Raw genomic sequence first — 57,671 nt, forward strand, 5'->3', positions numbered from 1 at the left:
CCTGGATGGTTGTTGCCGCGCCAATAAATACGGATATAATGCTGATGATACCTAACGAGCCAATGCCCACAGAAACCATCTCGCGCATTACCTCGGCCCAGTAAACTTTAAATTTCTCTGGTTTTTTAAAACTCAAACCCAGTAAGAGTATATATTTTCCTAAGCTTTGAAACATTCGTTGGTCGTAAATAATTCGGTTAAAAATACATTTTTTAATATTAAGCTATATTGCCGCTTCAAATTCAATCAATATTAATTGATATTTAAGTATGAAAAACGCCCTCATCACCGCAGCAACAAAAGGCATTGGACGCGCTGTTTCAATCGCTTTTGCTAAACAAGGAATAAACCTGTCGATTTGTTCTCGAAATGAGGAAGATTTATCAAATTTTAAACAGGAGTTGCAAAGCATCAATCCCCAAATTACGGTAATAACCATGGTTACAGATTGCAGTAAGCGCGATGAACTGATAAATTTTGGCGTATTCACCGAGAAAAAGCTGGGGTTCGTCGACGTTATTGTAAATAATGTGGGTATGTATAAGCATGTATCTATACTTAACGACAGCGAAGATTCCTTCCAAAAACAGATAGATACTAACCTGCTTCCGGCCTATGAACTGTACCGTTTCTTCGGTAAACGCATGGTTTCTGTCGGTAAAGGGCATATCTTCAATATATGCTCGGTAGCAGCTATAAACCCCATAGCAGAGGCAGGTATGTATAGTGTAACTAAATATGCACTTTTAGGTCTTAATAAGGTAATGAGGCTCGAAACGCAGGGACATGGTGTTAAGGTAACAGCAGTGATCCCGGGGTCAACATTAACAGATTCGTGGAAAGGCGTTGAGGTTGATAAAAACACAATGGTACTCCCCGAGGATGTAGCATCGGCAATAGTAAACATATTAAATATGAGCGCCGGGGCAAATGTTGATGAAGTGGTTATAAAACCTGCGCCGGGCCAGATATAAGCCTCTCCCCAAACCCCTTGCCGAGGGAGAGGGGCTTTAAAAACAGAAAGTCTCCCCTATCGGGGGAGATTTAGAGGGGGCTAACATTTAAACTAAAAGATAATGGAAAAGAAACTTTACAGAGACGAGCACCGCAAGGTTATAAGCGGTGTATGCGCAGGTTTAGCCGACTACTTTGGCGTGGACGTATCAATAGTACGCGTACTATTTGTAGTATCAATGTGTTTAAAAGGTGTGGGCTTATTGCCGTACATCGTTTTATGGATAGTATTGCCAAAACGCCCGTTTGGGTTTAATGAGCCATTTAAACCGGGTGTAACACCGGGCTACAACCCCAACTACCAACAAACATATGGCGATATAAAGGTAGATTACACGGTGCCTAAGCCACCATTTCCCGGCCAGCCGTTCCCTCCATATCAACCTATCAAGAAAACTTCAAACGTAGGTGTGATATTCGGTGTGATACTAATAGCACTTGGAGCCATATTTTTGGTAGATCAGTTAGACATCATTCCTGATTGGGACTTCGAAAAACTTTGGCCTGCAATATTAGTAGCAGCGGGTGTAGCTATAATTTTTGGCGGCAAAAAACAACCATGGGAAAAAGAAGGCTGGGTTGCCGACAAAAAGGAAGCGGATTTTACCACTCAACCTAAAACCGAAGCAACAGAAGACAACCAAACCGATAACAATCCAACTGTATAGTTATGAAAAGCGAAAAATTAATACCAGGCCTTATCCTGGTCCTTTTAGGAACCGTGTTCCTGTTAGATAATTATCATGTAATAGATTTCCATTGGGGAAACATCTGGCACTTGTGGCCAATATTCCTGATCATGGGTGGTGTAAACCTGGTGTTTGCTAACAATAAAGCCCCATGGGCAACCGCGCTTAAAATTGGCGTGGTGGTATTAGGCTTTGCCCTATTGGTATTTGGCCATTTTGATAACCGCTGGTTTAGGCCCGGCCACTGGAACTTTAACGACAAGGGCTGGTATAAAGACGGTGACGACAATGACAACAACGACGACGATGATGATGACAACGGCAGCGATAGCACCGGCATTGTAAAAGTAGAGGGTAGCAGCACCTACACCGAGCCTTTTGTGGCAACCGCTACATCTGCAAGGTTAGAGATAAGCGGTGGCGGTACTGTATATACATTGAAAGATACAACCAACCAGTTGTTTACCGCAACTACCCGCGAGCGTTACAACAGGTACATCTACACCCATACAATGGATGGCACAACACCTGTTATAGGGTTGCGTATGAAAGAAAAAAAGGGCCATATCAATTGGGATAGCGATAAAGGTAACTCGGCCACTATAAAATTAAATACCCGGCCAGAATGGGATATCAACGTAAAAGCCGGCGCTACCGAACTGGATTTTGACCTGTCGCCATATAAAATTAAACGCTTTGAGATAAACGGCGGCGCGGCATCGTTCCACATAAAACTGGGCCAGCCATTAGCCGAAACCAATGTAGATGTTAATACAGGGGTATCCGAAGTAGAGATCAGCGTGCCGGCAAACGCGGCTACCCGTATCACGGCAGATACCGGCTTATCATCAAACGAGTTTAACGGCTTCGATAAAAAAAGTGATAACACTTTTGAATCTGCAGGGTTTGCTACCGCTAAAAATAAGATCATCATCCACGTAAAAGGTGGCCTATCTGATGTTAAGGTAGTTAAATATTAATAGTTTTATTGCCGGATGGTTGCCCCTAATGTTTAAATTTGAACGCTATGCAACCATCCGGCAATACTAATTTACAGCCCTCAACTAATGATGAATATACCCTCGTCATCAACGGTAAGCCCAATGGCCCATTTACCATAGCGCAGTTAAAAGAGCGAAAAATTAAGCCCGGCGACTTTGTAAAAACTCCCGCGATGAACGATTATAAAGAAGCACACGAAATAGCTGCGTTAAGGCAGCTATTTGGCTTTGCAAGGCGCCCGCTGCCCATGCAGTACTTCGGTAGTTTTGACCAGCGCGCCATTGCCATGGTGATAGACTGGTTAATTGTACTTAGCGTGTTTGTACTGGCGGCATTTATAGTGATGCTGGCAATGTTACTGGCCCTCCGGGGGCCGGATAATCAAACACTACGCATGGGTATCACCCTAGGCATCGTTGCATTAACCCCCATCGCGAAGATCATTTACAACGTGAGGATGGAAAGCGGCCCCAAACGCGGCACATTTGGTAAACAACTGATGAACATCCGCGTATGTGATAATTACGGCGAGCAGATTACCCAAGGCCAGGCCATTGGCCGCAATATGGGTAAGTACCTGTCTGTAGCAACGCTTTTTATAGGCTACATCATTTGTTTTTTTACCGCGAAACAACAATGCCTGCACGATATAATGGCTGATACAGTGGTGATAAAGGATAGGCTGGACGGGTAACTGAATGTGCGGATATGCAGATGTGCGTATGTGCAGATATGCAAATGAAAGACTGATCCGAAGGGAAAATATAACTTTCTTGTTTTCTACGACCCGTCAATGACGCGCGGAGAGAATAGGAACAAAATAGCGATGGGTTTTATACCCATCGCTATTAACGCTTGCAAACTGCAAACTAAAAACTGCCAACTGACCTACACCGCGTCAGACAGTGAGCTAAATGTAAAGTCGCGGATACGCATTGGGGGTATCAGGGCGCTTTGGCTGCTTTCGCCACTTACGGTGCGCTCCGTTTTGCCAAGGGCATCCAGGTTGTTCAGCATAATAACAGGGCTTTCGTTAAAGCGCATGTTTTTTATCGGGAACTTTATCTGTCCGTTCTCTATGTAAAAAGTACCATCGCGGGTAAGGCCGGTATAAAGCAAGGTTTGCGGGTCAACCGGGCGTATGTACCACAGGCGGGTAACCAATATACCTTTTTCGGTGCCCTTTATCAGGTCCTCCAGGCTTTGGGTGCCACCTTCCATAATAATGTTGGCAGCGCCGGGCACAGGTTTAACACCTTTCTTTTGCGCCCAGTAGCGCGAATAGCTTAAATTTTTGATCACCCCTTTTTCTATCAGGCTCATCTTATCTAATGGCATGCCCTCGCCGTCGTAGGTGGTGGCAGGTAGCTCGGGGTTGGTAGGGTCGGCGTAAATATTTACGCGCTCGTCAACCAGTTTTTCGCCAAGGCGGGTTTTGCCACCCGGTTTGCTCAAAAAGCTACGGCCTTCATCGGCGCTACGCGCGTCAAGGCTGCCGTATAACTGCTCAAGCAAAACAATACCTGCGGCAGGTTCTAATATTACGGTGTATTTACCCGGCTCAATAGCTTTTGCAGCAACAGATCCGGCGGCTTTTTTAGCAGCTATAGCCGAGAAGGCTTTAACATCCAGCTTGCCTATATCATCGTAATCCTTAGTAACATAGCCGGACCCTTGTCCATCTGCCGTACGCATGGTTGCCGAGAAATTGACGTTGGTGCCACGGTTAAATACAAACAGGCCTTTAGAATTCATCATGGCGCTGCTGGCCGAACTATCCTGCAAAAAACCAGCTGCTATAAGTTTGTTTTGCTTAGATATATTTAGGCTGTCCTCCACCATTTTGCTGCGCTGTGCGGGCGTTATCGCGGCTGTAGCAGCCACAAAGGTTTCGCCGTGGGCAGGGTAGGTTTGCGGGCCAAGCATCGGCATATACTCCGGGTTTTCGGGTGCAAATTGCGCAAGCTCTTCCGAGCGTTTTACCGCTTTTTGGATCGATTCGTCGCTGTAATCATTTAAGGTGATAACGCCCAGTTTTTTGCCAAAGGCCGATGAGATCGACATGCTGCTGCTGCTGATAGCGCCGCTTGTTGATACGTTGTTGCGGGCAAAACGTACGTTTGCCGAATCTGAACTGTAAATGCTAACCTGGCATTCATCAGCTTTTGAATAGCTCAGCACCTTTTTTAACAGGGTGCGGCATTCGTTTTCAGTTAATATTGCCATGTTATATTTTTCTTGCTGTGTTAATTACGTTAACCCCGTTAAAACGGGCTGTTGATGAACCATGAGATACAGCGCTGGACTGCATTGGCTGGCCCTTGCCGTCAAAGAACGAGCCGCCTAAACGGTAATCGTCCTTATCGCATACTGCGGTACACGAGTTCCAGAATTCCCGCGTGTTGGCCTGGTAGGCAACATCGTTTAGCATGCCCACTATTTTACCATTCTTGATCTCGTAATAAAGCTGCCCGCTAAACTGAAAGTTGTAACGTTGCTGATCTATCGAGAACGAGCTATCACCGATAATGTAGATGCCTTTCTCTACGTTTTTGATCATATCCGCAGGGGCCATTTTCTCTTTACCCGGTTGCAGTGATATGTTTGGCATGCGCTGGAATTGCACGTCGCGCCAGCTTTGCGAGTAGCAGCAGCCTTGCGACTCCTTTAGCCCGATGATGTGCGCCTGGTCGCGAATGGCCTGGTAGTTTACCAACACGCCATCTTTAATGATATCCCATTTTTTGGTGCCAACGCCTTCATCATCGTAACCAACCGCACCAAGCGAACCCGGCTGCAGCTTATCGGCCACAATATTTACGTTTTTACTGCCGAAATTGAACTTGCCCGATTTCCATTTGTCCAGTGTCAGGAAACTGGTACCGGCAAAATTGGCCTCATAACCCAGCACACGGTCAAGCTCCGAAGGGTGGCCTACAGATTCGTGAATGGTTAACCACAGGTGACTTGGATCAAGCACCAAATCATATTTGCCCGGCTCTACTGTTTTCGCTTTCAGTTTTTCGGCAGCTTGTAGTGCCGCCGCGCCTGCGTCTTCCAGCATGTCGTAGCGGTCGCGGTATAGGGTGGTCTGGCTTTTTATTTTGTCGCTTTCGCGTGGTTGCAGGTATTCGTAACCCATGCCGCGCGGTGCGCTAAGCGAACTGCGGGTTTCAAACTTGCCGCTCTTCTCGTCAATTTTGGTAACCCCAAATACCGGCCAAATGCGGTGGATATCCTGGTCGATGTAGGAGCCGTCTGTAGATGCAAAATATTTTTGCTCGTTCACCATAAACAGGATCGAGTTAACGTAGTTGGCGCCGTTTTTAAAGGCGGCATCGTTAACAGAAAGCAGCAGGTCGGTTTTTTCCTTCATCGGCACATCAAAGGCGTTGCGTTCGATAGGTGTTTTCCAGGTAACCTCACCATACCCTTTTTGCGGGGCCAGCTGCACCGGCTCGCTTTGCAGGCGCGAGTTTTCTTTGGCAATGGCCACAGCAGTTTCTGCCGCGCGTGCAATGCTATCGTTATCCAGTTTATCTGTAGCGGCAAAGCCCCAGCAGCCGTTGGCAATAACACGGATGCCCATGCCATAGCTTTCGGTATCAACAATATTCTCAATGTTTTTATCGCGGGTAACCACATACTCGTTCAAATAGCGGCCAAGGCGCACATCGGTATAGGTAGCGCCTTTGGCGCGTGCAGCGTTAAGGGCTACATCGCTCATGCGTTTTTTAATGGCCACATCAACATCGCGCATGCGCGTGCCCGGCACAATTGGCGAACCGGCGGCCGTAAACTGGCTAAGCATGCCGGCACTTATGCCCATGCCCGTAAGGTAGAGGAAGTCTTTTCTTTTCAAAGTGGGTCAGTATTAAAGCCTAAATATAGCGATTAAAGGATGATGTGCAAATGTGCGGATGTGCAAATGTGCAAATGCGGGGATGTGCAAATATGCAAGTGATTTTGAGTTCCCCTCTTGAGAGGGGTAAGGGGTGTGTTATTAAAGTGATAAGTAAGTTATCATGGTGAGCCCGTCGAACCAATAACCGCGTGTAGAAGTCTTCGACAAGCTCAAACGGACAAAGTGAAAAATCAAATTCCCTCTGAAGAAGAGTTAGGAATTGTGTTAACGATTAAATATTAAAGCGTTTAGTTATATATTTAAAGCATGATAGTACATTTTATACAACATAAGGGCAGGGGAGGCTGGGTATTAGGCGTTCCGCTTATTTGTGGAGTAGTGTTGTTTACGTTATCTGATGCTTTAGGTGTAGATACCCCATATCTGCGCCCGGCATGTTTTTTTATATCTGCCGCAATTGTTTGGTTTGTTGACGACGGGCACCACCTAATTCAATATGGCCATAGTACCAATAAGAGGAAAAATACTTTTATGTGGATAGAAATGAAATACTGGGCAATACCATTAACAATTGCCGGTAGCGTTTCGCTCGCTGTAGTAAAAAAAAATATGAAAAGCAAGTGCAGTGGTATTTAGTTTGGGGCAGCCCCGCTATACGAGGTATACGCTGCTATCGGGTTTATTAATTGCGGTTGTGCCTCGGGTTTGGAACACGCGGCAAGTTTGTGTCAACAGTGAAGGTTTACGATAGCGAAATAATATTTAATTAATTTTAGGGACCACTGGGCTATGCTTGATAGTTATTTTGATCAAGCAGTACAAACATTAAAAGCCTGGGACAATTCGGCTCATACAGATAAGGAATATACAATGACCATGCTATTTGGATTAGATAATGGAACTGATTTACTACCGATGCAAGGATCACTTAAAGATGAATATAACAAAATCATGTTAAGGAAAGGAATTACTCAATCCGATCTGGATAAATTTTGGCCTACGCAACTTAAGTCTACAAATAATAAACTACCAGCAGGATGCCAATAATCAAATATTCCTTCCTTTTTTTACTTTTATATTTAAAAGTAGAAGGGTCACAAGCGCAAAACACTGTTTTAGTAGTATCTAATAATTATTTATTAGATACTACTAAAACGCCAGCTACTGATAGACTGTGGAGTACTTACACGGAAGGCCGAGTAAAATTTTTTCAATTAAATATCTATTCAGCCTGTTCTCCATTATTATTGGATAGACCTACATTTGCTTACAGTAGCAATCAACAAACTCCAAAGTATCTTAGTAAAAATGAGTTCGATTTACTTAAAAAAGTTTCTTTGTCAGATTTGATAAAGAGTTTAAAACAGTTTGCAGACGAAGACAGCAAGATTGATATACATTCGAAAAGAATATTTTTTTTAAATATTATAGAGCCTTCCTCAAGTGGATATACGATAGTTAAAACGCAATTAGATGGTAGTGGACCTAAGAAAGTCACGAATTAAATTAAAACATGAAGGCGGGTATTTGCCGCTATATATTTTTTACCCAACTCGTGGTGGCGCTATTTTGTCAGTAGTAAGGTTTTTTTAATTTGCTGATTATTAGCATGTTCATGATGTTCACTATGTGTTCACGGACGTGAACGTGAACATTTGGGTTGTAAACGACGTCAGCCCGGGCTTGCCGAAGGCGGCTAATGGTTCGACAGGCTCACCACGACAACTCCTAAACATCCGCATATCTGCACATCTGTTACCTATTCCTAACCAACACGTAGGTTTTGGCGATCTTGTCGTGCCAGGCTTGCTTGCGGTCGTCCCATAGCACGCTCAGGTAGCCTATTAGTAGTGCCAGTTTCGAGAGTAATTTGCTAAAGTTGCGGATAAGGGCTTTGCCATAACCTAAACGGCGGCCATCGGCATCAACCACAACTAAACCGCAAAACCTTTTGCCAAGGCTGCCCTGTATAGGCGATGCCTCCAGCGCGGCACTGTAAAAGGTAAACGCCAAAAAGTTTAGCAGGCTGATCTGGAAAAAAAGCGGCAGGTCTGCCGGGGTCATGGTATTTTCACCTATCTTTTTATAAAGCGGCGCCGTAATATCCGAGGTGAAAAGCGATAGGATATTAGAGATAATGAACGAATCTATCACGTAAGCCAGCAGCCTCCACCAAAAACCGGCAAGGTTATCTTCGGTAGGGAAATAGATACCGTTCGCTTCAAAATAATTGAAAAGCTCTGGCATGTCGGCGGCGCGTTGCCAGTCATCGGCCTGCGGCGAAAGCACCATGGTATCCAGGTCGATACCCATTTGCATCAATTCTTCTAATGTATAAGGGCCTTTTTCCTCGTTGCCCTGCGATATGTGGTAAACGTCTGTCATGCGTGTTTTAAAACTTGGCGAAAGGTAAGCAAAATTGGCCTTACCCGATTATGAATTTAAGGCGTAAACAATAATGTTCACCCCAAATTTGGTATTGTCTTCGGCCAGGAAACGTTTGTTGCGGAAATCGTAATCCCACTCGCAGCCGTAATCTTTACTACTATATAAAACGCCGATGCGGCCGTTTATTTCGATGGCCTTGAGATAGTCGTGCACCAGGTCGTCACCCCAGCCATTCAGCTCAAAGGAGGTGGTTGGTGGCCCTTTCTCAAACTTAAAAAAGGAATGGTACAGCCTATGGTTGTTCGGGATCTTCTTCATAGCAGCCGGCCCAAACAAAGCCACCATCTGCGCCTCGAACGATTTAGCGAACAGCCCGTCGATATCGTGGTTGCAATCATCCACAAATACAAAGCCGCCGTTTTGAACGTACTTTTTAAAGTTGGCTTTTTCCTTAGCATCAAACTGTACCAGCTTATGGCCGCTCAGGTAGCAAAAAGGGTAGGCGAAAATATCGTCGCTGCTCAGCGGGATCACCTTTTCGTGTTCGTCAATTGGGATGGTGGTGTACTCAAGCAGCGAATTAAGCAGGTTGGACGGCATGCGCTGATCGGTGTCCCAATCGCCGCTGTGGTAGCTTAACCTTGTAAAGGTAAATTTTTGTGCGTACGCCATTTGTAGTAAACCCCAATAGTAATCGGGACTAAAATTAAAACAAAAATACTGCCCGCTTCCATTAATAAACCGCTGATGTTGTAAAGTTTTAGATACTTTGTTGAGATTTTGACAAAAAAGCATGGTATTTAGTTAAAAGCATAATATCTTGTAGCTCTCCCCGGCCCTCTCCGAGGGAGAGGGAGTTTAAGAAAAATATAAATTCTGTTCCCTCTCCTTCGGAGAGGGTTAGGGAGAGGCTAAACATACAACACATTGGAACTTACCGAGAAAAATATACAAGCCCTGCTGCAAAAACTACCTCAGTTAAAAAACGAGATCCAAAAGGTAATTGTAGGGCAGGATGCCATTTTGGACGAACTGCTGGTAGCATTTTTGGCCGGCGGGCATTGCCTGCTGGAGGGGGTACCCGGCCTGGCGAAAACACTGATCGTTAAGACCATGTCGCAAGCGCTGCACCTGGCGTTCAGGCGCATCCAGTTTACGCCGGACCTGATGCCGACCGATATCATCGGTACCGAAATTTTGGAGGAAGACCATGCCACAGGCAAGCGTTTCTTTAAATTTAATAAAGGGCCGTTATTCGCTAATATTATTTTGGCAGATGAGATCAACCGGACGCCGCCCAAAACACAGTCGGCCCTATTGGAAGCCATGCAGGAGTTTGAGGTAACCTATGGCGGGCAAACTTACCCTCTGGATAAACCTTTCTTTATTTTGGCTACCCAAAACCCGATTGAGCAGGCGGGTACCTACCCATTGCCCGAGGCACAACTCGACAGGTTTTTGCTGCTGATAAAAATCGGCTACCCAACCCCAGAAGAAGAATTTGCGATACTGAACCGCACCACCGGCACCAAAAAGGCCGATGTGCAGGCCGTAATAACCGCCGAAGAAATTATACAGGCGCAAGTCCTGGTAAGGCAGGTAACCATCAATGAAGACCTAACCCGCTACGTAAGTGAATTGATCCGCGCCACACGCCCTGATACTACTACGGTAGCTTATATAAAGGAATGGGTACGCTGGGGTGCTGGCCCGCGCGCGGGGCAGGCTTTGATATTAACGGCTAAGGCACGCGCGTTATTAAAAGGCAGGTATTCGGTATTGATGGAAGATATCCACGCTATGGCCCCTGCCGTTTTAAGGCATCGCATCCTCATGAATTTTAAAGCTGAAGCAGAAGGCATCAACTCTGACAGGGTAACCGAGGAACTGATAAAAGTTGTAGAACGCAAAGGTGGTATCTAATCCAGATTACACCGATTTAAAAATTTACACGATTTGATTTGAAATTGTATAAATCGCCCCAATTGTATAAATCCAGGTTCAGACAAATAATCCGAAATCGTACATCTAAAATCTGAAATCAAATTGCTTAATCCTAAAGTATTAATGACCATTAAGGATTTGCCATTATTGGCGAAAACGGTTATTGATGGCTTTATGAACGGGTTTAACAAAAGCACCGTTAAAGGGCCCGGGCTGGAGTTTAGCCAGTACCGCAGCTACCAACCGGGCGATGATCTGCGTTGGCTGGACTGGCGGATGTTTGCCCGCAGCGACAGGTATTACATCCGCGAGTCGGAGGTAGAAACGAGTATTTCCGTCAGGTTTTTGCTGGATGCCAGTGCATCTATGAACCACGATGATGACGGGGTTAAAAAAATAGCATACGCCAAAGCGCTTACCGCTTCTTTAGCCTACCTCGCCAATTTGCAGGGCGATTCGGTAGCGTTGAATATATTTAAAGACGGAGAACTTTTCTCCATGCCCTCCAAGCCGGATCCGCAGCATTTGCAAAGGCTGTTTTACAACTTGCAACAGGTTGATCCGGCAGGCACATTCACTAAGCCGGTACATTATAAAGAGCTTTTTGCAGGCAACGGCCGCAAGGAACTGTTGGTCTTTGTGACCGATATGTACCAGGCGGATGGTGAAATAAATGCGCTGCTCAACTCCTTATCGGCCCTGCGCCACGAGATCATCGTGTTTCACCTGATGGGGCAGAACGAACTGGATTTTGACTTTAAAGGTTTTTCTACACTCAAAGACCTGGAAACCGGCGAGACCATCCAGGTAAACACCGAGCGCGCAAAGGAAACTTATAAAGAGCGTTTGCAGGAACATTTAGCGGCTATAAAAAGCAACCTCACGGCAAAACGCATCGTATATCAAATGGTGAGCACGGCACAGCCTTTAGATGAGGCCTTGCGGGCATTTTTGGTACAGCGTAAAAAGGGGGGGAGATAGGCTATATGCAATTTTTAAATCCCACATGGTTTTTTGCATTAGCCGCGCTCAGTATTCCGGTTATTATCCACTTGTGGAATGTAAGGCCGGGCAAAACGTTAAAGGTGGGCAGTATTTCGCTGATTACCGAAGCGTCGAAGAGCACAAGCCGCAGCTTTAAGCTGCTTAATATTTTACTGCTGATATTGCGTTGCTTATTGCTGGCTTTGTTGGCCATGTTGCTGGCGGCACCGGTTTGGCAAAAGGCAGCATCCACACAAAAGGCAAAAGGCTGGCTGCTTATCCCTAAAGAGAATTTTAAAGAAACCTATCAAAAATTTAAACCCGTGTTAGATTCATTAAATAAGGCCGGTTACGAGTTTCATTATTTTGACAGGGGATTTGCAAAGAACGATTTAAATAAGCTACTAACCGATACCACCATAAAAGATACTGCCGCCAAAGCTAACTATTGGAGCCTCATCAGGGCTTTGGATAGCAAGGCCTCGTCGGCCATGGCTGTATATGTTTTTACGCCAAATAGTATCAATCATTACCAGGGGAGTAAGCCGCAAGTAGACCTGAACCTGCATTGGCAAACTTATGCCACGGCAGATTCCGTTAGTAGATGGATAGCCTCGGCGTTATTAACAAACAACAATTTGGTGAAAGTAACGGTTGGCAATAGCAACCCTATCGGTACAACTTATAGTAGCCAAATATTGAAAAATGGCGGCAATGGTGATATCCAGGTAAGCACCCAAAACGGATTGCCAATGGTCATCTTAAAAGGTGCAAATACCGTTGTTGTTGATACCAATACCATGCGAATTGCCATTTATACCGATAAATATGCAATGGATGCCAGCTATTTAAAAGCGGCCCTATCGGCAGCGGTTAATTTTAGCGGGAGGAAGGCTGTGATCAAACAATATGGTAATGCATTACAAATCCCCGGCGGGCAAACCTGGGTTTTTTGGTTGTCAGAACAACAGGTAAATAGCGCTGTAAAAAGTAAAAATATTTTAAAGTATGAAGCCGGTAAAATTATCGATGTAAATACGTGGATAAAACCGGGGCATGTCATGCTTACAAGAGCTATTACGCCAAAAGCAAATGAAGAAGTAATTTGGAAGGATGGTTTTGGTAAACCGGTATTGGGTTTGGATGGTAATACCTATCATTTTTATAGCCACTTTAACCCATTATGGAATGATCTGGTTTGGAGCGACGAGTTTCCCAAAATGATCCTGAAGCTAATAGAGCAGCCTAATATTCAACCCGCACAATACGATAAACGTGTTCTAAGCGACTCCCAAATACAGCCGTTTAATATAACCGGGAATAAAACGATCATATCAGCTAAGGCAACCGAGCAAACGGACTTATCACGATATTTTTGGTTGTTACTCGTAGCTATATTTATTGCGGAACGCATCCTCGCACACAAAAGTAAAACCTTAAGCGATGGTTGAGCAGGGCGGGTTACATAAGATACGAAGTTTGCGCCTGCGCTGGATAATTTACCAGGTGCTGGAGGATGTGCTGTACTCGTTGTACGCTGCTTTGTATGTGGGCGCGTTGGTGTATTATTTATGGTTGCCAAGTTTATTATGGGGCTTTATCACATTCCCGGTTGCCCTTGCCCTTCTATTAGCTGTTAACCGCCCGTGGCGAATGACGGACGAAAAAATAGCCGCATTTTTAAATAAGGAGTATCCCGAACTGCATGAGAGCAGCCAGCTTTTACTGATCCAGGAGGGCGAGTTAAATCCGCTGCAAACCCTCGCGTCAACAAAAACATCGGCTGTTTTGGTCGATCTAAAAGTGTCACATAAGCCTTTCGCTAAACGATTGATAACCGCTTTCTTCTTTTTGATTATTGCTACAGGTTTAATATGGGGACTTGGCAAGATCTTCCATATCGAACGGATGTTTTATGGGCCCAACCGCCCGGTTGCCGTTTGTGCCCCTGGCACCATGGATATGGCCGAAAAAGTTTTGCCACAAATAAGCAGCGTAGAAATTACGATCGCCCCGCCCGCTTACACAGGTAAGCCAAAACACACGCAGGATAAATTTAACCTGTCTGCAGAGGAGGGGGCAACAGTTACGTGGGTCATTAAAACCAATATAGCCGTTAAAAAAATAGCGGTACAATTTATCAAGAACGGCGAATTAATATTACAAAGCAATAAGAAACATACCGAGTGGTATGCTTCTAAACAAATTACTAGGCCGGGCTTCTACCAGCTAACTATCGACGGTAAAATATCCGATTATTATTATATCCAGGTGGTTAAGGATGCTGCCCCGGTGATCCATATCAGATCGCCAAAGCAATACACTTATATAGATGCCGGCGAAGCGCCAAAGGTGACCATAAATGCTACGGTGAACGATGATTACGGGATTGCTTCATCAACTATTATTGCTACCGTTGCCAAAGGCCGCGGCGAAGGGGTGAAGTTTAAGGAATACAAACTCAATTTTTCGCAGGGCTTTGAAGCGCACAAATCCAAATACGATCTGCAAAAACTGATAGACCTGCCAGGTTTGAACATGGAGCCCGGCGACGAGTTGTATTTTTACATTCAGGCGCAGGATACACACAAGCAACTGAGCCGCACCGATGTGTACACCGTAAGCATCCAGGATACCGCCGAACTATTAAGCATGAATGGTGTGCTATCAGGTGTAAACGTTAAGCCGGAATTTTTCAGGAGCGAGCGCCAGATCATCATAGATGCCGAGCAATTACTGAAAGATAAGGACAGCATCAGCATAGAGAAATTTAACGCCCGCAGTAACGACCTGGGTATCGACCAGAAATTGTTGCGCCTGCGGTACGGCAAGTTTCTGGGAGAGGAAGGCGAAGATGCTATTGGCGCGCCAAACAATGACCCTGCCAGCCCGGCTGATTTTAGCAATGCCACAAAGATACTGAAAGAATATACCGACGACCACGACAATGCCGAAGACGCGGGATTTTTTGAACCCAATATAAAAGCCCAGCTAAAGGCCACCCTTACGGAAATGTGGAAAGCCGAGTTACAACTGCGCCTTTACAAACCCCAGGCCGCGTTGCCGTTTGCTTATAAAGCGTTACGGTTATTGAAAGACCTGCAGCAAAAATCCCGCTCGTATGTAGCCAAAACGGCTTACAACCCCGCACCGTTAAAACTCGAGAAACGATTGAGTGGTGAGCTGGATAAGATCATCCAGCCCGTAGACAAGCAGGAAATAAAAGCCCCGGTCGACCAGTTGGACCTACTTAAAAAAGCGGTAAATGTATTGGAAGGTTTAAAGATAGACCCTGTGCTAAATTCGATAGATAACAGGACGCTTCAAATGGCTAACCAGGAGTTGAGTGTAAGGGCATCGGCGCAGCCGGGTGTTTACCTGTCGGCCCTGAATGCTATGCGCCGCATATTATCATCACCAAAGGCAAACCTTGCTGATGTAAACACGGTAGAACGCGCCATGCAAAAAACGTTAACCGCCCTTAAAGCTATGCCGGCATCGAAGGGTACATCCACAGATATGGGCCTATCCAAACAGTATTATAAAAACCTAAAACAAGCCAACCGTTAATGCAAGCTAACTGGACATATATCGTTATCGCGTTGTGCATTTTGCTTGCTTTAGCGTTTGCCTGGCAAGAGTACAGGCGTGCAAATAAACGGCATGTATGGCTGCGAGTATTGGCGGTTCTCGTCGCGATAGCCTCATTAGCATGTGTTGCTTTGCCGATTGCTTACAATGGCTCAGTAACTAAATCTGATGAGCATAAAGCCATTTTATTGACCGATGGTTTTGATGCGGATAGTTTAAATACAACAGATACAAATTTGGTTACAACGGATGCCTCCGTCAAGAAAAGCTACCCCAAAGTCAAACTCATTAACGGTTTAGATGAGCTGAATAATGCTGATAAGTTGCATATCTATGGTTATGGTTTAAGTACAGATGACTTAGCGCAATTGGATAGCATGCCATTTATATCCCATCCGGTAAAGTATCCAAATGGCGTTATCAGCGTAAACTGGAATGGCCATTTAAAAGCAGGAGACGTATTGCATGTGCAGGGAATTTATAACAACACATCGGCGCAAAAAGTAAAATTGGTGCTTAGCGGTTTAAACACCGATTTAGATTCGGTAATGCTGCCGCCGAATGCAAGGACGGGGTTTGATTTGAATACCATCCCTAAAACCACGGGTAAAATGGTATTTAACTTGCGTGCCGATACTGCTTTACAAGGTAGCATCCCCGTGCAAATTAGTACAGTTAAACCATTAAAAGTGTTGATGCTTTCGGCTTCGCCGGATTTTGAGAGTAAGTTTTTGAAAAACTGGCTGAGCGGGAACGGTTACGCCGTGGCGTTACGATCTGCCATAAGCAAGGGCAAGTTCAACACAGAGTATATTAATATCGCGCAATTTAACTTGGATAAATTATCCACCCAAACACTTAACAAATTCGATGTTGTCCTCGGCGACCTGTCGGTTTTAAATGGAATAAGTCCATCAGAAAGCGGCGCGCTTAAACAAGCAGTGGCTGATAACGGGCTTGGCCTCATTGTTCGGGCTGATAGTGCTGGTAAAACATCATGGCTGCAAAGGCAGTTCCCGGTGGATAGGTCGGCGGGGAAAGACCCAGAACTTACTTCGATCATTATAAACGGTAAAAAAAGTACGGGGAAGTTAGCTTACGGCCCGGCGCATATAGCCTTTCAAAATGGTACGCAGCCATTAATAAAGACCGCGCAGGGGAAAGTGTTGGCGAGCAGCACCATATCAGGAGCGGGCAGGATTGTTTTCACTACACTAAATAATACTTTTAGCTGGTTGCTGAGTGGGAATAAGCAGGATTATACAATACTTTGGTCGGCATTGATTAGCAAAGCGGCACGCAAAGATGAAGCTGTGCAGAATGATATTAAGTTTTCATCCCTGCCTTACGCAGGCGAGCCTGTAAAAGCAGAAATAGCGCAAGGCAAGGCAAATGCCATTGCCATAAATAACGAAACTATCGCATCAGTACAAAACCCCAATGTGCCTTTTGAATACAGCGCGCAGTACTGGCCAAAGGCTGCGGGATGGCAAACTTTGCAAGGCAAAAGCTGGTACGCGTATGCCAAGCAAGACTGGGAAGCGGTACAGGCTGTCCAAAAATTATCGGCTACTGAAAAATATGCTAACACGCACGAAATAAGTGGAATTGTAACAAAACAGATACAGCAAAAAGTACGGATTGATGTGCCGAAAATATATTTTTATATCCTGCTGCTTGCGGCATGTACTTTTCTTTGGGTAGAGGCAAAAGGCCTCATGTAAGTCGTCCCAGAGATGGATGACCCTAAGAGGAATAAGTTAGAACCCTCTCCTTCGGAGAGGGCAAGGAGAGGCTATTTGTAATTTAATTTTTTGGAGGACAAACTTTGAGAAGAAGAGACTTTATTTTTTTAACCGGCGTTGGCGCGGGGGCTATGATGCTCCCCTCGCTAGATGGCTTTGGTAAAAACATCGATGTGCAGCAAGCGCTTGAGGGCGTAGATGTACGCATCAAAAAAGAACTGGCCAATGTAGGGCTTAACACCGCCAAAAGCAATGGCGCAAGCTATGCCGATGTACGTATTGGCCGTTACCTGAACCAGTTTGTGATAACCCGCGAAAACCGCGTAACCAACGTAGCCAATACCGAATCTTACGGTATCGGAATTCGTGTTATTGCCAATGGCTGCTGGGGATTTGCCGCCACTAACGAGGTAACTAAAGAAGGTATTGCCAAAGCCGCTAAACGCGCGGTTGCTGTTGCCAAAGCCAATGCCAAATTAGGCAGCGCGCCGGTACAACTGGCCCCGCAAAAAGGTTATGGCGAGGTAAGCTGGAAAACGCCGATTGAAAAGAATGCCTTTGAGGTGCCCATTAAAGAAAAGGTAGATTTACTGCTTGGCGCAAATGCCATAGCCATGGGTGGCGGTGCCAACTTTGTTAACTCCACCATCTTTGCGGTGAATGAGCAAAAATACTTTGCATCAACCGATGGTTCTTACATCGATCAGGATATCCACAGGTTGTTCCCGTCGTTTAACGTAACCAAAATTGATAGTGCTACCAATTCGTTCCAAACGCGCCGTTCGCTAAGTTCGCCGGTTGGTATGGGTTACGAATATTTGGTGCCGATGGCATCCGAAACGGTACAGGGTATCACCCCGCGCTATAAAAAGCGGTATGATATGATGGAGGACATGAAGTTTGCCACCAAACAAGCCGCCGAAAAAATAGCCGCCAAAACGGTAGAGCCGGGCAAATACGACCTGGTGCTTGATCCAAGCCACCTTTGGTTAACCATCCACGAATCTGTTGGTCACCCAACCGAGCTTGACCGCGTATTGGGTTACGAGGCCAATTTTGCAGGTACCAGTTTCCTTACGTTGGATAAATGGAAATCTGGCAAATTTAACTTCGGCAGCAAAAATGTAAACGTAACCGGCGATAAACTCGAGGTTGGTTCGTTAGGTGCTGTTGGTTATGATGACGAGGGGGTGGGCACAAAGAAATGGGATATTATTAAAGATGGTACGCTGGTTAACTACCAAGCCATCCGCGACCAGGCGCATATCATTGGCCTAAAAGAATCGCAGGGCTGCTGCTATGCCCAAAGCTGGCAGGATGTACAGTTCCAGCGCATGCCAAACGTATCGTTACAGCCGGGAAAAACACCATTGGCGGTTGATGATATGATCAAGAATGTAGAGAAAGGGATCTATATTATTGGCGATGGCTCGTTCTCTATAGATCAGCAACGCTATAACTTTCAGTTTGGCGGGCAGCTGTTCTACGAGATAAAACAAGGCAAAATAGTAGGTATGCTAAACGATGTTGCTTACCAGGCCAACACACAGGAGTTCTGGAACTCGTGCACCGCGGTTTGTGATGAGCGCGACTACCGCCTTGGTGGTTCGTTCAATGATGGTAAGGGGCAACCGAGCCAAAGCAGCGCGGTATCGCACGGGTCGTCAACATCAAGGTTTAACGGTGTTAATGTAATTAATACAAAAAGAAAGATCGGATAACATATGCCTATATATACAAAAGAACAAGCACAGGCTTTATTGAAGAAAGTGCTTAGCTATTCAAAAGCCGACGAGTGCGAAGTAGGACTTAGCGGGAGCGAGGGCGGTAACGTACGTTACGCATTAAACGCAGTATCAACCGCGGGCGATATCAGCACGGTTGGGCTTAGCGTAACCTCTGTTTACGGCAAAAAGGCAGGTTCGGCTACTATTGACCAATTCGACGATGCTTCGTTAGAGCGCGTTGTCCGCCGTTCGGAAGAATTGGCACAACTGGCTCCCGAAAACTCGGAATACATGCCGATGCTGGGTCAAAGCGAGTTTAAAGAAGCCATTACCTATAACGCCAATACTGCGGCCATGACGCCCGAGAGCCGTGCCGAAATGGTAGGTAAAAGCCTGCAGGTAACTAAGGATGCCAAGCTGTTTGCAGCGGGTTTCCTGGAAAACTCAAGCGGCTTTAACTCCGTCATGAACTCTAAAGGGTTATTCGCTTATAATAAAAGCAGCGATGTTACCTTTTCGGTTACCACCCGTAACGAGGGGGGCACCACATCCGGCTACGCTGCGCGTGGTTTTACCGATGCAGCAAAACTGGACACTGCTTCTGCAACCCGTGTGGCCTGTATGAAAGCCAATGCATCTATAGGTGCACGTGCTATCGAGCCCGGAAAATACACAGTGATATTAGAGCCCGTTGCGGCAACCTATATGCTGGAGAATATGTTCCGTTTTGACGCGCGCAGCGCGGAAGAAGGTCGCAGTTTCCTGAGTAAAAAGGGTGGCGGCACCCGTTTGGGTGAGCAACTGGTTGACCCGAAGGTTACCATCTACTCAGACCCTTTTAACGCAGACCTGCCCGGTTCTACCTGGGGCGGTGATGGATTACCGCGCGAGAAAACATTGTGGATAGATAAAGGCGTAGTGAAAAACCTTTCGTACTCGCGCTTTTGGGCGCAAAAGAAAGGTGTGCAACCTACCCCCGGCCCAAGCAATATTATTATGGAGGGCGGCACCCAAACGCTGGAAGAATTGATAAAAGGTACCGAAAAAGGCATCCTGGTATCCAGGTTATGGTACATCCGTATGGTCGACCCGCAATCCTTGCTGCTAACCGGCCTTACGCGCGACGGTACGTTTTATATTGAGAACGGTAAGATCATGTTCCCGGTAAAAAACTTTAGGTTTAACGAGAGCCCGGTAATCATGCTGAACAACCTCGAAGCCCTTGGCAAACAGGAACGCAGCATCAGCGTAGAAAGCTACCGCAGCTACCTTATCCCACCAATGAAGATTAGGGACTTTACATTTAGTTCGCTTTCGGACGCGGTATAGAATTGTGATATTTGACAGCTTTCAAAGAGATGTCAAATCTGATTTGGGGTAAGAAAGCTTAAAATCAAGAAGTGGAAACAAAACGTTATGTATTACCAAAGGGAGCCGTAAAGGGAACAGCAATAGGACTTTTTATGATGGCTTTTTTTACAATGGTATGGGCGGGGATTGCATATGGCGGGTTGCACGGAGACGTCTACGCGTTGTTGTTATTTGTATTCCCTTTATTAAGCGTGTTTTTTGTCATAAAAGGAATAGCCTTATTTAAGATAGCTAAAAACTTTCCAGACTCGGCATCTGAAGCAGATAAAGCTGAACAAAAGAGAATAGGAAAGTGGTTTGGAATGACTTTTGGCGCAGAAGCTTTGGGCATATTTATCGGGATCAAAATAGCTGTTAACCTTGGTTATCCGGAACTTACCATACCTGTAATGGCGTTGGTAGCGGGGCTGCATTTTTACCCTATGGCTAAAATATTTAAACGCACTGTGGATTATTATCTGGCAACGTGGAGTACCTTATTTGCTTTATGTAGCATAGTTTTTACCTTAAAAAAGTTGATGCCAGCTAACTACATACTTGTTTTTTTAGGCGTAGGGCTTGCTATTACCACATCATGTTACGGGTTATATATGACTAAACAAGCAACAAAGTGGTTAAACGCACCAACTTAAATTACTAATAACAAAATATCAAACGCCATTGCCGTAAGCAGTGGCGTTTTTGTTTCTTTGCACCCCAAAACGATTATCATGCAAAATTTCCCGGTCAGTAACTCTACGCTCTTGTCAAAACATGTTGGTTTGTTTTTGCAGGAACATTATGGTTTCGGTGCAGATGCTGTTTGCAAACTGTTGAAAACAGGCATTAATCATAGCTATTTAATTACCGATGGCGATAAGAAAGCAGTCTTTCGCATCTATAGTTTAAACTGGCGCAGCCGGGAGGAAATTTCCGAAGAGATAAGACTATTGAATTTGCTGCGCGATTCGGGGATTTCGGTATCGTACCCGATAGAAGATACTTCAAGGAATTATATTCATGAAATAGTTGCCCCGGAAGGTATGCGTTATGCAGCGCTTTTTTCGTTTGCCGAAGGGGAGAAACATTTGAATTTCCCTGCCGATCTGCATTGTAAAGTTGGCGAAACCATCGCCCGTATCCACCAGGTTACACATAATCTGCAGCTAAAAAGGGTAGCTTATACACCCAAAGTGATCCTCCAGGATTCGGTGGATCAGATAAAGGAATTTTTACCTGCCGATACCGAAGAAATGCAATGGATGCTATCAACCCAAAAGGTATTGCTTAATGAATTAGCTAAAGCCGATACCAGCCAATTAAGAATAGGTACCACCCATATGGATATCTGGTTCGATAATTTTAACATTACCAAAGAAGGGCAGATCAGTTTGTTTGACTTTGATTTTTGCGGCAACGGCTGGCTATGTTACGATATTGCTTACTACGTTTTGCAGTTGCATAGCACCGAAAAGGTAGCAGCCGAACGTGATGAAAAACTTAAGGCCTTTTTTGCAGGCTATGAATCAGTCACCCAAATAACGGATGAAGAAAAGCGCTTGCTGCCCGCACTGGGTGTTTGCATGTATTTCTTTTACCTCGGTATACAATGCCAGCGGTTCGATAACTGGTCGAACGTTTTTTTGAATGAAACCTATTTGAAACGCTTTATTAATCTGCTTGTAAAAAAACACTTCGACGAAAACGTTGTCACCACAAATACTGTTAAACCATCATGACAAATACAAAAATTGGCTGGATAGGCCTTGGCCTAATGGGCAACCCTATGTCGCAACAATTGCTTAAGGCAGGGTACCCGGTTACCGTTTACAATCGCAGTAAAGATAAAGAAGCCAAACTAAAAGAACAGGGCGCGGGCACGGCACCAACACCAAAGGAACTTTTACAGCAAAACGATGTAGTAATTATTATGGTTACCGATGATAAGGCCATCAACGAAATATTTACGGGTGAGGATGGTCTGTTAAAGGCTGATGTGAAAGATAAGATCATCATAAACATGAGCACGGTTTCTCCAGCCATCAGCAAGCAAATGGCCGCATTTTGTAAAGAGCAGGGTAACCACTACCTGGACGCACCGGTATCGGGCAGCGTTAAACAAGCGGAAACCGCCCAATTGGTTATCATGGCAGGTGGCGGTGCCGAAGTGTTTGAAAAAGTAAAACCGATACTGGAAACCATTGGCAAAATAGCCGTAAATGTTGGTGAAGTAGGGGCGGGTAACGCGGCAAAATTAGCCATCAATACGTTGCTTGGTTTCTATACTCAGGGGTTAGCTGAAGCGGTTATCCTCGCAAAAAATAATGGCATAGCTCCCGAAGTATTGTTGAACCTGTTGGGCAACGCTGCTATCGCCAACCCATACACCAAGCTTAAAGGCGATGCTATTGTGAACGATAATTTTAAAGCAGCGTTCAGCCTTAAAAACATCGTGAAAGATCTGAAACTATCGCGTGATATTGGCTTAACTACCCCATTGGGCGAAACCGCATTAAAAACATTTGAAGCTGCCAGCGAAAAGTTTGGAGATGACGATCTCATCGCGATCTACAAATATCTGGATACCAAATAGGCTATTCCCGCTTCTTTTTTAAGCTGAACGCGGGTTTGTTAGATTGGATCTTATCGGCATTATCATAAAGGCTTAAGGTGCGCTTATTAATGATGAACGAGTAGGCTTTTTGATCTTTAGCATTCAGGTTAAAAATGATTTCGTCGTGGCTGTGCTCCGGGTCGGCAATATGGTCGTTTTGTACAAAGTAGGTGGTTAATCCGGGTAGGCCGGTCACTTTACCGTTGTCATAAAACTTTGCCAATATTTTTTTGCCGGTAGCATCCGTGCCTTCGTAATCACCGGATAAGATAGCCTGGTTGATCATAAAATTCATGCCTTCTGCCAACCCACCCGCAGGTTTGTTTTGCATTGCTTTGATGTACTGGGCGGTATTTGTCTCTTTAGTTTGATCGTTATAGCTGTAGATAATTAGCGTGGTGTCGCCATTTTTTATCTTGTAGCTTAATTCATCATCGCCAAACCCTATAGTGGTGGTGTTTTTACCGGCCTGGAACCTTAGCGCCATATTAGTCCCTTCGTGGTTGTTTAACACAACAGGCACCATAATGCTATCGCCCTTAAGTTGCGCGGTATCAATATACATTACCGTAACGCCGGTGCCCTTTTCTACAGCCTCAAGCGGCGATTTACTTTTCTTTACTTTTTTAATGTAATCCTTCTTTACCCAAACACCGTTTATTAGTGGTTTAAATTGGTGTAACAAGTCCTGCGATTGGTCAAGGCGGCCGGCAGCGGTTGTGTCCTGATCGGTATCGCCTGTTTTACTTTTGCACGATAAGAATATACTGAGTATTAGCGGGAGGTAAACGATCCTTTTCATGTAGACGTGTTAATAACCCCAAGATAGCGAATTATAGGTCTATTCTTGTCTAAATGACACAATAAGTTTCGTATTAATTATTTGATAAACATTTATTATCGTTAACTACGTATAAATACCATGAAGAAAGATAAAGTGATAGAAACGCTTGCTTCATTTTAAAATGAGTTTTATGTCAATTTGTATGTTTGAATAATAAAACATATACAGATAAACTAATTGGCAGGTACCGGGTTACTGTTACATGGCTTCAGGTTTTTTTGCTATTTTAGATGATATTGCCGCGATTATGGATGACGTGGCCGTAACAACTAAACTGGCGGCACGCAAAACAGCAGGCATTTTAGGTGATGACCTTGCTGTTAATGCCGAAAAGGCTACCGGCTTTTTAGCCGACCGCGAACTACCCGTACTATGGGCTATCACTAAAGGTTCATTTGTTAACAAACTAATTATTGTCCCGGTTGCGCTGCTACTAAACATATTTTTCCCGATAGCAATTAAAGTTATATTGGTTTGGGGGGATGTTACCTGGCTTATGAGGGCGTGGAAAAGATAGTTGAATTTTTATTTAATAGTAAAAAAACCGCACGTTCCGTTATAAAAGAAAGGCAATCAAATGACGGCATCGCTGAAAAAGCCAAAATCAGGTCGGCCATATTAACCGACTTCATTCTGTCTGCTGAAATTGTGATCATAGCCTTAGGGGCAGTTTTGGAAAAGGAATTACTTATACAGATAATCACCGTGTCGGCTGTCGCATTGCTGGCCACCGTTGGTGTTTACGGTTTGGTAGCGATCATTATCCGTATGGACGATGCCGGCCACAAGTTGCTTAAAACATCCGGCGACAGACGCTTTGTTTCGGTGATAGGGAATTTATTAATTAGCGCTTTACCTGTGATCATTAAGCTGCTGAGTATCGTAGGGACTGTTGCGTTGGTGTTAGTCGCCGGCGGTATTTTTGTGCACAACATTGCCTATTTTCATTATGTGCTGCCCAATGTTACATCAATTGTTAAGGAGTTATGTGCTGGCTTGGTAATCGGTCTATTTATTGTAATAGTTCTAAAAATTGGTAAAGGCACATACAATATGTTAAGTTCTACTTGATTGCTACCGCTTGTTATCAGCAAATTAGCTAACAAACAAAGATTCATTTTCTTATTCGCGGTGCCGACCGTATGATTGCTCGATATCGGGTTGTAATCTGAAAGCAACATACCCATATCATTAATATTTCCTTTCAAACATAATCGTTAAATTTGCATCTTATTAATTCCACCCCTGCATGAATGCTGATGCTGTGAAAATGCTGCAAGGCCATTATTGTAATTCGATAACCGATTACTCCCGTTTTGTGACCCGCGAAGTTGCAATTGGCGACGTGCCAATGGGCGGCAACAACCCTATCCGCATCCAAAGCATGACCACTACAGATACCATGGATACCCTTGGCACTGTGGAGCAAACCATCCGTATGGTTGATGCAGGCTGCGAGTATGTGCGCATCACCGCGCCCAGCATTAAAGAGGCAAATAACCTTGCCGAAATAAAGAAACAACTGCGCCAGCGCGGGTATAATGTGCCGCTTGTTGCCGATATCCACTTTACCCCAAACGCTGCCGAAGTTGCTGCACGTATAGTTGAAAAGGTGCGTGTAAACCCCGGGAATTATGCCGATAAAAAGAAATTCGATACGTTAGAATATACCGACCAGGCTTACCAAGGGGAGTTGGACCGCATCTTCCAAAAGTTTACCCCGCTGGTAAATATTTGTAAAGAATATGGTACTGCCATGCGCATAGGTACAAACCACGGTTCGCTGAGCGACCGCATCATGAGCCGTTACGGTGATACCCCGCAAGGGATGGTAGAGAGCGCTATGGAGTTCATCCGCATGTGCGAAACCCTGGGGTATTACAGCCTGGTAGTGAGCATGAAGAGCAGTAACCCGCAGGTAATGGTACAAGCCTACCGCCTGTTGGTACAAACCATGGTTGCCGAAGGCATGAACTACCCGCTGCATCTTGGCGTAACCGAAGCCGGCGATGGCGAGGATGGCCGCATAAAATCTGCAGTGGGTATAGGAACATTATTAGAAGATGGCCTGGGCGATACCGTCCGCGTATCCCTCACCGAAGAACCCGAAGCTGAAGCACCGGTGGCAATTGCGTTGGTGAAGCGATATTCTACGAGAAGCGAAGTTGCCGGTGTGAAGAGCGGGATGGAAAATGTTACGCTCCCCGCACCGCAATCCCCACACTCCCCTTACGCATACAAAAAACGCGAAACATACGAAGCCAATGCTTTTATAGGTGGTCATATGGTGCCGAGGGTAGTGGTAGACTTATCTGCTGCAAACCTTAAAAGCCCCGCGGTGATGAATGATGCAGGTTACCTGTATTCGGAATTGCTGGATAAATACAACATGGCCGAGCAATCGGTTGATTTTGTTTACCTTGGCGATGCATTGCCATCTTTCGCCCTGCCGGGAAATCTGAAGCAACTCTATAATTACGCGACGTGGCAAAAGCTTGCTAATAAAACGCTATGCCACCCGCTCTTTACGTTAGAGGAGTATATCCAGGCTGATACCGACCATTCATCTACCCTGAACCTCGTGGGCATTAAAAATGCGGACCTTGATTCGGAAGCTTTTGGGTTGATTCCGTTGAATAGAAGTTTGGTTTTTGTGTTGGAAACAAACGAGAACCACGGCATGGCCGACCAGCGAGCATTCTTTCTCAAACTACAGGAGATGGAACTGGATGTGCCGGTGATTGTTAAGAGAAGCTATAAATTCGAGAGTCAAGAGTCAGCAGTTAAGAACCAAGAGGTGGACTTGGCTACCGAACTGCAACTTTATGCCGCTACCGATCTGGGCGCTTTACTGGTTGATGGCTTTGGCGATGGTATCTGGATAGATGCACCGCAGCTACCCACAAATATTATTACTTCAACCGCTTTTGGAATCTTACAGGCTACCCGCTCACGCATTTCCAAAACAGAATATATCTCCTGCCCAAGCTGTGGCCGTACGTTGTTTGACCTGATGGTGACCACCCAGATGATACGCAGCAGGACAAGCCACCTTAAAGGGTTGAAGATCGGCATCATGGGCTGCATCGTAAACGGACCCGGCGAAATGGCCGATGCAGATTATGGTTACGTAGGCTCGGGTACGGATAAGGTTACCCTGTATCGTGGACAGCAAGCTGTCAAGAAAAATATCAGCTCGACTAATGCTCTCGAAGAGCTTATCGGCATTATTAAAGGCGATGGCAACTGGATAGAGCCGGCGGAGTAAATAACCTTCCCGGTCAAGATAAAATCCCTGCCAACCTGTCATCGTGCCTCCAAGCACCCTGCCTTGGTTATTGTTAACTGACATATGGGTGATGTTTTTTCTGCCAAATGCACATTGGCACAGGCATTGATAAATAGGTGTGGAAGCATTAATTATCAAAATAATAAAATCATAATATGTCTAAAATAATTGGAATTGACTTAGGAACAACAAACTCCTGCGTATCAGTAATGGAGGGTAACGAACCCGTAGTTATTGCTAACAGCGAGGGAAAACGTACTACGCCTTCTGTTGTAGCTTTTGTTAACGACGGTGAGCGTAAAGTAGGCGACCCGGCAAAACGCCAGGCTATCACAAACCCTACAAAAACTATTTACTCTATCAAGCGCTTTATGGGTAACAACTTCAACGAGGTTACTACCGAAGTTGGCCGTGTACCTTATAAAGTAGTTAAAGGCGACAATAACACACCACGTGTAGAAATTGGCGACCGTAAATATACACCTCAGGAAATCTCTGCTATCATTCTTCAGAAAATGAAGAAAACTGCTGAAGATTTCTTAGGCCATGAAGTTACTGAAGCGGTTATTACCGTTCCTGCATACTTTAACGATGCACAACGCCAGGCAACTAAAGAAGCCGGTGAAATTGCTGGTTTGAAAGTTCGCCGTATCATAAACGAGCCTACTGCTGCTGCCCTTGCCTACGGTTTGGACAAAGCGCACAAGGACATGAAGATAGCTGTATTTGACTGTGGTGGTGGTACGCATGATGTATCTGTACTGGAGTTAGGTGATGGCGTGTTCGAAGTAAAATCTACCGATGGTGATACACACTTAGGTGGTGACGATTTTGACCAGGTTATTATTGACTGGATGGCAGACGAATTTAAAAGCGACGAAGGTGTTGACTTGCGTAAGGACCCAATGGCTTTGCAACGTTTAAAAGAATCTGCAGAGAAAGCTAAGATCGAATTATCAAGCACAACACAAACAGAGATAAACCTGCCGTACATTACTGCAGGTGCCGAAGGCCCTAAACACTTGGTTAAAACTTTAACTCGTGCTAAATTTGAGCAATTGGCCGATAGCCTTATCAAACGTACTATTGAGCCATGCCGCACTGCATTGAAAAATGCAGGTTACAGTACTTCAGATATAGACGAGGTTATTCTTGTAGGTGGTTCAACCCGTATCCCTGCTATTCAGGAAGCGGTTCAAAAATTCTTTGGTAAAGCGCCGTCAAAAGGTGTTAACCCTGATGAAGTTGTTGCCATTGGTGCAGCTATACAGGGTGGTGTGTTAACCGGCGAGGTTAAAGATGTATTATTGTTAGATGTTACCCCGTTATCATTAGGTATCGAAACTATGGGTGGTGTAATGACAAAATTGATCGAGTCTAACACAACTATCCCTACCAAAAAATCAGAAACATTCTCTACAGCATCTGATAGCCAGCCATCTGTTGAGATCCACATATTACAGGGCGAGCGCCCGATGGCAGCGGGTAACCGTACCATAGGCCGTTTCCACCTGGATGGTATACCACCCGCACCTCGCGGTGTGCCTCAGGTTGAAGTAACATTTGACATTGATGCTAACGGTATATTACATGTATCTGCAAAAGATAAAGCAACAGGTAAAGAGCAAAAGATCCGTATTGAAGCCTCTTCGGGCTTAACCGATGCCGAGATCAAAAAGATGAAGGATGAAGCTGAAGCTAACGCCGAATCTGATCAGAAGGCAAAAGAAGAAGTTGAGAAACTGAACTCTGCTGATGCCCTGATCTTCTCTACCGAGAAACAATTGAAAGAGTACGGTGATAAGATCCCTGCCGATAAAAAAGGCGCTATCGAAGCTGGCTTAGAAAAATTGAAAACAGCTTACGCTGCAAAAGATCTTGCTGCTATCGAGCCTGCACAGGAAGAGTTAAACGCTGCATGGACTGCTGCATCTGAAGATATGTACAAAGCATCTGCCGAAGGCGGCCAACAACCGGGTGCCGACGCAGGTCAGCCGGCCGGTGGCCAACCAGAAGGTGGTGCTGATAACGTAACAGATGTTGACTTCGAAGAAGTAAAATAATCAGCCCGATATATAATTGAAAAAGGCCCCGAATTTCGGGGCCTTTTTTGTGGGCCTCACCCTGCCCTCTCCAAAGGAAGGGTTCTGAGAGCTGCACTAAACTCAACCTGTCATTGCCAAGTATGCAATAATGGTGGGTTAAAACGAAAAAGTCCTGCGGATACCAGCAGGACTTTTTATTATGTTATAATCGTGTTCTTACAAGATCAAATTATTCACCTTTTCAACCAACTCGTTTAAATCGAATGGTTTATTGATAATGGCATCACAACCGTAGGCGTAAAGGTCGGCTTCGTGGTTAATATAGGCCGAAAATATAATAACCGGTACGTTGCTGAATTTAGGGTGGGCTTTAATGCTGCGGCAAAGTTCGCCACCGTTTTGGCCGGCCACCCGATAGTCAAGTATCACCAGGTCGGGTTCAAACTCTTCCAAAAACGGCATAACCTTAATACTTTCGCCTGTGCTTTTTACCTCGAAGTTTTCATAGGTAAGGGTTTCATGCACGATGTCTAAAATATCCTGATTATCATCCAGTACTAAAATACGCTTCACCATTTACAAGAGAATAAATTAATTAATAGGTTAACAAAGGTACCAATGTAAGATGAAAAACATATGATACGAATGTAAAAAATAGGATCGGAATATATTAGAGTATATGAGATGTAATCGGCTCTTGAACCAAATTTACTATAATTAAGATATTATAAAAAATATTATGGGGGAATATTTTATATGATATTGTATCAATTTTGTTGTGAAAGGACAATTGCACGATGGGTGTAGATAATTGGAATATATGGAAACAAAAAACCCGCTGTAGAAGCGGGTTTAATATGATTAATAAGGATATGCCCTACCTGGGTGAGCTCGTTTCCATGCTCGGCGGCGTTCCAGCCAGGCAGCATGTTTCTTTTTTTGTTCGCGTTTGCGGGCTTCGTTACCAATAATGTAACCACCACCTGCACCAATAGCACCACCAATTACGGCACCACCAACGCTTTTACCTATCAGGGCACCTGCAACAGCACCACCGGCGCCACCAATAATGGCACCTTTACCCTGTTTGCTCATTCCTTTACTTTCCTGCGCTTGCGCACCAAAATTAACAGTTGTAGTTAACGATAGTAACAAGCCTCCATATATGACTAACTTTTTCATGGTATGTATCTTATAAATATGAAATACTCTAACAAATAGTAAGCCACAAAGCCTACACAAGTTTAGAGGGTTTATAATGCAAATAGTTTAACCGCTTATTTCATAAAGTTAAGAATGGCGTCGGCAAACTGTATAGTATTGCCTGCAGTGTTGTGGTTGCCGGGCACGGTAACGAACTTAGAACCGGGTATCATTTTTTGCAGTATGGTAACGTCTCCGTTAGTGGTATCTTCTGTACCATCTATTAGTAATACAGGTATTTTAATTTTGGCAAGTTCTGCGGCACTGGTGCTTGGCTGGTATTTTTGCTGATAGGCCAGCGCCAGTTTATCGAAGTTGTTTTTATTTATCCAAATCATCATATCGTCCACATCATGAATGGTAGTATCGCCCATCAGCGCTTTGTAAGCATGGATGCGGCGCGGCCATTCGGGGTTGGTGTAGTCGGCACCCATGCCGCCCATCACTGCCTTGCTGATGCGTTTATCAAGCACCATTAGTCGTGATGTAATGATAGACCCTCGAGAGTAACCAATCACGCTGTATTTTTTAATGCCCAAACTGGTAGCCAATGCCATTACATCTTTCGCCTCTGCATCGTTGTTGTAACCGGCATCTGTATGCGGCTTGTCAGACTGCCCATTGCCGCGTTGGTCCAATATGATAACTTTATATCCTGCTGTAAGCAGCGCAGGGTACAGGCCGCCGTGTTTCCATCCCTGGCCGGTGCCTGTAAAACCATGTACCAAAATTACCGGGTAACCCTCGCCTTTTACCTCGTAATAGATTTTAGTGCCGTCGAACGATGTAAAAAACCGGCCTTCCGGGTTTTGCGCGTACAAGCTAATGCTGCAAACTATTGTTAAAACTAATGTTGATAAGATCTTCTTCATGATACTAAACAAATAGGTTTAAGATTAAAACGCCGCCAAGCCCAATAACAGACACCAGGCTTTCCATCATTGACCATGATTTGAACGTGTCCTTTATACTTAGGTTAAAATACTCCTTAAAGAGCCAAAAACCTGAATCGTTAACGTGAGAGAAAGCCAGGCTACCAGCACCGATAGATAGCACCATCAGGTTAGGGTTTACATGTTCGCTCACCACTAAGGATGATACTATACCCGCGGCTGTTAAACCCGCCACCGTTGCCGAACCCAGGCTCACGCGGATAATAGCCGCTATCACCCAGCCTAAAACCAAGGGCGGCATGTTGAATGTTTTAAGGTTCTCGGCTATCTCGTTACTTACACCGCTCGTAGTAAGCACTTCTTTAAACGCGCCAGATCCGGCTATGATAAGCAGGATGAGCGAAATGTCTTTTACGGCATCAATATAATTAACACCCAACTGGCCCATGTTGCGGCCTTGTTTTATACCAAGGGTATAGGTTGCCACAATAAGGGCTATCAGCATTACAATTGATGGGTCGCCAAGGAAGGCCATTACTTTTAAAACCTTCTCATTCTTGATACCTAAATATGGAAAAAAAGCCGTTAACATCAATAATATTACCGGCAGCAAAGCGGTAAAAAAGCTGATGAAGCCACTTGGCAGTTTATCGGCAGGCATTTCTTCGGCGCGGAATGTTGCCAATGGTTCTGACGGGATCTTCTTTAGAAAACTGGCAAATACAGGCCCTGCGAGAATAATGGTTGGTATAGCAATAGCAAGGCCATACACAAATGTGGTAGCCATATTTGCATGAAACAGTGCCACCAATGCCGATGGCGAAGGGTGTGGCGGCAAAAAACCATGCGTAACCGATAAGGACGCGATCATGGGCAGGCCGATATAAACCGCAGGTAATTTGTACTTATATACTACCGAAAATATCAGCGGCACCATCAGCACAAAACCTATCCCATAAAATAGGGGGATGCCAATAATAAAGCCCGCAGCTACCAAGGCCCATTGAATATATTTTTGACCAACGGCGTTAACTAAAACCTCGGCAATTTTTTGGGCTGCCCCGCTTGCCGCGACCAATTTACCCAGCATCGCCCCAAGGCAAATAATAATGAGCAGGCTGCCCAATATATCGCCAATGCCTTTTTGTACCGATGCGGTTACTTTATTGATAGGGATGCCCAGCATTAAACCCGCGGTAATAGATACCAGCAGAAAGGCGAGGAAAGGGTTGAGTTTTGCCCAGCTAACCAGCAGTATGAGCAGTACTATACAGAACAGTATAACCAGCATTGTTTTATATAAAGATTTATAAGTGTATTGATTACCGGGGTGGCCGATGCGACTAATGTAGTAATTATATTAATTGCATGTGTGCCTTTCTATTCTTTCATTATAGTGTCTGTTAATGGTTTGATAAGAAACTATTTTACAATCACCTTACTGAGATCACTCAATTAAACTTCGTTTCTTTGTGACCATGACAAGCCAACGCTATATTTTCCTGATCCTAATCTTGGGCTCACTTACAGCACTCGCGCCTTTTTCCATTGATATGTATTTGCCGGGTTTTCCGGATATTGCTAAATCGCTGCATACCAGTACAGAGAATGTGGCCTTGTCGCTTTCCAGTTTCTTTATCGGGATTTCCGCCGGGCAGTTGCTTTACGGGCCTTTACTTGATAAATATGGCCGCAAGCCACCTTTGTATTTTGGCCTGGCATTATATATAGTAGCATCTGTAGGCTGTTATTTTTCTACCAGTATTGAGATGCTTATTGCCATGCGTTTTATACAGGCTATTGGCGGTTGCGCGGCTTCGGTATCATCTATTACTATGGTACGTGATATATTCCCGGTAAAAGATAACGCAAAGGTGTTTGCGCTGCTGATATTGGTTTTAGGTGCATCACCCATGATAGCGCCTACAGTTGGTGGCTATGTTACCACTGCTTTTGGCTGGCAGTTGATATTTATAATCCTGGCGGTAATTGCCGTGCTGATATGTGTTGCCGTTATCTTCTTTTTGCCGGAGAGTTACAAACCCGACCCAACATATTCCTTAAAGCCCAGGCCTATAATCAACGGATTTATAACCGTTATTAAAACACCACAGTTTTACACTTACGCCATCAGCGGAGGGATAGCATTTTCAGGGTTATTCGCTTACATTTCTTCATCTCCCCTAGTATTTATGGAGGTATTTAAGGTGAGCAGCAAAGTTTACGGCTGGATCTTCGCTATCCTTTCGGTTGGCTTCATTGGTTCCAGCCAGGTAAATAGTTTGCTGGTTAAAAAATACAAAAGCGGCCAAATTGTGAATGCTGCACTTATTGCAATGGTCATCATCTCGGCATTATTCGTTGTGGGTTCTATACAAAACATACTGGGCCTTGTGGGTACTATTATTATGATATTTTTAGTGCTTTGTTGTGTGGGCATCGCCAGTCCAAATACTTCTGCCTTAGCTTTAGCCCCTTTCGAGAAAAACGCAGGTACGGCATCGGCACTGTTAGGGGCGTTTCAAATGACAATGGGGTCGCTGGTATCGGTAGGGATAAGTTTGTTTAAAAGCCAGTCGTCGTTACCCATGTCAGCTATTATGCTGGTGGCATCATCATTAGCCCTGCTTATCGTCATAATAGGGCGCAGGAACATCAAAGAAAAGGTCGAATATAAGGGCGGGTCTTTCGCTGCGCATTAGAGGGGCTAAAGGTTGTGCTTACATATAACTGTTAATTTGTTTTATATAGTGGAGTGTTTTTCATTATTGCATACTATTAAGAACAGTACAATGAAACGGAAAGTGCTGTGTCTGTAACATGTACGGATGAAATGGCTTAAATGTATTCCTGTACGGAATATTGTATATTGTGGCATTATGCTTGTAATCAGCAATGTAGAATGCAAACTAACAGTTGTGTTGTTTACAACTTTTAGGTGTGCATAGCTGATATACGAAAGTCCCCCTATGATTGCCGGTGTAAAAAAAATACCTATCCTACGTTACGCTCTAATTGTAATGCTCATTGTGGTGTTATTTGGAAGCGCATTCTATTTATACCTTCATTATAACAAGGCCGAAAAATTACGTAGCAATTTCCAGCAAATGGTAAAAGCACGCGAAAATTCATCCCTTATAGACAGTTGTATAGTTGAACTTTACAGCGCGGATAACAGCAGCCGCATGTATGCGCTTACCGGCCGTAAATGGTATTTCAATGAGTTTTCAAGACAGATCAAGAATGTACGCGGTATTATCACGGCTCTAAACAGGAATGATAAAAGCTCGGCCAATTTATCTGACGATGACGAATTGGATAACCTGGTTAGCGAGAAAAAATTAAAAACCGACAGCTATATTAAACTGATGACCTTATCTGATAGCCTGATGAGATCGGCCAAAAAGATTAACAAGGCATTAAAGGATAAAAACAACAAGATACTACAGCAACCCGTGGTAAGCCGTATAAAAACGCAGTTACGCATAGACACTGTTAGAACAGTAGCCGTTGCCAAAACGCCGGAACAAAAAAAGAAATTTTTGGGCCGCCTGTTTTCCGTTTTCGATAAGAAGAAAAAAGAAGAACCAAAAGCAAAGCCCTTTCTTTTAGCAAGACGTACAGATACCATTATTACTACCATGACCGCCAGCCCTAAAGTGGTACAGGCCTATAACAAGTATTACACAAAAATTAATGATGCCAACAATAAGCTGCGTGCCAACGAGCGCGAAATGCTCGAGATTAATAACCGTTTAATAAGCCAGATAATTGGCAGCCTTAAAAAATATAAGATAGCCGAGCAGCATTACATTGTTGGTAGCAAGGAAGAGATGAATAGCAACCTTTCTACCGTATTATACGAGTTTAAAAGGTTATCTGGTATCATGTTCTTATTACTTACTACCGTGGTGGTCATCATTTTATATAACATATGGAAGATCTTCCGTAACGAGGAGGAGATGGTTATTTACACCGAAATTGCAGAAAAATATGCGCAATCTAAAAGCCGGTTTTTGGCCAGCATGAGCCATGAGATCCGCACGCCGCTAAACTCTATCATCGGTTTCTCGGAGCAACTTACACAGAGTAATCTATCGGAGGCGCAAACCGAGCAGACCAACGCCATTCGCAGTTCATCAAAAATGCTGCTGGAAGTGGTGAACGAGATCTTAGATTTCTCTAAGTACGAAACCGGCAAAATGAACTTTGAGACTTCACCTTTTAGCCCTTACGAAGCTATCCAGGAAATTGTTACCAGTATGCAGGTGCAGGCCGGTAAAAAGAAGGTCGCGTTAAATTGCCAGGTAAACTTTCCTAAAGATCTTTGCTTTAGCGGCGATTATTTCAGGCTGAAGCAAGTTATCATGAACCTGGTTGGTAATGCCATTAAGTTTACCACCATTGGCGAGGTTAGCATAAATGCCTTTTTAACTGATGGCAAACCGGGCCAGCAGATTTTGAATGTACAGATCCGTGATACCGGTTTGGGTATTGATAGAGAGCATCTGCCGCTTTTATTTGAGGAGTTTTCGCAAGTTGCATCGGCACAAAAAACTGCCAACTACGGCGGTACAGGTCTTGGCCTTGCCATTTGTAAAAAGATAATTGAACTGCAGGGCGGCAGTATAAAGGTAACCAGTAAAGTAGGTAAAGGTTCGATATTTAGCTTTAAGTTACCGATGGAAATAGTCGCTAAAGCCGCCTGCGTGCAAACTGCAGAAGTTGTTTCAAGCTTTGACCCTAAACAATTTGTGGCCGGCCGCCATGTATTGATAGCAGAAGACAATAAGCTGAACGTACTACTTGTAAGCACTATTCTCAAAAAATGTAAAATAACCTTTGATGTTGCCTACAATGGCCGCGAAGCTTTGCAGCTTTTTGAAGATAACTATTACGACATTGTATTAACAGATATTGAAATGCCGGAAATGGGGGGTATCGAACTTACCCAGATTATCCGCGCAAACGGTAATTCTGTAAAAGGCGACGTGCCAATACTGGCCCTTACGGCCAATGTGCTTAAAGATGATAGGGATAAATACCTGTCGGTCGGGATGAGCGGCGTGGTGTTAAAACCATTCTCCGAACAAAACCTTATTGAGGGTATGGCAACCGCGTTATTAAAGCAAAATGAGCTGGTAAATGGTTAATTAACGATATTCGCAAACCGATATTTTTTATGTTCAATACATGTTTAAACGCTCATAAAAGTTGATTTATTTAAACTTTTTGTCAACTCCGAAGTTAATTTAACAGGAGGAGTACATGCCATGACATCATCACAAAGCAAAACAGCCACGTCAAAAAAAAATATTACAAAATCATCGTCCACCAAAAATAATGACTTGGAGACCCAAATGCCGTTAAGCGAAAAGGATGAAGTGAAAAACGCTGAACGCAAAACAAATAAGGCTGCCAAAAAATGATCTCCAGATTCAAAGTTAAATAAGGTTGTTATTTTTTTAGCTGGCGGAGCTCGGTCTTTAACTCCTTAAGCTGCTGTTGTGCCTGCCTGTTCTCCAGGTAAAAGTAGATAGCGCATCCCAAAAAGAGCTTACCTAAAATAAATACTGCGGCAAAAACCCATTTCCAGGTTTTGTGCACTTTCATATAGTTGTTTTCAGATTCTACCTCGATGTATTGCGATCGGTTATCGTGCTTGTCGAAATCCTGATAGTCGGTTTCTTTACGCTCGGTAAATTGCTCGGGGTTAGTCTCATGGCGAAGGACCAGTTCGTCAATACTGTCAGCAATCTTACCCCAGGTATGGGCAGGAGGGGTAACAGCCATGCTTTGGGCAAGTCGCTCCATATCTTTCTCCAGATCCTCAAGAGCGTGGTTTACTGCAGGATGTATGGTTTTCATATGCAGCAGTTCCTGTACCTCCTCTTCGGAAGCAGAACCTGTTACATAGGCTTCTAATATGCCGCTATTGATGTATTCCTGTATCATTACGGTTTTTCCTGATAATAATGAACGATTCTCGTAACAATTTCCTGATGGCGTCTTCTGGTTTGTTCAATTCTGAAGCTAAGTTAGCCGTTGTTTTGCCATGGTAATGCACACCACAAAAAACAACTTGCTGCTCGTTATCCATCAAATCAATAAACTTATTTCCTTGTATAGCTTTTTTGGTAGAAATCTCAACCCCATCGGCGCGGCTCTCAATAGAGCTGATAAATGATGATAGCTTTTTGCGGGTTAATTGCTGCAAGCGTAAAAACGCGTTTGAGCCCGGCGCCAGTATTTCTTCAATATCCTTATTCTGTAGTTCGTTAAAAACCTCTGTAAGGTATTGTTCGGCGACGGCGATCTCCTTCACCACCTCTATAATATAACCCAATAACATAGCGCCATAGTTAGTGTATAAACTATGCTTGCTTTGCTTAATTGTAGGTAATGAAGCTTCAGTATATGTTAACTGCTGTTCCAAGTTTATGAATGGGTTAGTAAGAGGAATTCAAAAATATTTATAATTGTTCTAATATATTAAAAAAGTACAATTAGTTAAAAAAGTTTCGTCCGAAAATGGTTTTCTGCTGCTTGCCCTACACCAAGTGTTAATTTAAGTTAAAGATAGCGGTGGGTTAGATTAGTTACCACCAGTATTGTATAGCTTTAAAGTATGCAACGCTACCTTATCATTATCGTGTTTTTAATATCAGCCGCGGCCAATGCCCAAACTGCTGTTAAGGGGCGTGTATTAGAGAACAAAACCCGTATTGGTTTAGCAGGTGTGCGTGTAGATAACCTTAATAACAAGAAGACTACCCTTACAAATAACACGGGAGATTTTAGCATCTCCGCCAAAATGGGCGATCTGCTTGTATTTAAAGCCTTTGCCTACCAGGTTGATAGTTTGATATTGACAAAAGTAAACGACCAGGAGATATTTATGGAGCCTGTTACCAACGCGCTTAACTAGGTAAACATTACTACCACAGTAACCAAAAATCTTAATACCTATTACGATCCGCTTTACCACGGCCAGCCGGTAGTTTACCAACGCGACCGTAAAGGGAGACCCGTAGGAGGCGTTATATGGCGTTTATGGTGGTGGAAAAAGGATGAAAAGAAAAAAGCCAAACTTGCAGCGCTGGAACAAAAATATGTGATAATGGATAAGATACAGTCGGTGTTTCAGCCAAACATAATCGCCCAGTACATTCCTTTAACAGGGGAAGACCTGACCAACTTTATTAACCTGTACACCCCAACCCCCAAAATAGTTGCCGAAAAAGATTTTAACCTGGCCAACTACCTTAATGCTTGCCTAAAAAAATATCAGAAATTACCACCCGATAAGCAGCAACCACCTAAACTTACCGAATAATCAATTACAAAGTAACGCCGCTGCTAAACTCGAATGCATCGCTGAACGCACCTGTAAGTTGTGGGATTACATCGGGGAGTTTATCGGCATGCTTGCGAATGTAATGCCCGGCAATACCCGTTAGCAATGCCGTTGCACCGCCTATTAACATACCCTTTAAAATGCTCTGTTTGTTTTTGCGAAAGATGGCAGCACCTGCAAATGCGCCAGATGCCACATGCAAGCCCAACTGGCGCATATCAATATGATCTGTGGTATTTACTAATCTCTTTCTTTCATTTTCCGCAGCGGATAATAGGGAAGTAGCTATGCTTGTAATTGGGGATTGTACAAACCTAACTATACTCAGCGGACTGGAATAGTACCCGTTGCTGTAATAATTGGCTATCGCCGGTGCCGCGCTTGCCCGCACGCCTGCTACCGCGCCCAATCCTAAAGTTTGCCAAACGGGTTTCCTGCTTTGCATAGTATTTTCTGTTGATGTGTATAGGCAACAGGGGAGAGGTGAGATGGTTTGATTTACAAGTACTATTTGTTCTATAACCAAAACCCGTAACTGCAATGACGTACGGATATATTAGGCATAAAAAAAGCGATGATCAACATCGCTTTTCAAAATCTTACATCGCTTTCTTGATACTATCTTGTTTGGCTTTCTCCTTTTTCTTAAAAAACCCTTTTAACAAAAAGTTATGCTGAACGGCCTCCAGATCATCATTTAATTTGACGGAGCTTTGTTGCAGATAGTTAAGCGTACTTTGTACTTTTACAGCCGCTTTAGGGTCGTTTAAAAGTACTCCAAGGGCGTTATCGGTAGTGTTAAGTTTGTTGCTGGCCTTGTTAAGGTTGTCAGTTAAAAGGCTTGCGTTGTCGGCAGCCTCTTTTAAACGGCTAACCGAGGCGCGGATCCTGTTGAAGGTAACGGTATCGGTAAGCAGGTTATCGGCAAAGCCACCTTTGGTATTCATTTTATTGCTGAAGCTGTTTAATTGCAATGACATTTTAGCTGCGTTTTGCGTAGCAGCCTGTAAGTTGCGCATAGTTTGCTTTAACTGGTTGCCCATAGTGCTATCGGCAAGTAATGTGCCCACGGTACCTTTACCGGCCAGTATTTGTTTACTTAACTGTTTAAAATCGGTGGTTATAGCTAATAAATTCTGATTGTTTTGTTGAAGGGTTTTAAGCACATCATCGGTAGATAACAATTTTTCTGATTGCAATACCGCGCCATCCTGTATTGGCGGCGCCTGCGGCGACCCACCATCTATCACAATGATCTTGTTACCTATCAAACCATCGCTGCTGATGCGTACACCTGCATTGCGGTGAATGTACTGCTGCGTGTTCGATTCAATGCTCATGATCACATCAACCTGCGATGGGCCTGTAAAATGGATATTTTTGATGGTACCCACCTTTACACCCGAGAACCAAACGTTGTTCCCTTTTTTTAAGCCCGCGACATCGCTAAATATCGAGCTGATGGTTATGCTTTTAACAAAACTTTTTTGCTGGCCGCCAAGTGTAAGCACACCTATTACAAACACGGCTACGCCGAGCAGTACAAATATGCCTACTGTTATCGATTTTTTATTATCTGCTGCATCCATTATATAGGGTACTAATATCTATTGTATAAAATTATAATTGTAAAAAGGGGTAACACGCGGGTCGGTAGTTTTAAATACCTCATCAAAAGTACCTACGCGTTGAAACTGTCCGTCAAGCAACATGGCAACACGGTCACCGGTCATTTTGGCGCAGGTAAGATCGTGCGTGATAATGATAGAAGACGTATTGTAGCGCTGCTGAACCTCGTTTATCAAATCGTTTATCTCGATACAGGTGATTGGATCGAGGCCGGCGGTTGGCTCATCGTACATCATTATCTCGGGGTTAAGTATCAAGGTACGGGCAATGCCAATACGTTTACGTTGTCCTCCCGAAAGCTCTGAAGGCATTTGGTTAATAGTTTGCGACAGGCCAACGGCTTCTAATACTTCCGCTACATTCTTATCTATCTCAGCCCGGGAAATGCCTTTGCGGTTACGCACTAAAGGAAATTCCAGGTTCTTACGAACCGTCATACTATCGTACAATGCGCTGTTTTGGAATGAGAAACCAATGCGGATACGGAGATCCTCAAGCGCTTTTTCACTTATAGTAGTTACCTCGTTGCCTAAAACTTCTATCGTGCCGGCATCGGGTGTTAGCAATCCCGAGATCAGTTTAATTAATACCGATTTACCCGTACCTGAACGACCCAAAACTACTAAATTTTCGCCCTGGAAAAGGTCAAGATCAATACCGCGAAGCACATCATAGTCTGCGAAAGATTTTTCAACCCCGCGAAGCTTGATCACCTCGTTGCTCATGTCAATATTTGCCTTTTGCTTTTCCATAATTTAGCGGAACCATCCGGCTATCTGTACAATTAAAACTTCTTCAATAAACACTAAAAACATAGCCGTAACCACCGCGCCGTTTGCCGCTTTACCAACACCCTCGGTGCCTTTAGTAGAGTTATAGCCCTGGTAGCATCCCACAATACCAATGGTAAACCCAAATACGATGGCCTTGCTTAACGATGCCCAAAAATCTACAAAGGTTAAGGGCTCAAAAGCCTGCTCCATAAAGGTAGCATAGCTGGTGCCTTCGTTTTGGCTAACGTTTAAATAACCACCTAAAAGCGCAATAAAAGCTACATAAGTAGCCAGCAATGGTATAGTGATAGTTGTAGCGATAACCCGCGTACAAACCAAAAATTTAAAGGGTTTTGTGCCCGATACTTCCATAGCGTCGATCTGCTCAGTAACGCGCATAGAGCCAAGTTCTGCACCGATGCTCGAGCCAACTTTGCCTGCCGCAATAAGCGCCGTAACCAACGGTGCGAGGGCTTTCATAATGGCGATGGATACCAAGGATGGCAACCAGGATTCTGCACCAAAGTTTGTTAACGATGGGCGGCTTTGCTTGGTAAAGATCACACCTACAATAAATCCTGTTAGTGTAATCAAGGTAAACGATTTAACACCCGTCTCGTAACACTGGCGCACAATTTCCCTGAATTCGTAAGGGGGCAAAAAAACCTCTTTAAAAAAGCGCAGGATAAAGACATATATCCTGTGCAGCATCAAAAAGAATTCTGCCAGTTTATTCTGCGTTTTTTTGAAACGTTTTGGTACCGGTTTTGAAGATGTATCTACGCTATCCATTAATGTGGCAAAGGTATAACTTATGTAAGATATAGATACCCAGATGCCTTAAATTGTTTCAAAAGATATTCAGTGGAATGTAATAATTGCAAATGACAGGCAATAATATTCAGATACAAAACCAGCGGCTATAATTTAGGCGGAGCGAAATGCAAAACGCTACAGGTAAATAATTTGGTAATTTAGCCTGCCTGCCCGAAACAGGCTACAAACAGATCCCGCAGGCGGACTGGTGGACAAAGGTACTATTGCCGACGCTTGTAAAGCACAAAGCATCTTCCGTAATGGCATGGCGAAACGGCCGGCCCGACCATTATTAGGTGCCATACCCGGGCCAGGTAAGTGAGGATGATTTAAGAAATTCTTTAATGATCCACGAATGAAATTTGAAACCAGGTTAGGGGTTTATGGGCGATACATATCTGCGCCATAGTGATCTCTCTGTAAAACTTAATGCTATGCGGTCTGTTCTATAAGCAAATTACAATGGTATGAATACTTATCAGCAAAAATGGTTGGAAGTATTAAATGGCGCCGGCCTTAAAGATTGGAAGATAGAAGCAAAAGGGAACGACATTAGCATAGATATGCCCAACGTTACCGATCTTAAATTGATCCGGGATAATTTGCCCGCCACCCTTGGTGCAATATCACTGGATATAAACTTACCGCACGAGCGCCTGAAATTTATTTTCCATAACGGGTACGAAAACTTTGAATACGTGCTTAACCTACTGAAACGGATTTGACGAAAGAGTAATTAAATTTTGGCCTTGGTAGCAAATATTGTTACGCAGATACCCATTGCAGCTATTAGGGTGAAGGATGCCCTTAAGGTAGCTAAACCGGCAATAAAACCTATAACCGGCGGGCCAACTAAAAAGCCTGCAAAGCCGATGGTAGATACCGCTGCCAGCGCCACACCCGGCGACATGGTTTTTGATTTACCCGCCGCGCTGTAAACCAGGGGCACAACAGATGATACACCGAAACCAACCAGTAAAAAGCCAAATATAGCAGTGTACATATAAGGGAATGCAACGGCGGTAAGTAAGCCTGTTGCGGTAAGCATCCCGCTTATTTGCAGGGTACGTTTAAGCCCGAAGCGGTGCGCGAATTTATCGGCAACGAAACGGCCGGTTGCCATGGTAAACATAAACGCGGTATACCCTGCACCCATTGATGCGTTTTGAGCCAGTACCACTTTTTTAAAGTAAATAACACTCCAGTCAAACATCGCGCCCTCGCATATCATCGAACAAAAAGCGATGATGCCTAATTTAATGAGCGAATTATCGGGCATTACAAACACCGGCCCGGCGCTCGTTGGCTTGTCGTTTTTAAGGTAGCGCGATGTAAATATTACTGCCACCACAACCAACACCATTATCATGCTAAAGTGCTTAAACGGGATAATCTGTTTGCCTATCATGAACGTGCCTATGGCAGCACCGCTAAACCCGGCCAAGCTCCATAAGCCATGGAAGGATGCAAGAATTGGGCGCTGGTATAATTCCTCGGCGGCTACGGCCTGGGTATTTACAGATATGTTTACCGCGTTGCTGGAGAAACCGAATAGTAATAAACAAGCAATAAGCTGAACCGTGTTTTGCGCGATACCTAAAGAAACGAGTGAAAGGCTATAAACAATAAGCGCGCTTATCAATAATTTGCGGCTGCCTATACGGGTAATTACCCAGCCGGAGAATGGGAGCGAACACATTAAACCTACCGGCAGTGCAAACAAAACACCGCCAAGCCCGGCATCGCTTAAATTAAGATCTTGTTGAATGGTAGCTATACGCGATGCCCAACTGGCAAAACAGATGCCCGCCATAAAAAACATGGCACCCACCGCAACACGCAGGGTAGTTCTGGAAAAATTATAAGATGGGGCTACTGCTTCCAAAAGGTAAATATCAAATTGGTGTATTTTCTACACTAAGACGCAAAGTTACTATCTTAATCTCAATAAAAAAACCACCACCCTTTAGCAATTGGCTAAGCCCAAAAGTTAATGGGTAACGTTGAACGAGCCGATAACATGCGGGTATTTCTTGGTCCCATCCGTTAAGTCAAGGCTAAATGTTCCTTGTAAATTGCCTGTGCCGGTAGTCATGTTAAGAGTAGATGCCGTTATTTTGATCTTACCAATAGATAGCGTCTCCATATAAAGCGATTCTGTTTGAAAGGCGAACAGATCGTAAGTGCCCACTTGTGAATCTAAAAGCCCGAACGTTATTAATGATGATTGGCTCTCTATAGCAGCAATACTTATTATACCCTGTATAGCTGTTAAAGCAACATTGGTACTATAGGTTTTAATTGCACCACCCGGTGTAAGCTGAATTTGGATTGTGTTGTTAGCACCAACTGATAGTCCATCACCTGTGTTTTCGGTGCCAGTTCCTGTGCCGGTACCAGTGCCAGTGCCAGTACCAGTGCCTGTTCCTGTTCCTGCCCCGGTATCAGTTCCTGTTCCGGTACCAGTACCCGTTCCTGTGTTGGTTTGCCCAACCGTAGAAACGTATGTGTCCGGATAAATAACCGGATCAACCTTGCAGCCGCCAATTGCAAATGCTGAAAGTATAACTATAGATAGTTTAATGTAAAGTTTATTCATATAGTGTTTATTGAATCAATTAGGGGATAGATATAAAATATATTCGAGCTGATTAATATACTGCTCCAATTAAATTTTATACTTATACGACTGATTAGCACATAGGTTAGCTTTAATATACTTTAACAGCTATTTGCTTAACAATTGCCATCCGGGCCACAGGTTGGGCCTTCAATAACATCAAGTTTTGGTTTGCTCTGCTCATCGTTCCATTCGCCGAAAGCTTTCTCTAATGTCTGGGTAAATACCGGTACAGCCTGCGCGCCGGATACGCCATATTTGCTGTTCATTACAAAAAAGGGCACGCCTTGTATGCCTAAGTATTGTGCTTCGGCGATGTCGTGTTTTACAACGTCGGCATAGGCATCGGTAGCAAGGGTTTGTTTTACGTCGTCGGCAGCAAGGCCAATTGATACACCAAGTTCAGCAAGGGTGTCTACATCGTCCATATTCTTGCCATCGGTAAAATAGGCTTTAAACAGGGCTTCTTCGGCGGCATCGCCAAGGTTATGTTTTTTTGCAAGGTGGGCAAAACGGTGTGCATTAAAGCTATTGGCCACAACGGCGTTGTCCATGTTATAGGTGAGGCCCACTTCGGCAGCCATCTCGGTAACATGGTTATTCATTTGCTGTGCGTACTCCAATGTCCAGCCCTTGGCATCTGCCAGGTATTGGCTAATATTTACCGATGTGTCGGTTACCATATCGGGGTTAAGCTGAAAGCTTTTCCATTCAATTTCCACCTCATCTTTATGCGCAAATTGTTGCAGTGCATCCTCAAACCGGCGTTTGCCAATATAGCAGAACGGGCACATCACATCACTCCAGATCTCGATCTTCATCATTATAAAATTTTCATAAAATTACAGCAATTGATAAATAATCGCGTAAGCATAAAGTCAAAAACAAAAACGCTAATAAAAAGGATAGCGGTTACCCAAATAAAATCGCTTAAAATATCCTGTGGGATATTTAATTATCTTTCATAATTTAGGCTTAATAACCTAAATACTACAACAGGCCTTTATGAATAAGCATGAACAAAACAACTAAACCATCTGTGTTTTGGGCCGGTATCATACTGCTCTTAATTCCGGGGCTGATACATGCATACCTGCTTAAGCCTTTCCCCGGCAGCCAGGATATTAATGCCATTACATTTTGCTATTACCTGGAGAAGATGATACAGCCGCTGCGCATGCTTGGCGCCGTGTTGATACTGGCCTACCTGGGGCTATACCTTATAAAAGATACCACTAAACAAAAAGCTATAAAGTTGGCGTGCTGGCCCTGTGCCTTGTCAGTTTTTACCTTACCGATAACCTGTACAAGGCAGAGATCATGTTTAAGGAAACGCGCAAGGTTGCCTTTGCCAACGCCATAAAAAGCCGCGTGCCTCACAGTTATTTAGTTATTGGCGTGGTATATAAAGGAGTTGCCAAGGCTTATCCTATTATTTATTTAGGCTATCATCATAAAGTACAGGATAATATTGCCGGCAAGCCGATACTGGTTACTTATTGCACCATGTGCCGCACCGGCCGGGTTTACGATCCGGTAATCAACGGAAAACTGCAAACTTTTAGATTGGTGGGGGCCAGGCATTACAATGCTATTATTGAAGACGATGCTACTAAAACATGGTGGTACCGGTCTACCGGGAAGGCCGCTGTTGGCGAGTTAAAGGGCGTGCAATTGGGCGAAGTACCTTATGAGCAACTTACCCTTGGTGCATGGCTTAATAAATATCCGGGCTCGCAGATATTGCAGCCTGACGCCATATACACCAACGACTATGCCGACCTGAAAGATTACGACGTTAAACAGGCCGTTGATAAAGATACCACCCTTAAGAACAAGGACTCGTTGATGCGTAAAAGTTGGATGATTGGCGTGATTGTACAAGGCCAGCCAAAAGCCTACGACTGGCGCGCCATGGTGCGCAAACGCACTTTAAACGATAAAATAAAAAATACCGGCCTGCTGATAGCTATGGAAAAGGACAGTGTGAACTACCATGCCTGGAACAGTACCGTTAACGGCAAACCGCTGCATTTCCAGGTGAATGCTGACGGGCAACTGACCGATGACGAAACGTCATCTATCTGGGATTGGAAAGGCGCTTGTACTTACGGCTCTTACAAAGGCAGTCAATTAGCAGTAATAAAGGCGTACCAGGAGTACTGGCGCTCGTGGAAACAGTTCCATCCCAATACCCTTTTCTGGAAAGAGGAGTGACTGTTTTAGGGTTCTGAACCAGTAACTCTCAGGATTACCAAAAAAACCGTCATTGCGAGGTACGAAGCAATCTCTACATATGCCTATCGGCTATGTATAGCAAAGAGATTGCTTAGTACCTCGCAATGACGTGTATGTATTAAGAATGCTTACTTAGTATCCCGCTCTACCAGGTCCATCCCGCATTTACTGCAGGTGCCGGGCTTATCTGATGTTATCTCAGGGTGCATGGTGCAGTAGTACTTGCCTTTCGATTTGGTAGCCTCGGTTGCTTTAGCATCTTTTTGTACAGATGAATTGCAGGCTGTAAAACCTAATAATGCGGTTACAGCTAATATTATAATGTATTTTCTCATAGTTATTTATTTTTAAGGAAAGCGGCAAAACCAAATGCAGAAACCACAAACACCCCCAGCGCGGCAAGCATACTTACTATATCGCGGATGTTTTTGCCGGCCCAGCTCATGCCGAAATACTTGTGTAAAAATATAAAAGAAAAACCCTCGGCACGGTCAATGTCGGCAACTTTGGTAGCCAATGTAGATGTGGTGGTTTCTATATACCAGTTCTCGCCGTTAGGGTAAGCTATCTTTTGAACAGGGAGGCGTTTGTTAATAAAGCCGTATTCGTTATCAAACTGCCGCACCTGTGTGGTTATGCTTTTTCCTTTAACAGTTACCGGCGGCTCGCCTGCGCGGTAAAAGCTGCTCAGATAGTTGGCATAAATGGCATCCCCATCTCTTAACTGTTTACCACTTGCCGTATTAAAATAGATAACGTTCTTTTTAAGATTGCTTACCTGGTAATAAGTGCTATCCGCATATTTGATAAGCCCTATAGTTTTGATACTATCCACAGGTAACTGCAAATTTTTGTAAGTCAGGTCTTTGGTATCGATCATCTGGGTGTACGTCTTGCCCCGAGCCTTTATGTTATTCAACTTTACGATCAGATGAAATGCCCCGCTGATGATAAACGTAAACAGCACAAAGGAAACAATAAGCCCTAACTGCCTGTGGAAGCGGTGTACAAAACGCGTATCCGGGCGTTTATCTGCCTTGCGGTTTTGCTTGATAGCCTTAAATTTCTTCCAAAAGAAACCGTAAATGGTTAGCCCGGTCAGCAATGATAAAAACATGATGCTAACGATCACCAGTAAGACCACTATTCTGAACTGTTCGCCGCCGATAGCCTTCAGGAATTGCCAGGTGTGCAATTGCTCAAAAACGGCCAGCATCACTTTACGGGTATTGTTATTGAATGTGCCCATTCGGCTTTGGGCAGTCTCCACATAAACATCCATGCCGTCGGGCCTGTCGAAGGCTATTTTCCAAACCGGCAGCAGGTGGTTTATGGGTTGGTAATGCGCGTCGAAAGTTTTTTGCAGGGTGATACTTTTTACTTTTGATGTACTATCCTGCGTAAAGTAGCGGGCCAGGTAAGTCGCGTATTCTTTGTCGCCATCTTTTAAAAGTTCGCCATTGGTGGCTGAATAATAGTTGGTGAGACTATCCTTCCCCAATACCTGATAGTAAGCCTGCTTATTAAAGCTGATCAAACCGAAATTAGTAAATTGGTTTATCGCGTTCTTATCAAGCACCTGCCTGATGGATAGTGTTGGTTTAATAGCCTGCTCTGGTTTATAAACTTCCCTTGCAATGGTAGGCCTAAACCAGTTTGACATAAACGGGTGCGACAAGCCGCTCAGCGTCCACATCATAACAGGGATAAGGGCCATCAAGCCCAGTATCCGATGCCATTTATAAAAGTTTTGTTTTGCTGTTGCCATGTTTAATGTTTTGCAAATGAATAGCTCACGCCCAATGTGTAAACCCTTGGCGGCGCGGCGTTATAAGTATCGCCGTACTGGTTGCTGGTTACTAGGGTGGCGTACAGCTTGTTGGTTAAGTTAAGCACGTTGAACCAGATGCCCGCGCCCTTCAATGGCCCGCTTTTTACATCAAACCCGGTACGCAAGTTTAAAATATCATATCCCGAGTATGTTTTGGTATTTGCAGGGTTTGTAAAGTATGACGCTATATGCTGCCATTCGCCTGCTATCCTGAAACCGTTGATATAGGCAGGTTTGTAGGTAAGCTCAGAGTTTGCTATCCAGTTTGGCGCGTTGCTCATGCGGTTGCCATTGTAAACGGTAACGCTATTTGCCCCGGTGCTAAAATTGGCAGATACCTCGTTATAATCTACATAGGTATGCCTTGCGTTGGTACCACTAAACCTAAAAGCGATCTGGCTAACCGGTGCATAGGCAACCGAATATTCGATGCCGCGATGGCGGGTTGCACCTGCGTTTTGATTTTGGGTAGTATTATCGGGCAGTAGCTGGTTAATGATCTCGTTACGGCCTTCCAAATCGTACAAGGTTACTTCCACATACATTTTCTTGTTCAGGGCTGTGAACCAGCCACCTGCTTCGTAATTATTAAACGTTGCCTGTTTAAGCGGGGTTACCTGGCGGGAGCTGTATAGGTCGCCGGTTTCCGGCGGCTGGAAACCTACACTGTAATTGGCGTACAAACCTTTGTTGTTGCCTAAGTTATAGGTAAGCCCAAGCTTTGGTGCCACGATGTTAAAATCGTTGGTTTCTTGTTGCTTGTATTTGGTGCTGCCTGCGGCGATGCCATTGTTAAAGTTGTAATGGATGCGGTCGTAACGCAAGCCCATCACGATGCGCAGGGGCTCGACAGGTTTTATTTCATATTGGGCATAAGCCGCGGTATTGAACAACTTGATGCGATAGTTATCGATGTAATTGCCGGTAGGAGTGTAGCCGGTGTAGGTGTTATTGGTTACATCTTTCTGCACATATAAAAATTTTGCGTAATAGCTGCTCGGGCTGTTATCGGCATATAAACCTACAATTAGCCTGGAGTGAAGGAAATCGAAATCCTGCCTGTGCTGCGCCAATAAGCCAAGACTGTGAAAACGCTGATCGTTCTCCTGCCCGTTAGAGCTTAGGTAGTTGCCAGCGTTGTCCCTAACATCGGATATGTAATAACTTGGCAATTGCGCTGTAGAGTTTTTGCGGTAAAACAGGGTCAAAAAGCTGCTGCTCCGGTTGTTCCAGGTATGTTCTAATTTGGTGTTCGCCCTAAAGGCTTTTACCTTGCGATAGGTGAAACGCTGGTTGGCACCATACGTGCGACTGTAAAATTTAGCGCTATCTAAACTGCCGGGTGTTTGGGTGTTCAGGTAATTGTAGGCTACAGATGTTGTCAATTGTGTAGCGGCATCAAAATCATAAGTGGTTTTAAAATTTCCCGAGTATTTGTCAAAATCGCTGTAATCCTGCCAGCCGTCGCGCAGTTTGGCAACGTAACCGCCAACATAAAGGCCAAACTTGCCTGCGGTAAATCCACCGTCGGCATCAACACGGCGGTAATGGTAATTATCGCCCTGGAAAGAAACATTGCCAGCGTAACCAGCGGGCGGCCCCTGCGAAATAAAGTTGATGGCGCCGCCAATTGCATTACTGCCGTAAAGTGACGATGCCGGGCCTTTGATCACCTCAATATCGCGCACGCCGCTCATATTGATCTCGTAAAGCGAGTTATGGTTAAAGATCCCCGTAGGGCGAATAGGCAACCCATCTTCCATGTACAAATACAAAGCATTGTAAGTTATAGGCTGGCGAATGGCCATGGTATGCTGCTCGTTTCCCAGATCTACCATGTAAACGCCGGTTACCTTGTTAAGCAACTGGTAAAGCGCGGTAGCCTTGGTATCATGGATCTGAGTAGCGTTTATTTTGCTGATGGCAATGGGCGCATCCTGCCTGGCCTGGCGTTCCCGGCTGGCAGAAACAACCACCTGTTGCAGATCGATGGTTGATGGTTCAAGTGAGATCTCAATAGTGGCAGCACCTATTAACGTGTAAACTTTATCATTAAAGCCTACCATTTTAAAACGCAGGTTTTTCATGTTGTCGTTAGCAATGGTAAAGTTGCCTTTCGCATTAGTGGTGGTAAGCAGTTTACCGTTATCGGCATTGCTTACCATTACACCCTGCACGGCCTCGTGGGTGCGGGCATCGGTAACGGTGCCTGTTAGGTTTTGGCCAAAGCACAAGGCAGGCGCAAAACACAACAGTATATACAACAGTATATATAGTAGTGTAGATAATTTCATAAAAACGTATGTAGCACTCCGGAATGCACCGGGGTATAAATAAATTACAGCGCATGCAAAAGCATAGAGATAACGGCCGCGAAGCTGGTATCAAAACTGTATGAATAAAATGGAGTGTTTTTACGCGAGCCGTGGAGGCTGGAAGATGCTTGCCACTTGTTGCGGCAATTTAATACGGTAGTTGGGAACTTTGGTTACCGATAATAAAACCGAGTAAAACTTAACCTGAGCAGGTTGATTATAACTGGCCTCCTGGAACAGGTTTTTTTGTGCCTGCCTGTCTTCGGTGTTCTGCTTTTCTTCGGCTTGTTTTACTTTTTTCATGAAGTAACACTTGCCGTTGCAATGCAGCTGGGGTTTATTACGGTTCTCACAAAGTTTCGTCGCGATGTAGTTCCTGTTCAGCTCAAAACCCGCGTAGATAAAAAAACGCGAGAAATTGGCCGATACCATAGAAACAATCAAAAGATATGCGGTTAAACGATGTAACATGCGGCGCAAAGGTAAGCGTTGTTACTTATTTAACAAGCTTGTTATTACATTACGCTAAAAAGCCCCGCCGGGTTGGGCGGGGCGTAAAATATTAATAAATGAAACTTATTTAACGCGTTTTAGAACAAAATGCAACTGATCTGCACTGATAGTAAGATTCATAGCAACCGAATCTGCATATACTTTACCCTTGTGCGGTACATCCATCCCATTAACATTAACGCTGAAGCTAAATTCGTCGCCTTTAATTTTACCGTCTTCAATATTTACATCGCCTTGTGGTGATTGCGCGGTACCGGTTAATTTTTCGCCTGCAACTTTAAAATCATACGTAACCGGGAAGGTGTTACCATCGCTCATGGTTAAATTTCCTGTCCATTTGCCGTTAAGGTCGGCAAAAACTGCTGCTGCCATGCATATCATAAAGCAGCATGATAATAGGGCTGTAGTAAAGATCTTTCTTTTCATATGGGTTAATTTGTAATTACTAAATGTAGGATTATTATTAAAATAAATGATAATCATTATATTAAATTTATGGACTTAATACAAGCCCGTAAACAAGTACCCTTTCCCAATAAAAATTAAATATGAAATATATTCACAGCTGCCTGTTTTTAATGCTTTCCCTTTTTTTGCGCCCTGCCGATGTTTTGAGCCAAGCGTATAATATAAAAGATTATGGAGCTGTGGCCGATGGCAAAACCATTAATAGCGCAGCCCTGCAAAAGGCCGTTGATGCATGTAGCAAAAATGGTGGCGGTATAGTATATGTGCCGCCCGGTACTTTTATCACTGGTACCTTTCATTTAAAAAGTAATGTAGACCTGCACCTGGAAACTGGCGCTGTATTGTTAGGGAGTGCAAATCTTAACGACTACGATAGCTACACCATGCCCCAATATGGCCTTAATTACTATGGGATATTATATACAAACGGTGCCGAAAATGTTTCGGTAACAGGGCAGGGTATAATAGACGGTAACAACAAAGTGTTTTATGATTTTGACCATGCTAAAAAAATAGACGAGAAAAGCGCAAGCCTAACTCGCCAACAAAGCAACTATCGCAAAGTAGAAAGTGGTATAGGCGATGGCCCGGTAACACCTAAAGATAGGCCGAGGCAAATGGTGATCTTCAGCAATTGTAAAAACATAAAGTTTAGAGATGTATCATTACTAAATTCGCCCTTTTGGACGTTACACTTCGCCGATTGCGATAATGTAGAAATAACCGGCATCCGCTTATGGAGCGGCCTTTTGGTGCCAAATGCTGATGGCATAGATATTACCAGCAGCAGTAACGTTATCATTAGCAATTGTGATATTCGCACGGGCGACGACGCCATTGCCATTACCGGCTATAACCACCATTTTGAGATACCTGGATTTAGTGGTACCAGGCATGTATCAGAAAATATAATAGTTACCAACTGTAATTTGCAATCGTACTCCAGCGGCATCCGGATCGGTTTCCTAGATCAAAACACGGTGCGTAATGTGCATGTAAGCCATGTAAACATCACCAATTCTACTCGGGGTATCGGTATCTTTTTGCGGGACGAAGGGTCGTTAGAAAATATCAGCTTTAGTGATATGACGATTGAAACATATCTGCGTACCGGCGATTGGTGGGGCAACGGCGAACCGATCCATATTTCGGCCGTAAGGGGAAAAGAAGATGTAAAAATGGGCGCCATTAAAAATGTAACTTTTGATAATATTGTTTGTAAAGGTGAAAATGGATTGTTGATATATGGCAGCCAGCAAAGCATCATTAAAAATGTAAAGTTGAATAACGTAAGCTTCGAATTTAGGAACAGCAAGCTTAATAAATATGCAGGTGGTAACATTGATCTGCGTGGCGCGCTATACGAGAAGGAGCAGCTCTTTCAAAGTGATATACCGGGCCTTTTGGCTCATTACGTCGATGGCTTATCCATCAGCAATTTTAAATTGAGCTGGGATAATACAATAACAGAGCCTTATTTTACCCAGGGCGTCCAGGTTGATCATTTTAAGAGCATCGATATCAGAAACTTTTCTGGTGCCGCTGCGCCTAATAACAAAAGGGCATTTCGCATATTGCTAAGCAACGGCAGTGGGGCACAAGTGGATGACAAAACAGGCCTGCGGTTACAAGCCGTTGCCGCGCTAAAATAAAAATAGCGGGAGATGCACCACATCGTCCCGCCATCCAAAAAGCAATACCAATAATTATTCAAACTTATCGGCCACTACTTGTATCTTTTTGCCGGGCATCTCTTCGGCTTCAAATGTCAGGGTTACTTTACCTGCTTTGCCCTCAATGGTTATGGTGACGTGTTTATCCTCCCCGTCGCCGGTCATCAAAGACTTCACTACAGTTTTGCCTTCTTTAAAAGGGACTTTCCAATCGCAGGTGCTGGAAGTGATCTTACCCGTCATCTGGTGGTCGCCTGGTGCAATGGTCAAATCAGTTTTTGTGATGGTGATAACGGTTTCTTCATTGTTGCTTTTTAACACAGTGCCTTTATCATCCAAATAATTTGTGTTTGATGAGGTAAGGGTTGCTGTTTTGTCGCATTGCGCAAAGGTTGTGGTACTGCCTGCTATTACAAGGAACAAAGCAAACACAGCGGAGCTTAGGGTTTTCGTTTTCATATTATGTGATATTTATAGTTTATTATTCGAATTTGTCTGCAATCAGCACGATCTTTTTGCCGGGCATTTCTGCCGCCTCAAAGGTTAGCGTGACTTTGCCATCTTTACCTTCGATAGTGATGATAGCATGCAACTCACTGCCGCCATCAACCATAACGGTACTGATTACGGATTTGCCGGTTTTAAAGGAGTTGACCCAATTGCATGTATAGGTTTTAACAACGCCTGCCAATTCAGGCCTACCACCGGTGGTGATGTTAACCTCTTTGTTGTCAAGTGTTACTATTGTTTCCTCATTCTTTGTTTTTTCCACCGCACCTTTGTCATTAAGGTAAGTCGAGGTTGATGCCGTGAAGGTTACTTTTTTGTCGCACTGTGCAAAGGTTGTGGCACTACCTGCTATTACCATTAGCGAGGCCAGTATAGTTGTTTTTAGGTTAAAGATCTTTTTCATTCACGATATGGATTAAATTTCCATAAAGATATATGTTTTATATAGTATTATGCAATACATAGTACTGTAATAATTGTATTATATTGATAATGAGCTACATAATTTTATACTGATTGGAAATTGGAGCGTTATAAGATCAGCTACGGTTGAGTGTAAACTGCCGGGCGGTAGGGGCCATGGGATCAATCCCTTAATATTTCCCGGATGGCGCCCGCTTGCCACGCCAATAAGGTTAGCAATGTAAAGGGCCATGCAGCACCCCCCGGTGCAGCACAGCCATAAATTTTGTAAAGGAGCTTAGTAAGCCGATTTGTGTTTCTTGTTAAAATCGAAGATCCTGGAGATGGTAAACCCAAGGCGAAACTGCCCTTTGCTCCATTTGGATTGAGTATTGTTGAGATAGTTAAATTCGGAGATTGCTTCTGAGTTAGTAAAATTAATGGTGAATACGTGGCCGCCGGTCTCTATCTCGATCCCTACACCCAGGCCGTCATAAAACTTGGGATCAACGCTGTTATCCCTGAAGTTGGAGAACGGGTGCACATAATCTAACACCAGGCCCATCCGCTTGCTGAATTTTAAACGGCCCGCTGCAGATATTGCGAGAAACTTTTTCTCGTTACCGATTGTAAACGGGTACGGTACATTGTTCATGATGTACATGGGTGATACTTGCAGCGATAAAGCTGAAGAGAATTTGCGCGCGATAACTGCCTGCGCCAGGTATGAGAAACGGTTTACATAATCATCAAAAACAGGTGTGTTTGAATGGTATGGCTTAAAACCTGTTTTCCCAATTAAAGTAACTGCAACGGGTACGCTGTTGTCCGTTTTTTGATGCAGGATATTATATTTTAAACCCAGCTCTATCAGTTGCTCAAATTTGCTGCGACCAAAATCAATGTTCAGGTTATCGGTAAGGCCATATTCAAAACCAATGTAAATATCTGATGAATTATCTAAGCCCCAAAAGGTTTTGCCGCCGCCTGCTGCGCCGCCAATATCGCCAAAGCGGTGGATCACCAAAAAGTTAAGCTCTTTCTTTTTAACAGTCTCGGTGGTTTGCGATAGGATGAGCCGCGTAGCTTTAAAAGTAGCTATAACGGGTTCGCCTTGCACGGGCGCGCTAAGGGTTTTCATCAGCGCATCCGTATTGGTGGCTGCCGTATCTTTTGGTGTTGTGATTTGTGCTCTTGATAAGCCGGCAGCAAATATCAGTGCGATAAATAAGAGGGATCTTTTCATAATTTTATTGTATTAAGGATATTTTATTTGTAGGGTGTGTAAGCCGCGGTTACTTTTATTTTGATGGTTTCCGCAATGTTTTGGAAAACGAGGGTAGGGATATCTATCTTATGATCTTTACAGGCCACCATAAACTCCGAACTAAGGCTGATGGCACCGCCTGCCACGGTAACTTTGCCTGTGATGGTGCGGGTTTGTTTTACGCCATGTACATCAAAAACGCCGCTTGCGGTTACCGGGTAAGTTCCGTCTTTGGTCAGGTCGGGCTTGTCGGTAAGTTTGCCTTTAAAGGTTGCCTGCGGATACTTATCGCTCTCCATATAATTTTCGTTGAAGTGCTCCTGCATCAGCGACTTATCAAACTTAAACGAGCGGATGGGCACGCTAAAGGCAAGGTCGCCGGTAGTGGTGTTAAACACCGATGTACCCTTGTCGCTCCTCGCGTCGATATCTTCGATAGGTGCCTTTGAATAAAGGGTTACCACCGCGGTTTTACAGACATAGATGTCCTGCCCCGCCCGGTTTGTTGCAAACCAGGCGAGTAATATTACTCCGATATATTTCATGTTTTTTTAAGGTTTTTGTCCCGTATTAATGTTCCACGTTACCCCTACAGCAACCCCTGCCGATTTTAGATTCACCTGCCCATAGCCGATACGGGTGAGCGGTATTTTAAAGTATGGCTGCACGCCCACCCCAAATTTCGAACTTATCTCGCGCTGATAAGTTGCATTTAGGTTTAGGATGCCCATAATATGTTTATTCTTATTACGTATGTTGTAGCTGGTTGGCCCGGTAGGGGTGCCCCCTGCATAGTTATAGGTGTAATTTTCGCGCAGCATAAAGTATGATGATAGCCCTGTACCCAAGCTAAACTTATTGCGCCCGTTGCTAAATAATTGGTAGCCCAGGTTTATTGGGATATCCAGCACCATACAGCTTGCGGTAACGCTAATTGGGTTGGCGTTAAATTGGTAGGCTGTAGCGTAATTTGCAAAATCGGTCATGTATGGTTTATCGGAATATATTGCCCCGGTGGTGATGCTCCACTTGCGAGATACACCCATAGTTAACAGCAAGCCCGCGTTTGAACCCACCCTGGTATTGGAAAGGCCTTTGGCGCTGTTTACATCCGGCGAGGCCACCAAGCTTAACGAGAAGGTTGGCCTGAATGCATATGCCGCCGGGCCTGAGGCACCTCCAGATTTCGACGATTTTTTACTTGGTTTAATGTCATCCACTACTGAGATCAACGGAGGGCGTTTTTCGGTGATTATGGTATCTTTTTTGTTGCTATTTGCAGCAAGTACAGCGCTTTTATCGGCGGCGACGGTATCGATATATGCTTTATTATTTGCCATTACAGGCGCGTTTTTATCGGTGATAATTGTATCAATTTTGGCTATGGCGAGTTGGGTTACATTGGTAATAATGGTATTGTGTGTAGCCGCCATTGTTACTTTCGGTGCCCTATAGTTAAAACCATTACCGGTATTATTACGGCCGCCCTGTACAGCAGATAAGGTGAAGAACGACTTACTTTTACGGCTCAATTTATTTGCACTCATCGCACTACTATCATTTGCCGAAAGCGTATTACTTTTGAGATCTGCCAGTTGCTGCACGGGCGGGCCGTATTTACCGGAATCCTTTTTTAAGGCAGGTTGTGCTTTTTTCACAGCCTGCTGTGTGTCTTTATCAGGTTTTGATGTAGGGTTTAAGTATAACCAGCCAAGTATAAGTACAAGCATGGCCGCGATAGTACCGGCCAGCACCAATAAATTAAATACAAGTCCCCTTGGCTTTTTGCCATCAAGCAAGGCCTCCATAGTGTCCCAATCTTCCTCCCGGTATTGCGCATTGTCGCCGGGCTCGCTTAGGCCGCGGCTAAACAATTTATCAATACTATCTTCTTTTTCCTCTTTCATCGCTTGGTTATGTTGTTTATAAACGATATGGACAGGTTGGGTGTGTTTTGCTGGTTAATAGGTATTATATTATCGTTTGCTTGTTTACTTACTGTGCCCGGCATTTTATTGCTGTTGGCTATCATTATTTTTAATTTCTCTCGTGCCTTATGTAGGTTTGATTTT

General features: G+C 44.1%; 57 protein-coding genes and 1 pseudogene (2 of these 58 cut by a window edge). 28 read left to right on the forward strand and 30 right to left on the reverse strand.

The annotated features are described in order from the left end of the window. A protein-coding gene (locus ACVW0P_RS13960) for an MlaE family ABC transporter permease (protein ID WP_354432120.1) crosses the window boundary here: on the reverse strand, positions 1-175 show its start. It extends 557 nt beyond the left edge of the window; only the first 175 of its 732 coding nucleotides appear in the window; the start codon lies at positions 173-175; its stop codon lies off the left edge, out of view. A gap of 94 nt (positions 176-269) precedes the next feature. Here ACVW0P_RS13960 and ACVW0P_RS13965 point away from each other — a divergent pair, with 94 nt between their 5' ends. The 4 genes from ACVW0P_RS13965 (at position 270) to ACVW0P_RS13980 (ending at position 3,399) form a co-directional block, all read left to right on the forward strand. Continuing rightward, on the forward strand, positions 270-974 hold the full coding sequence (locus tag ACVW0P_RS13965; RefSeq protein ID WP_457132656.1) for an SDR family oxidoreductase: 705 nt from the start codon (positions 270-272) through the stop codon (positions 972-974). Positions 975-1,076: 102 nt separating this feature from the next. After that, positions 1,077-1,682 carry a PspC domain-containing protein gene (locus ACVW0P_RS13970; RefSeq protein WP_457132657.1) on the forward strand — a complete coding sequence of 202 codons (606 nt, stop codon included), beginning with the start codon at positions 1,077-1,079 and terminating at the stop codon, positions 1,680-1,682. Positions 1,683-1,684: 2 nt separating this feature from the next. Continuing rightward, positions 1,685-2,683, forward strand: a complete 999-nt coding sequence (locus tag ACVW0P_RS13975) for a LiaI-LiaF-like domain-containing protein (RefSeq protein ID WP_457132658.1) — start codon at positions 1,685-1,687, stop codon at positions 2,681-2,683. A 47-nt stretch (positions 2,684-2,730) separates the two neighbouring features. Further along, positions 2,731-3,399, forward strand: coding sequence for an RDD family protein (locus tag ACVW0P_RS13980; protein WP_457132659.1), 669 nt, complete (start codon positions 2,731-2,733; stop codon positions 3,397-3,399). 194 nt (positions 3,400-3,593) lie between these two features. Here the strand turns inward: ACVW0P_RS13980 and ACVW0P_RS13985 are convergent, their stop codons facing one another. Beyond that, positions 3,594-4,931: a TldD/PmbA family protein gene (locus ACVW0P_RS13985; RefSeq protein ID WP_457132660.1), complete on the reverse strand. Its 1,338-nt coding sequence runs from the start codon at positions 4,929-4,931 to the stop codon at positions 3,594-3,596. A 1-nt stretch (position 4,932) separates the two neighbouring features. After that, positions 4,933-6,567, reverse strand: coding sequence for a TldD/PmbA family protein (locus ACVW0P_RS13990; RefSeq protein ID WP_457132661.1), 1,635 nt, complete (start codon positions 6,565-6,567; stop codon positions 4,933-4,935). 309 nt (positions 6,568-6,876) lie between these two features. On the opposite strand from ACVW0P_RS13990, the gene ACVW0P_RS13995 reads away from it, so the two are divergent. The 3 genes from ACVW0P_RS13995 to ACVW0P_RS14005 all read left to right on the forward strand — a co-directional run bounded on the left by ACVW0P_RS13995 (position 6,877) and on the right by ACVW0P_RS14005 (position 8,075). Beyond that, positions 6,877-7,206, forward strand: a complete 330-nt coding sequence (locus ACVW0P_RS13995) for a hypothetical protein (RefSeq protein ID WP_457132662.1) — start codon at positions 6,877-6,879, stop codon at positions 7,204-7,206. Positions 7,207-7,359: 153 nt separating this feature from the next. Continuing rightward, complete coding sequence (locus ACVW0P_RS14000) at positions 7,360-7,617, forward strand: hypothetical protein (protein ID WP_457132663.1); 258 nt, start codon at positions 7,360-7,362, stop codon at positions 7,615-7,617. Then, on the forward strand, positions 7,608-8,075 hold the full coding sequence (locus ACVW0P_RS14005) for a hypothetical protein (protein ID WP_457132664.1): 468 nt from the start codon (positions 7,608-7,610) through the stop codon (positions 8,073-8,075). The genes ACVW0P_RS14000 and ACVW0P_RS14005 overlap by 10 nt, the downstream gene beginning before the upstream one ends. 250 nt (positions 8,076-8,325) lie before the next feature. On the opposite strand, the gene ACVW0P_RS14010 is transcribed toward ACVW0P_RS14005, so the two are convergent. Further along, entirely contained in the window at positions 8,326-8,955 is a 630-nt protein-coding gene (locus tag ACVW0P_RS14010) for an RDD family protein (RefSeq protein WP_457132665.1), read from the reverse strand. A 48-nt stretch (positions 8,956-9,003) separates the two neighbouring features. Continuing rightward, positions 9,004-9,630, reverse strand: coding sequence for a DUF4159 domain-containing protein (locus tag ACVW0P_RS14015; RefSeq protein ID WP_354431759.1), 627 nt, complete (start codon positions 9,628-9,630; stop codon positions 9,004-9,006). A 255-nt stretch (positions 9,631-9,885) separates the two neighbouring features. Here ACVW0P_RS14015 and ACVW0P_RS14020 point away from each other — a divergent pair, with 255 nt between their 5' ends. The 10 genes from ACVW0P_RS14020 (at position 9,886) to ACVW0P_RS14065 (ending at position 22,892) form a co-directional block, all read left to right on the forward strand. Continuing rightward, positions 9,886-10,881, forward strand: coding sequence for an AAA family ATPase (locus ACVW0P_RS14020; protein ID WP_457132666.1), 996 nt, complete (start codon positions 9,886-9,888; stop codon positions 10,879-10,881). Positions 10,882-11,025: 144 nt separating this feature from the next. Next, positions 11,026-11,883 carry a DUF58 domain-containing protein gene (locus ACVW0P_RS14025; RefSeq protein WP_457132667.1) on the forward strand — a complete coding sequence of 286 codons (858 nt, stop codon included), beginning with the start codon at positions 11,026-11,028 and terminating at the stop codon, positions 11,881-11,883. Positions 11,884-11,888: 5 nt separating this feature from the next. Then, a complete protein-coding gene (locus ACVW0P_RS14030) occupies positions 11,889-13,337 on the forward strand; it encodes a BatA domain-containing protein (RefSeq protein ID WP_457132668.1) in 1,449 nt (482 codons plus the stop codon). Next, positions 13,330-15,456 carry a hypothetical protein gene (locus tag ACVW0P_RS14035; RefSeq protein WP_457132669.1) on the forward strand — a complete coding sequence of 709 codons (2,127 nt, stop codon included), beginning with the start codon at positions 13,330-13,332 and terminating at the stop codon, positions 15,454-15,456. Before ACVW0P_RS14030 ends, ACVW0P_RS14035 begins: the two co-directional genes overlap by 8 nt. Continuing rightward, positions 15,456-17,201: a hypothetical protein gene (locus ACVW0P_RS14040; RefSeq protein WP_457132670.1), complete on the forward strand. Its 1,746-nt coding sequence runs from the start codon at positions 15,456-15,458 to the stop codon at positions 17,199-17,201. The genes ACVW0P_RS14035 and ACVW0P_RS14040 overlap by 1 nt, the downstream gene beginning before the upstream one ends. A gap of 104 nt (positions 17,202-17,305) precedes the next feature. Further along, positions 17,306-18,943: a TldD/PmbA family protein gene (locus ACVW0P_RS14045; RefSeq protein WP_457132671.1), complete on the forward strand. Its 1,638-nt coding sequence runs from the start codon at positions 17,306-17,308 to the stop codon at positions 18,941-18,943. Between the two features lie 3 nt (positions 18,944-18,946). Continuing rightward, positions 18,947-20,278 (forward strand): TldD/PmbA family protein, encoded by a 1,332-nt coding sequence (locus tag ACVW0P_RS14050; RefSeq protein ID WP_457132672.1) that lies wholly within the window; start codon positions 18,947-18,949, stop codon positions 20,276-20,278. 71 nt (positions 20,279-20,349) lie between these two features. Further along, complete coding sequence (locus tag ACVW0P_RS14055) at positions 20,350-20,952, forward strand: hypothetical protein (protein ID WP_457132673.1); 603 nt, start codon at positions 20,350-20,352, stop codon at positions 20,950-20,952. Between the two features lie 78 nt (positions 20,953-21,030). After that, positions 21,031-22,038 carry a phosphotransferase enzyme family protein gene (locus ACVW0P_RS14060; protein ID WP_457132674.1) on the forward strand — a complete coding sequence of 336 codons (1,008 nt, stop codon included), beginning with the start codon at positions 21,031-21,033 and terminating at the stop codon, positions 22,036-22,038. Beyond that, positions 22,035-22,892 (forward strand): NAD(P)-dependent oxidoreductase, encoded by an 858-nt coding sequence (locus tag ACVW0P_RS14065; protein WP_457132675.1) that lies wholly within the window; start codon positions 22,035-22,037, stop codon positions 22,890-22,892. Before ACVW0P_RS14060 ends, ACVW0P_RS14065 begins: the two co-directional genes overlap by 4 nt. A gap of 1 nt (position 22,893) precedes the next feature. Here the strand turns inward: ACVW0P_RS14065 and ACVW0P_RS14070 are convergent, their stop codons facing one another. Beyond that, a complete protein-coding gene (locus ACVW0P_RS14070) occupies positions 22,894-23,715 on the reverse strand; it encodes a hypothetical protein (RefSeq protein WP_457132676.1) in 822 nt (273 codons plus the stop codon). A gap of 289 nt (positions 23,716-24,004) precedes the next feature. Here ACVW0P_RS14070 and ACVW0P_RS14075 point away from each other — a divergent pair. The 3 genes and pseudogenes from ACVW0P_RS14075 (at position 24,005) to dnaK (ending at position 29,109) form a co-directional block, all read left to right on the forward strand. Next, positions 24,005-24,828: pseudogene (locus tag ACVW0P_RS14075) on the forward strand (DUF808 family protein). A gap of 178 nt (positions 24,829-25,006) precedes the next feature. After that, positions 25,007-27,025: a (E)-4-hydroxy-3-methylbut-2-enyl-diphosphate synthase gene (gene ispG, locus ACVW0P_RS14080; protein ID WP_457132677.1), complete on the forward strand. Its 2,019-nt coding sequence runs from the start codon at positions 25,007-25,009 to the stop codon at positions 27,023-27,025. A gap of 176 nt (positions 27,026-27,201) precedes the next feature. Further along, on the forward strand, positions 27,202-29,109 hold the full coding sequence (dnaK, locus tag ACVW0P_RS14085; protein WP_457132678.1) for a molecular chaperone DnaK: 1,908 nt from the start codon (positions 27,202-27,204) through the stop codon (positions 29,107-29,109). Between the two features lie 198 nt (positions 29,110-29,307). Here the strand turns inward: dnaK and ACVW0P_RS14090 are convergent, their stop codons facing one another. From ACVW0P_RS14090 to ACVW0P_RS14105, 4 genes are all read right to left on the reverse strand, one after another. Then, positions 29,308-29,667, reverse strand: a complete 360-nt coding sequence (locus ACVW0P_RS14090; protein WP_457132679.1) for a response regulator — start codon at positions 29,665-29,667, stop codon at positions 29,308-29,310. Between the two features lie 285 nt (positions 29,668-29,952). Continuing rightward, complete coding sequence (locus ACVW0P_RS14095; protein ID WP_354431775.1) at positions 29,953-30,273, reverse strand: glycine zipper domain-containing protein; 321 nt, start codon at positions 30,271-30,273, stop codon at positions 29,953-29,955. Between the two features lie 95 nt (positions 30,274-30,368). Continuing rightward, complete coding sequence (locus tag ACVW0P_RS14100; protein ID WP_457132680.1) at positions 30,369-31,166, reverse strand: alpha/beta fold hydrolase; 798 nt, start codon at positions 31,164-31,166, stop codon at positions 30,369-30,371. A 4-nt stretch (positions 31,167-31,170) separates the two neighbouring features. Further along, positions 31,171-32,478 (reverse strand): gluconate:H+ symporter, encoded by a 1,308-nt coding sequence (locus ACVW0P_RS14105; protein ID WP_457132681.1) that lies wholly within the window; start codon positions 32,476-32,478, stop codon positions 31,171-31,173. 187 nt (positions 32,479-32,665) lie between these two features. Here ACVW0P_RS14105 and ACVW0P_RS14110 point away from each other — a divergent pair, with 187 nt between their 5' ends. Continuing rightward, positions 32,666-33,889 carry a multidrug effflux MFS transporter gene (locus ACVW0P_RS14110; protein ID WP_457132682.1) on the forward strand — a complete coding sequence of 408 codons (1,224 nt, stop codon included), beginning with the start codon at positions 32,666-32,668 and terminating at the stop codon, positions 33,887-33,889. Between the two features lie 267 nt (positions 33,890-34,156). Further along, positions 34,157-36,340, forward strand: coding sequence for an ATP-binding protein (locus ACVW0P_RS14115; RefSeq protein ID WP_457132683.1), 2,184 nt, complete (start codon positions 34,157-34,159; stop codon positions 36,338-36,340). A gap of 304 nt (positions 36,341-36,644) precedes the next feature. Here ACVW0P_RS14115 and ACVW0P_RS14120 read toward each other — a convergent pair whose 3' ends face one another. Further along, positions 36,645-37,142 carry a hypothetical protein gene (locus ACVW0P_RS14120; protein WP_457132684.1) on the reverse strand — a complete coding sequence of 166 codons (498 nt, stop codon included), beginning with the start codon at positions 37,140-37,142 and terminating at the stop codon, positions 36,645-36,647. Beyond that, positions 37,120-37,623: a hypothetical protein gene (locus ACVW0P_RS14125; RefSeq protein WP_457132685.1), complete on the reverse strand. Its 504-nt coding sequence runs from the start codon at positions 37,621-37,623 to the stop codon at positions 37,120-37,122. Before ACVW0P_RS14125 ends, ACVW0P_RS14120 begins: the two co-directional genes overlap by 23 nt. A gap of 192 nt (positions 37,624-37,815) precedes the next feature. Between ACVW0P_RS14125 and ACVW0P_RS14130 the strand changes: the two genes are divergently transcribed. Further along, on the forward strand, positions 37,816-38,115 hold the full coding sequence (locus ACVW0P_RS14130) for a hypothetical protein (protein WP_457132686.1): 300 nt from the start codon (positions 37,816-37,818) through the stop codon (positions 38,113-38,115). Positions 38,116-38,307: 192 nt separating this feature from the next. Beyond that, positions 38,308-38,523 (forward strand): hypothetical protein, encoded by a 216-nt coding sequence (locus ACVW0P_RS14135; protein ID WP_457132687.1) that lies wholly within the window; start codon positions 38,308-38,310, stop codon positions 38,521-38,523. Between the two features lie 4 nt (positions 38,524-38,527). On the opposite strand, the gene ACVW0P_RS14140 is transcribed toward ACVW0P_RS14135, so the two are convergent. The 4 genes from ACVW0P_RS14140 to ACVW0P_RS14155 all read right to left on the reverse strand — a co-directional run bounded on the left by ACVW0P_RS14140 (position 38,528) and on the right by ACVW0P_RS14155 (position 41,657). Then, positions 38,528-38,989 carry a hypothetical protein gene (locus ACVW0P_RS14140; protein ID WP_457132688.1) on the reverse strand — a complete coding sequence of 154 codons (462 nt, stop codon included), beginning with the start codon at positions 38,987-38,989 and terminating at the stop codon, positions 38,528-38,530. A 154-nt stretch (positions 38,990-39,143) separates the two neighbouring features. After that, on the reverse strand, positions 39,144-40,133 hold the full coding sequence (locus ACVW0P_RS14145) for an MlaD family protein (RefSeq protein ID WP_457132689.1): 990 nt from the start codon (positions 40,131-40,133) through the stop codon (positions 39,144-39,146). An 18-nt stretch (positions 40,134-40,151) separates the two neighbouring features. Then, positions 40,152-40,925 carry an ABC transporter ATP-binding protein gene (locus ACVW0P_RS14150; RefSeq protein ID WP_457132690.1) on the reverse strand — a complete coding sequence of 258 codons (774 nt, stop codon included), beginning with the start codon at positions 40,923-40,925 and terminating at the stop codon, positions 40,152-40,154. A 3-nt stretch (positions 40,926-40,928) separates the two neighbouring features. Continuing rightward, positions 40,929-41,657: an MlaE family ABC transporter permease gene (locus ACVW0P_RS14155; RefSeq protein WP_354431882.1), complete on the reverse strand. Its 729-nt coding sequence runs from the start codon at positions 41,655-41,657 to the stop codon at positions 40,929-40,931. 572 nt (positions 41,658-42,229) lie between these two features. On the opposite strand from ACVW0P_RS14155, the gene ACVW0P_RS14160 reads away from it, so the two are divergent. Further along, positions 42,230-42,487 carry a hypothetical protein gene (locus ACVW0P_RS14160; protein ID WP_457132691.1) on the forward strand — a complete coding sequence of 86 codons (258 nt, stop codon included), beginning with the start codon at positions 42,230-42,232 and terminating at the stop codon, positions 42,485-42,487. Positions 42,488-42,498: 11 nt separating this feature from the next. On the opposite strand, the gene ACVW0P_RS14165 is transcribed toward ACVW0P_RS14160, so the two are convergent. From ACVW0P_RS14165 to ACVW0P_RS14175, 3 genes are all read right to left on the reverse strand, one after another. After that, positions 42,499-43,647, reverse strand: coding sequence for an MFS transporter (locus ACVW0P_RS14165; protein ID WP_457132692.1), 1,149 nt, complete (start codon positions 43,645-43,647; stop codon positions 42,499-42,501). 105 nt (positions 43,648-43,752) lie between these two features. Further along, positions 43,753-44,361, reverse strand: a complete 609-nt coding sequence (locus tag ACVW0P_RS14170) for a hypothetical protein (protein WP_457132693.1) — start codon at positions 44,359-44,361, stop codon at positions 43,753-43,755. 137 nt (positions 44,362-44,498) lie between these two features. Next, complete coding sequence (locus ACVW0P_RS14175; protein ID WP_457132694.1) at positions 44,499-45,206, reverse strand: DsbA family oxidoreductase; 708 nt, start codon at positions 45,204-45,206, stop codon at positions 44,499-44,501. 191 nt (positions 45,207-45,397) lie between these two features. Between ACVW0P_RS14175 and ACVW0P_RS14180 the strand changes: the two genes are divergently transcribed. Both ACVW0P_RS14180 and ACVW0P_RS14185 read left to right on the forward strand, forming a co-directional pair. Then, entirely contained in the window at positions 45,398-45,745 is a 348-nt protein-coding gene (locus ACVW0P_RS14180) for a hypothetical protein (RefSeq protein ID WP_457132695.1), read from the forward strand. Beyond that, entirely contained in the window at positions 45,703-46,599 is an 897-nt protein-coding gene (locus ACVW0P_RS14185) for a DUF3179 domain-containing (seleno)protein (protein ID WP_457132696.1), read from the forward strand. The genes ACVW0P_RS14180 and ACVW0P_RS14185 overlap by 43 nt, the downstream gene beginning before the upstream one ends. 149 nt (positions 46,600-46,748) lie before the next feature. On the opposite strand, the gene ACVW0P_RS14190 is transcribed toward ACVW0P_RS14185, so the two are convergent. The 5 genes from ACVW0P_RS14190 to ACVW0P_RS14210 all read right to left on the reverse strand — a co-directional run bounded on the left by ACVW0P_RS14190 (position 46,749) and on the right by ACVW0P_RS14210 (position 51,705). Then, a complete protein-coding gene (locus ACVW0P_RS14190) occupies positions 46,749-46,955 on the reverse strand; it encodes a heavy metal-binding domain-containing protein (protein ID WP_457132697.1) in 207 nt (68 codons plus the stop codon). Between the two features lie 2 nt (positions 46,956-46,957). Then, the gene (locus ACVW0P_RS14195; protein ID WP_457132698.1) at positions 46,958-48,388 is read right to left on the reverse strand and encodes a PepSY domain-containing protein; all 1,431 of its coding nucleotides are present in this window, start codon (positions 48,386-48,388) and stop codon (positions 46,958-46,960) included. 2 nt (positions 48,389-48,390) lie between these two features. Next, positions 48,391-50,745: a TonB-dependent receptor gene (locus ACVW0P_RS14200; protein ID WP_457132699.1), complete on the reverse strand. Its 2,355-nt coding sequence runs from the start codon at positions 50,743-50,745 to the stop codon at positions 48,391-48,393. Between the two features lie 120 nt (positions 50,746-50,865). Next, on the reverse strand, positions 50,866-51,237 hold the full coding sequence (locus ACVW0P_RS14205) for a hypothetical protein (protein ID WP_457132700.1): 372 nt from the start codon (positions 51,235-51,237) through the stop codon (positions 50,866-50,868). Positions 51,238-51,342: 105 nt separating this feature from the next. After that, positions 51,343-51,705 carry a hypothetical protein gene (locus ACVW0P_RS14210; protein WP_457132701.1) on the reverse strand — a complete coding sequence of 121 codons (363 nt, stop codon included), beginning with the start codon at positions 51,703-51,705 and terminating at the stop codon, positions 51,343-51,345. Positions 51,706-51,827: 122 nt separating this feature from the next. Here ACVW0P_RS14210 and ACVW0P_RS14215 point away from each other — a divergent pair, with 122 nt between their 5' ends. Further along, a complete protein-coding gene (locus ACVW0P_RS14215) occupies positions 51,828-53,399 on the forward strand; it encodes a glycoside hydrolase family 28 protein (protein ID WP_457132702.1) in 1,572 nt (523 codons plus the stop codon). A gap of 54 nt (positions 53,400-53,453) precedes the next feature. On the opposite strand, the gene ACVW0P_RS14220 is transcribed toward ACVW0P_RS14215, so the two are convergent. The 6 genes from ACVW0P_RS14220 to ACVW0P_RS14245 form a co-directional block, all read right to left on the reverse strand. Further along, positions 53,454-53,879, reverse strand: coding sequence for a hypothetical protein (locus ACVW0P_RS14220; RefSeq protein ID WP_457132703.1), 426 nt, complete (start codon positions 53,877-53,879; stop codon positions 53,454-53,456). 22 nt (positions 53,880-53,901) lie between these two features. Beyond that, positions 53,902-54,333, reverse strand: a complete 432-nt coding sequence (locus tag ACVW0P_RS14225; RefSeq protein WP_457132704.1) for a hypothetical protein — start codon at positions 54,331-54,333, stop codon at positions 53,902-53,904. A gap of 297 nt (positions 54,334-54,630) precedes the next feature. Continuing rightward, entirely contained in the window at positions 54,631-55,578 is a 948-nt protein-coding gene (locus ACVW0P_RS14230) for a DUF5777 family beta-barrel protein (RefSeq protein ID WP_457132705.1), read from the reverse strand. A 23-nt stretch (positions 55,579-55,601) separates the two neighbouring features. After that, positions 55,602-56,144, reverse strand: a complete 543-nt coding sequence (locus ACVW0P_RS14235; RefSeq protein WP_457132706.1) for a YceI family protein — start codon at positions 56,142-56,144, stop codon at positions 55,602-55,604. A 6-nt stretch (positions 56,145-56,150) separates the two neighbouring features. Beyond that, positions 56,151-57,506 carry an outer membrane beta-barrel protein gene (locus ACVW0P_RS14240; protein ID WP_457132707.1) on the reverse strand — a complete coding sequence of 452 codons (1,356 nt, stop codon included), beginning with the start codon at positions 57,504-57,506 and terminating at the stop codon, positions 56,151-56,153. Then, positions 57,503-57,671, reverse strand: the 3' portion of a protein-coding gene (locus ACVW0P_RS14245) for an RNA polymerase sigma factor (RefSeq protein ID WP_457132708.1). 473 nt of this gene lie beyond the right edge of the window; only the last 169 of its 642 coding nucleotides appear in the window; the start codon falls outside the window, past its right edge; its stop codon occupies positions 57,503-57,505. Before ACVW0P_RS14245 ends, ACVW0P_RS14240 begins: the two co-directional genes overlap by 4 nt.

The organism is Mucilaginibacter sp. UYNi724, assembly GCF_054057495.1.

Coding starts and splice junctions, on each gene's coding strand:
- ACVW0P_RS14205 (WP_457132700.1), bottom strand. CDS start 51,237: ATGTTACATCGTTTAACCGCATATCTTTTGATTGTTTCTATGGTATCG.
- ACVW0P_RS13975 (WP_457132658.1), top strand. CDS start 1,685: ATGAAAAGCGAAAAATTAATACCAGGCCTTATCCTGGTCCTTTTAGGA.
- ACVW0P_RS14110 (WP_457132682.1), top strand. CDS start 32,666: ATGACAAGCCAACGCTATATTTTCCTGATCCTAATCTTGGGCTCACTT.
- ACVW0P_RS14175 (WP_457132694.1), bottom strand. CDS start 45,206: ATGATGAAGATCGAGATCTGGAGTGATGTGATGTGCCCGTTCTGCTAT.
- ACVW0P_RS14160 (WP_457132691.1), top strand. CDS start 42,230: ATGAATACTTATCAGCAAAAATGGTTGGAAGTATTAAATGGCGCCGGC.
- ACVW0P_RS14170 (WP_457132693.1), bottom strand. CDS start 44,361: ATGAATAAACTTTACATTAAACTATCTATAGTTATACTTTCAGCATTT.
- ACVW0P_RS14000 (WP_457132663.1), top strand. CDS start 7,360: ATGCTTGATAGTTATTTTGATCAAGCAGTACAAACATTAAAAGCCTGG.
- ACVW0P_RS14235 (WP_457132706.1), bottom strand. CDS start 56,144: ATGAAATATATCGGAGTAATATTACTCGCCTGGTTTGCAACAAACCGG.
- ACVW0P_RS14095 (WP_354431775.1), bottom strand. CDS start 30,273: ATGAAAAAGTTAGTCATATATGGAGGCTTGTTACTATCGTTAACTACA.
- ACVW0P_RS14100 (WP_457132680.1), bottom strand. CDS start 31,166: ATGAAGAAGATCTTATCAACATTAGTTTTAACAATAGTTTGCAGCATT.
- ACVW0P_RS14005 (WP_457132664.1), top strand. CDS start 7,608: ATGCCAATAATCAAATATTCCTTCCTTTTTTTACTTTTATATTTAAAA.
- ACVW0P_RS13970 (WP_457132657.1), top strand. CDS start 1,077: ATGGAAAAGAAACTTTACAGAGACGAGCACCGCAAGGTTATAAGCGGT.
- ACVW0P_RS14215 (WP_457132702.1), top strand. CDS start 51,828: ATGAAATATATTCACAGCTGCCTGTTTTTAATGCTTTCCCTTTTTTTG.
- ACVW0P_RS14060 (WP_457132674.1), top strand. CDS start 21,031: ATGCAAAATTTCCCGGTCAGTAACTCTACGCTCTTGTCAAAACATGTT.
- dnaK (WP_457132678.1), top strand. CDS start 27,202: ATGTCTAAAATAATTGGAATTGACTTAGGAACAACAAACTCCTGCGTA.
- ACVW0P_RS14195 (WP_457132698.1), bottom strand. CDS start 48,388: ATGGCAACAGCAAAACAAAACTTTTATAAATGGCATCGGATACTGGGC.
- ACVW0P_RS14200 (WP_457132699.1), bottom strand. CDS start 50,745: ATGAAATTATCTACACTACTATATATACTGTTGTATATACTGTTGTGT.
- ACVW0P_RS14135 (WP_457132687.1), top strand. CDS start 38,308: ATGGATAAGATACAGTCGGTGTTTCAGCCAAACATAATCGCCCAGTAC.
- ACVW0P_RS14105 (WP_457132681.1), bottom strand. CDS start 32,478: ATGCTGGTTATACTGTTCTGTATAGTACTGCTCATACTGCTGGTTAGC.
- ACVW0P_RS14010 (WP_457132665.1), bottom strand. CDS start 8,955: ATGACAGACGTTTACCACATATCGCAGGGCAACGAGGAAAAAGGCCCT.
- ACVW0P_RS14040 (WP_457132670.1), top strand. CDS start 15,456: ATGCAAGCTAACTGGACATATATCGTTATCGCGTTGTGCATTTTGCTT.
- ACVW0P_RS14015 (WP_354431759.1), bottom strand. CDS start 9,630: ATGGCGTACGCACAAAAATTTACCTTTACAAGGTTAAGCTACCACAGC.
- ACVW0P_RS13965 (WP_457132656.1), top strand. CDS start 270: ATGAAAAACGCCCTCATCACCGCAGCAACAAAAGGCATTGGACGCGCT.
- ACVW0P_RS14130 (WP_457132686.1), top strand. CDS start 37,816: ATGCAACGCTACCTTATCATTATCGTGTTTTTAATATCAGCCGCGGCC.
- ACVW0P_RS14155 (WP_354431882.1), bottom strand. CDS start 41,657: ATGCTGCACAGGATATATGTCTTTATCCTGCGCTTTTTTAAAGAGGTT.
- ACVW0P_RS14025 (WP_457132667.1), top strand. CDS start 11,026: ATGACCATTAAGGATTTGCCATTATTGGCGAAAACGGTTATTGATGGC.
- ACVW0P_RS14030 (WP_457132668.1), top strand. CDS start 11,889: ATGCAATTTTTAAATCCCACATGGTTTTTTGCATTAGCCGCGCTCAGT.
- ACVW0P_RS13980 (WP_457132659.1), top strand. CDS start 2,731: ATGCAACCATCCGGCAATACTAATTTACAGCCCTCAACTAATGATGAA.
- ACVW0P_RS14090 (WP_457132679.1), bottom strand. CDS start 29,667: ATGGTGAAGCGTATTTTAGTACTGGATGATAATCAGGATATTTTAGAC.
- ACVW0P_RS14120 (WP_457132684.1), bottom strand. CDS start 37,142: ATGATACAGGAATACATCAATAGCGGCATATTAGAAGCCTATGTAACA.
- ACVW0P_RS14210 (WP_457132701.1), bottom strand. CDS start 51,705: ATGAAAAGAAAGATCTTTACTACAGCCCTATTATCATGCTGCTTTATG.
- ACVW0P_RS14240 (WP_457132707.1), bottom strand. CDS start 57,506: ATGAAAGAGGAAAAAGAAGATAGTATTGATAAATTGTTTAGCCGCGGC.
- ACVW0P_RS14225 (WP_457132704.1), bottom strand. CDS start 54,333: ATGAAAAAGATCTTTAACCTAAAAACAACTATACTGGCCTCGCTAATG.
- ACVW0P_RS14180 (WP_457132695.1), top strand. CDS start 45,398: ATGAACAAAACAACTAAACCATCTGTGTTTTGGGCCGGTATCATACTG.
- ACVW0P_RS14185 (WP_457132696.1), top strand. CDS start 45,703: ATGTTTAAGGAAACGCGCAAGGTTGCCTTTGCCAACGCCATAAAAAGC.
- ACVW0P_RS14115 (WP_457132683.1), top strand. CDS start 34,157: ATGATTGCCGGTGTAAAAAAAATACCTATCCTACGTTACGCTCTAATT.
- ACVW0P_RS14150 (WP_457132690.1), bottom strand. CDS start 40,925: ATGGAAAAGCAAAAGGCAAATATTGACATGAGCAACGAGGTGATCAAG.
- ACVW0P_RS14190 (WP_457132697.1), bottom strand. CDS start 46,955: ATGAGAAAATACATTATAATATTAGCTGTAACCGCATTATTAGGTTTT.
- ACVW0P_RS13985 (WP_457132660.1), bottom strand. CDS start 4,931: ATGGCAATATTAACTGAAAACGAATGCCGCACCCTGTTAAAAAAGGTG.
- ispG (WP_457132677.1), top strand. CDS start 25,007: ATGAATGCTGATGCTGTGAAAATGCTGCAAGGCCATTATTGTAATTCG.
- ACVW0P_RS14070 (WP_457132676.1), bottom strand. CDS start 23,715: ATGAAAAGGATCGTTTACCTCCCGCTAATACTCAGTATATTCTTATCG.
- ACVW0P_RS14220 (WP_457132703.1), bottom strand. CDS start 53,879: ATGAAAACGAAAACCCTAAGCTCCGCTGTGTTTGCTTTGTTCCTTGTA.
- ACVW0P_RS14230 (WP_457132705.1), bottom strand. CDS start 55,578: ATGAAAAGATCCCTCTTATTTATCGCACTGATATTTGCTGCCGGCTTA.
- ACVW0P_RS14140 (WP_457132688.1), bottom strand. CDS start 38,989: ATGCAAAGCAGGAAACCCGTTTGGCAAACTTTAGGATTGGGCGCGGTA.
- ACVW0P_RS14035 (WP_457132669.1), top strand. CDS start 13,330: ATGGTTGAGCAGGGCGGGTTACATAAGATACGAAGTTTGCGCCTGCGC.
- ACVW0P_RS13995 (WP_457132662.1), top strand. CDS start 6,877: ATGATAGTACATTTTATACAACATAAGGGCAGGGGAGGCTGGGTATTA.
- ACVW0P_RS14145 (WP_457132689.1), bottom strand. CDS start 40,133: ATGGATGCAGCAGATAATAAAAAATCGATAACAGTAGGCATATTTGTA.
- ACVW0P_RS14065 (WP_457132675.1), top strand. CDS start 22,035: ATGACAAATACAAAAATTGGCTGGATAGGCCTTGGCCTAATGGGCAAC.
- ACVW0P_RS14050 (WP_457132672.1), top strand. CDS start 18,947: ATGCCTATATATACAAAAGAACAAGCACAGGCTTTATTGAAGAAAGTG.